The sequence below is a fragment of the Halomonas sp. V046 genome (assembly GCF_052645355.1).
This window is the reverse complement of the sequence record NZ_JBQXYF010000004.1, coordinates 285,804-343,474: the sequence shown is the minus strand read 5'-3', so window position 1 is coordinate 343,474 and position 57,671 is coordinate 285,804. Positions and strand designations below refer to the sequence as shown.

At 58.0% G+C, this 57,671-nt stretch carries 50 protein-coding genes and 3 pseudogenes (2 of these 53 cut by a window edge); 22 read left to right on the top strand and 31 right to left on the bottom strand.

The features are described 5' to 3' along the window. Positions 1 to 807, bottom strand: partial view of an NAD-dependent epimerase gene (locus tag ACUN9Y_RS07485; protein ID WP_445460054.1) — the 5' portion only. The gene continues 192 nt to the left of window position 1, outside the view; the window shows 807 of its 999 coding nt (coding positions 1-807); it begins with the start codon at positions 805 to 807; the stop codon falls past the left edge of the window. 185 nt (positions 808 to 992) lie between these two features. Between ACUN9Y_RS07485 and ACUN9Y_RS07480 the strand changes: the two genes are divergently transcribed. Both ACUN9Y_RS07480 and ACUN9Y_RS07475 read left to right on the top strand, forming a co-directional pair. Further along, the gene (locus ACUN9Y_RS07480; RefSeq protein ID WP_445460053.1) at positions 993 to 2,087 is read left to right on the top strand and encodes a glycosyltransferase; all 1,095 of its coding nucleotides are present in this window, start codon (positions 993 to 995) and stop codon (positions 2,085 to 2,087) included. A gap of 10 nt (positions 2,088 to 2,097) precedes the next feature. Further along, the gene (locus tag ACUN9Y_RS07475; protein ID WP_445460052.1) at positions 2,098 to 2,802 is read left to right on the top strand and encodes a lipopolysaccharide kinase InaA family protein; all 705 of its coding nucleotides are present in this window, start codon (positions 2,098 to 2,100) and stop codon (positions 2,800 to 2,802) included. A gap of 97 nt (positions 2,803 to 2,899) precedes the next feature. On the opposite strand, the gene ACUN9Y_RS07470 is transcribed toward ACUN9Y_RS07475, so the two are convergent. Next, positions 2,900 to 3,985, bottom strand: a complete 1,086-nt coding sequence (locus ACUN9Y_RS07470; RefSeq protein WP_445460051.1) for a glycosyltransferase — start codon at positions 3,983 to 3,985, stop codon at positions 2,900 to 2,902. A gap of 52 nt (positions 3,986 to 4,037) precedes the next feature. Then, a complete protein-coding gene (locus ACUN9Y_RS07465; RefSeq protein WP_445460050.1) occupies positions 4,038 to 5,162 on the bottom strand; it encodes a glycosyltransferase in 1,125 nt (374 codons plus the stop codon). Between the two features lie 188 nt (positions 5,163 to 5,350). Between ACUN9Y_RS07465 and ACUN9Y_RS07460 the strand changes: the two genes are divergently transcribed. Continuing rightward, entirely contained in the window at positions 5,351 to 6,541 is a 1,191-nt protein-coding gene (locus ACUN9Y_RS07460) for a glycosyltransferase (RefSeq protein ID WP_445460049.1), read from the top strand. Next, positions 6,525 to 7,934 (top strand): PIG-L deacetylase family protein, encoded by a 1,410-nt coding sequence (locus tag ACUN9Y_RS07455; RefSeq protein WP_445460048.1) that lies wholly within the window; start codon positions 6,525 to 6,527, stop codon positions 7,932 to 7,934. Before ACUN9Y_RS07460 ends, ACUN9Y_RS07455 begins: the two co-directional genes overlap by 17 nt. Here the strand turns inward: ACUN9Y_RS07455 and ACUN9Y_RS07450 are convergent. The 9 genes from ACUN9Y_RS07450 to ACUN9Y_RS07410 all read right to left on the bottom strand — a co-directional run bounded on the left by ACUN9Y_RS07450 (position 7,928) and on the right by ACUN9Y_RS07410 (position 17,265). Further along, positions 7,928 to 9,304, bottom strand: a complete 1,377-nt coding sequence (locus ACUN9Y_RS07450) for an O-antigen ligase family protein (protein ID WP_445460047.1) — start codon at positions 9,302 to 9,304, stop codon at positions 7,928 to 7,930. The two genes, ACUN9Y_RS07455 and ACUN9Y_RS07450, sit on opposite strands and share 7 nt — an antisense overlap. 89 nt (positions 9,305 to 9,393) lie before the next feature. After that, positions 9,394 to 10,407, bottom strand: a complete 1,014-nt coding sequence (gene galE / locus ACUN9Y_RS07445) for a UDP-glucose 4-epimerase GalE (protein ID WP_445460046.1) — start codon at positions 10,405 to 10,407, stop codon at positions 9,394 to 9,396. Positions 10,408 to 10,444: 37 nt separating this feature from the next. Then, the gene (locus tag ACUN9Y_RS07440) at positions 10,445 to 11,722 is read right to left on the bottom strand and encodes a sugar transferase (protein ID WP_445460045.1); all 1,278 of its coding nucleotides are present in this window, start codon (positions 11,720 to 11,722) and stop codon (positions 10,445 to 10,447) included. 487 nt (positions 11,723 to 12,209) lie between these two features. Further along, positions 12,210 to 12,380 (bottom strand): integrase core domain-containing protein, encoded by a 171-nt coding sequence (locus tag ACUN9Y_RS07435; RefSeq protein WP_445460092.1) that lies wholly within the window; start codon positions 12,378 to 12,380, stop codon positions 12,210 to 12,212. A 37-nt stretch (positions 12,381 to 12,417) separates the two neighbouring features. Beyond that, complete coding sequence (locus ACUN9Y_RS07430) at positions 12,418 to 13,269, bottom strand: DDE-type integrase/transposase/recombinase (protein ID WP_445460044.1); 852 nt, start codon at positions 13,267 to 13,269, stop codon at positions 12,418 to 12,420. A gap of 322 nt (positions 13,270 to 13,591) precedes the next feature. Continuing rightward, the gene (locus ACUN9Y_RS07425) at positions 13,592 to 14,698 is read right to left on the bottom strand and encodes a CDP-glycerol glycerophosphotransferase family protein (RefSeq protein ID WP_445460043.1); all 1,107 of its coding nucleotides are present in this window, start codon (positions 14,696 to 14,698) and stop codon (positions 13,592 to 13,594) included. Between the two features lie 86 nt (positions 14,699 to 14,784). Beyond that, on the bottom strand, positions 14,785 to 15,174 hold the full coding sequence (gene tagD, locus ACUN9Y_RS07420; protein WP_445460042.1) for a glycerol-3-phosphate cytidylyltransferase: 390 nt from the start codon (positions 15,172 to 15,174) through the stop codon (positions 14,785 to 14,787). Between the two features lie 4 nt (positions 15,175 to 15,178). Next, entirely contained in the window at positions 15,179 to 16,141 is a 963-nt protein-coding gene (locus ACUN9Y_RS07415; protein ID WP_445460041.1) for a glycosyltransferase family 2 protein, read from the bottom strand. A 14-nt stretch (positions 16,142 to 16,155) separates the two neighbouring features. Then, entirely contained in the window at positions 16,156 to 17,265 is a 1,110-nt protein-coding gene (locus ACUN9Y_RS07410; protein WP_445460040.1) for an EpsG family protein, read from the bottom strand. 506 nt (positions 17,266 to 17,771) lie between these two features. Here ACUN9Y_RS07410 and ACUN9Y_RS07405 point away from each other — a divergent pair. Next, the gene (locus ACUN9Y_RS07405) at positions 17,772 to 17,960 is read left to right on the top strand and encodes an IS3 family transposase (protein WP_445460091.1); all 189 of its coding nucleotides are present in this window, start codon (positions 17,772 to 17,774) and stop codon (positions 17,958 to 17,960) included. A 252-nt stretch (positions 17,961 to 18,212) separates the two neighbouring features. Here ACUN9Y_RS07405 and ACUN9Y_RS07400 read toward each other — a convergent pair whose 3' ends face one another. After that, entirely contained in the window at positions 18,213 to 19,322 is a 1,110-nt protein-coding gene (locus ACUN9Y_RS07400) for a polysaccharide pyruvyl transferase family protein (RefSeq protein ID WP_445460039.1), read from the bottom strand. A 918-nt stretch (positions 19,323 to 20,240) separates the two neighbouring features. On the opposite strand from ACUN9Y_RS07400, the pseudogene ACUN9Y_RS07395 reads away from it, so the two are divergent. Together ACUN9Y_RS07395 and ACUN9Y_RS07390 are read left to right on the top strand one after the other, a co-directional pair. Then, a pseudogene (locus tag ACUN9Y_RS07395) lies at positions 20,241 to 20,543 on the top strand (transposase); the annotation flags it as partial. Between the two features lie 21 nt (positions 20,544 to 20,564). Beyond that, positions 20,565 to 21,581: pseudogene (locus ACUN9Y_RS07390) on the top strand (IS30 family transposase). A 351-nt stretch (positions 21,582 to 21,932) separates the two neighbouring features. On the opposite strand, the gene ACUN9Y_RS07385 reads toward ACUN9Y_RS07390, so the two are convergent. Both ACUN9Y_RS07385 and ACUN9Y_RS07380 read right to left on the bottom strand, forming a co-directional pair. Next, entirely contained in the window at positions 21,933 to 23,357 is a 1,425-nt protein-coding gene (locus tag ACUN9Y_RS07385) for a Coenzyme F420 hydrogenase/dehydrogenase, beta subunit C-terminal domain (protein ID WP_445460038.1), read from the bottom strand. Then, positions 23,358 to 24,647 (bottom strand): flippase, encoded by a 1,290-nt coding sequence (locus tag ACUN9Y_RS07380; RefSeq protein WP_445460037.1) that lies wholly within the window; start codon positions 24,645 to 24,647, stop codon positions 23,358 to 23,360. It abuts the gene before it with no gap. 826 nt (positions 24,648 to 25,473) lie between these two features. Between ACUN9Y_RS07380 and ACUN9Y_RS07375 the strand changes: the two genes are divergently transcribed. Continuing rightward, entirely contained in the window at positions 25,474 to 25,764 is a 291-nt protein-coding gene (locus ACUN9Y_RS07375; RefSeq protein WP_445460036.1) for an IS3 family transposase, read from the top strand. Between the two features lie 876 nt (positions 25,765 to 26,640). Here ACUN9Y_RS07375 and ACUN9Y_RS07370 read toward each other — a convergent pair. Next, the gene (locus ACUN9Y_RS07370) at positions 26,641 to 28,056 is read right to left on the bottom strand and encodes an MBL fold metallo-hydrolase RNA specificity domain-containing protein (RefSeq protein ID WP_445460035.1); all 1,416 of its coding nucleotides are present in this window, start codon (positions 28,054 to 28,056) and stop codon (positions 26,641 to 26,643) included. A 378-nt stretch (positions 28,057 to 28,434) separates the two neighbouring features. After that, positions 28,435 to 28,578, bottom strand: a pseudogene (locus ACUN9Y_RS07365) (pilin); the annotation flags it as partial. Positions 28,579 to 28,858: 280 nt separating this feature from the next. Here ACUN9Y_RS07365 and pilB point away from each other — a divergent pair. Together pilB and ACUN9Y_RS07355 are read left to right on the top strand one after the other, a co-directional pair. Then, positions 28,859 to 30,670 carry a type IV-A pilus assembly ATPase PilB gene (gene pilB, locus ACUN9Y_RS07360; RefSeq protein WP_445460034.1) on the top strand — a complete coding sequence of 604 codons (1,812 nt, stop codon included), beginning with the start codon at positions 28,859 to 28,861 and terminating at the stop codon, positions 30,668 to 30,670. Next, complete coding sequence (locus ACUN9Y_RS07355; RefSeq protein ID WP_445460033.1) at positions 30,670 to 31,935, top strand: type II secretion system F family protein; 1,266 nt, start codon at positions 30,670 to 30,672, stop codon at positions 31,933 to 31,935. The genes pilB and ACUN9Y_RS07355 overlap by 1 nt, the downstream gene beginning before the upstream one ends. A gap of 32 nt (positions 31,936 to 31,967) precedes the next feature. Here the strand turns inward: ACUN9Y_RS07355 and ACUN9Y_RS07350 are convergent, their stop codons facing one another. Continuing rightward, positions 31,968 to 32,486 carry a L,D-transpeptidase family protein gene (locus ACUN9Y_RS07350; protein WP_445460032.1) on the bottom strand — a complete coding sequence of 173 codons (519 nt, stop codon included), beginning with the start codon at positions 32,484 to 32,486 and terminating at the stop codon, positions 31,968 to 31,970. Then, positions 32,483 to 33,178 carry a TetR/AcrR family transcriptional regulator gene (locus ACUN9Y_RS07345; protein WP_445460031.1) on the bottom strand — a complete coding sequence of 232 codons (696 nt, stop codon included), beginning with the start codon at positions 33,176 to 33,178 and terminating at the stop codon, positions 32,483 to 32,485. The genes ACUN9Y_RS07350 and ACUN9Y_RS07345 overlap by 4 nt, the downstream gene beginning before the upstream one ends. A 769-nt stretch (positions 33,179 to 33,947) precedes the next feature. Between ACUN9Y_RS07345 and lexA the strand changes: the two genes are divergently transcribed. Further along, positions 33,948 to 34,613: a transcriptional repressor LexA gene (lexA, locus tag ACUN9Y_RS07340; protein ID WP_445460030.1), complete on the top strand. Its 666-nt coding sequence runs from the start codon at positions 33,948 to 33,950 to the stop codon at positions 34,611 to 34,613. Positions 34,614 to 34,644: 31 nt separating this feature from the next. Further along, positions 34,645 to 35,703, top strand: a complete 1,059-nt coding sequence (dinB, locus tag ACUN9Y_RS07335) for a DNA polymerase IV (RefSeq protein WP_445460029.1) — start codon at positions 34,645 to 34,647, stop codon at positions 35,701 to 35,703. An 11-nt stretch (positions 35,704 to 35,714) separates the two neighbouring features. Here the strand turns inward: dinB and ACUN9Y_RS07330 are convergent, their stop codons facing one another. Then, positions 35,715 to 36,236: a hypothetical protein gene (locus tag ACUN9Y_RS07330; protein ID WP_445460028.1), complete on the bottom strand. Its 522-nt coding sequence runs from the start codon at positions 36,234 to 36,236 to the stop codon at positions 35,715 to 35,717. Beyond that, complete coding sequence (locus ACUN9Y_RS07325; RefSeq protein WP_445460027.1) at positions 36,196 to 36,495, bottom strand: FAD assembly factor SdhE; 300 nt, start codon at positions 36,493 to 36,495, stop codon at positions 36,196 to 36,198. Before ACUN9Y_RS07325 ends, ACUN9Y_RS07330 begins: the two co-directional genes overlap by 41 nt. Before the next feature lie 296 nt (positions 36,496 to 36,791). Here ACUN9Y_RS07325 and ACUN9Y_RS07320 point away from each other — a divergent pair, with 296 nt between their 5' ends. From ACUN9Y_RS07320 to lapB, 3 genes are all read left to right on the top strand, one after another. After that, positions 36,792 to 37,088: an integration host factor subunit beta gene (locus tag ACUN9Y_RS07320; RefSeq protein ID WP_445460026.1), complete on the top strand. Its 297-nt coding sequence runs from the start codon at positions 36,792 to 36,794 to the stop codon at positions 37,086 to 37,088. Positions 37,089 to 37,673: 585 nt separating this feature from the next. After that, entirely contained in the window at positions 37,674 to 37,979 is a 306-nt protein-coding gene (locus ACUN9Y_RS07315) for a LapA family protein (protein WP_445460025.1), read from the top strand. Next, the gene (gene lapB / locus ACUN9Y_RS07310) at positions 37,980 to 39,155 is read left to right on the top strand and encodes a lipopolysaccharide assembly protein LapB (RefSeq protein WP_445460024.1); all 1,176 of its coding nucleotides are present in this window, start codon (positions 37,980 to 37,982) and stop codon (positions 39,153 to 39,155) included. Between the two features lie 345 nt (positions 39,156 to 39,500). On the opposite strand, the gene pyrF is transcribed toward lapB, so the two are convergent. After that, the gene (gene pyrF / locus ACUN9Y_RS07305; RefSeq protein WP_445460023.1) at positions 39,501 to 40,202 is read right to left on the bottom strand and encodes an orotidine-5'-phosphate decarboxylase; all 702 of its coding nucleotides are present in this window, start codon (positions 40,200 to 40,202) and stop codon (positions 39,501 to 39,503) included. 292 nt (positions 40,203 to 40,494) lie between these two features. Between pyrF and ACUN9Y_RS07300 the strand changes: the two genes are divergently transcribed. Then, positions 40,495 to 40,908: a ComEA family DNA-binding protein gene (locus tag ACUN9Y_RS07300; protein WP_445460022.1), complete on the top strand. Its 414-nt coding sequence runs from the start codon at positions 40,495 to 40,497 to the stop codon at positions 40,906 to 40,908. Between the two features lie 286 nt (positions 40,909 to 41,194). Here the strand turns inward: ACUN9Y_RS07300 and ACUN9Y_RS07295 are convergent, their stop codons facing one another. After that, positions 41,195 to 41,956, bottom strand: a complete 762-nt coding sequence (locus tag ACUN9Y_RS07295) for an SDR family oxidoreductase (RefSeq protein WP_445460021.1) — start codon at positions 41,954 to 41,956, stop codon at positions 41,195 to 41,197. Between the two features lie 259 nt (positions 41,957 to 42,215). Between ACUN9Y_RS07295 and ACUN9Y_RS07290 the strand changes: the two genes are divergently transcribed. The 5 genes from ACUN9Y_RS07290 to ACUN9Y_RS07270 all read left to right on the top strand — a co-directional run bounded on the left by ACUN9Y_RS07290 (position 42,216) and on the right by ACUN9Y_RS07270 (position 47,335). Then, positions 42,216 to 42,776: an FxsA family protein gene (locus tag ACUN9Y_RS07290; RefSeq protein ID WP_445460020.1), complete on the top strand. Its 561-nt coding sequence runs from the start codon at positions 42,216 to 42,218 to the stop codon at positions 42,774 to 42,776. A gap of 264 nt (positions 42,777 to 43,040) precedes the next feature. Next, on the top strand, positions 43,041 to 43,334 hold the full coding sequence (locus ACUN9Y_RS07285; RefSeq protein ID WP_445460019.1) for a co-chaperone GroES: 294 nt from the start codon (positions 43,041 to 43,043) through the stop codon (positions 43,332 to 43,334). A gap of 79 nt (positions 43,335 to 43,413) precedes the next feature. Next, complete coding sequence (groL, locus tag ACUN9Y_RS07280; protein WP_445460018.1) at positions 43,414 to 45,057, top strand: chaperonin GroEL; 1,644 nt, start codon at positions 43,414 to 43,416, stop codon at positions 45,055 to 45,057. A 356-nt stretch (positions 45,058 to 45,413) separates the two neighbouring features. Further along, complete coding sequence (locus ACUN9Y_RS07275) at positions 45,414 to 46,151, top strand: RNA methyltransferase (RefSeq protein WP_445460017.1); 738 nt, start codon at positions 45,414 to 45,416, stop codon at positions 46,149 to 46,151. A 704-nt stretch (positions 46,152 to 46,855) separates the two neighbouring features. Beyond that, a complete protein-coding gene (locus ACUN9Y_RS07270; RefSeq protein ID WP_445460016.1) occupies positions 46,856 to 47,335 on the top strand; it encodes a hypothetical protein in 480 nt (159 codons plus the stop codon). Between the two features lie 30 nt (positions 47,336 to 47,365). Here ACUN9Y_RS07270 and ACUN9Y_RS07265 read toward each other — a convergent pair whose 3' ends face one another. Continuing rightward, the gene (locus ACUN9Y_RS07265; protein ID WP_445460015.1) at positions 47,366 to 47,830 is read right to left on the bottom strand and encodes an Lrp/AsnC family transcriptional regulator; all 465 of its coding nucleotides are present in this window, start codon (positions 47,828 to 47,830) and stop codon (positions 47,366 to 47,368) included. A gap of 56 nt (positions 47,831 to 47,886) precedes the next feature. Here ACUN9Y_RS07265 and ACUN9Y_RS07260 point away from each other — a divergent pair, with 56 nt between their 5' ends. After that, on the top strand, positions 47,887 to 48,993 hold the full coding sequence (locus ACUN9Y_RS07260; RefSeq protein ID WP_445460014.1) for a PLP-dependent cysteine synthase family protein: 1,107 nt from the start codon (positions 47,887 to 47,889) through the stop codon (positions 48,991 to 48,993). Between the two features lie 369 nt (positions 48,994 to 49,362). On the opposite strand, the gene ACUN9Y_RS07255 is transcribed toward ACUN9Y_RS07260, so the two are convergent. The 7 genes from ACUN9Y_RS07255 to ACUN9Y_RS07225 all read right to left on the bottom strand — a co-directional run. Further along, a complete protein-coding gene (locus tag ACUN9Y_RS07255) occupies positions 49,363 to 50,223 on the bottom strand; it encodes a PA4780 family RIO1-like protein kinase (RefSeq protein WP_445460013.1) in 861 nt (286 codons plus the stop codon). 38 nt (positions 50,224 to 50,261) lie between these two features. Further along, complete coding sequence (dbpA, locus tag ACUN9Y_RS07250) at positions 50,262 to 51,674, bottom strand: ATP-dependent RNA helicase DbpA (protein ID WP_445460012.1); 1,413 nt, start codon at positions 51,672 to 51,674, stop codon at positions 50,262 to 50,264. Positions 51,675 to 52,094: 420 nt separating this feature from the next. Next, on the bottom strand, positions 52,095 to 52,610 hold the full coding sequence (sodC, locus tag ACUN9Y_RS07245; protein ID WP_445460011.1) for a superoxide dismutase [Cu-Zn] SodC: 516 nt from the start codon (positions 52,608 to 52,610) through the stop codon (positions 52,095 to 52,097). A 588-nt stretch (positions 52,611 to 53,198) separates the two neighbouring features. Beyond that, complete coding sequence (locus ACUN9Y_RS07240; RefSeq protein WP_445460010.1) at positions 53,199 to 54,557, bottom strand: Na+/H+ antiporter family protein; 1,359 nt, start codon at positions 54,555 to 54,557, stop codon at positions 53,199 to 53,201. A gap of 523 nt (positions 54,558 to 55,080) precedes the next feature. Further along, positions 55,081 to 56,076 (bottom strand): branched-chain amino acid transaminase, encoded by a 996-nt coding sequence (locus ACUN9Y_RS07235; protein ID WP_445460009.1) that lies wholly within the window; start codon positions 56,074 to 56,076, stop codon positions 55,081 to 55,083. 103 nt (positions 56,077 to 56,179) lie between these two features. Beyond that, the gene (locus ACUN9Y_RS07230; protein WP_445460008.1) at positions 56,180 to 57,319 is read right to left on the bottom strand and encodes a class II histone deacetylase; all 1,140 of its coding nucleotides are present in this window, start codon (positions 57,317 to 57,319) and stop codon (positions 56,180 to 56,182) included. Further along, positions 57,316 to 57,671: the final stretch of an ornithine cyclodeaminase family protein gene (locus ACUN9Y_RS07225; protein WP_445460007.1), read on the bottom strand. Its footprint extends 601 nt past the window's final position; the window shows 356 of its 957 coding nt (coding positions 602-957); its start codon lies beyond the right edge, outside the window; it ends in the stop codon at positions 57,316 to 57,318. Before ACUN9Y_RS07225 ends, ACUN9Y_RS07230 begins: the two co-directional genes overlap by 4 nt.

Genomic DNA, 57,671 nt, shown 5'->3' with positions numbered 1-57,671 from the left:
AAACTCCATGAGCGACACCGGGCTACCATGCCCGATGTTATAGAGGACATAGGGCGCACTGCGGGTGTCCGTGGTGACTTCGCTGGTGCCGCGCGGCTGCGGCACGGTATCCAGCACCCGGGCGATGCCTTCGACGATATCGTCGATATAGGTGAAGTCCCGGGACATGTCGCCATGATTGAACACTTCCAGTGGCTGACCTTCCAGCACGGCGCGCGTGAACTTGAACATTGCCATGTCCGGCCGGCCCCAAGGGCCGTAGACCGTGAAAAAGCGCAGCCCTGTCGTGGGCAAGTCATACAGATGGGAATAGGTATGGGCCATCAGCTCGTTGGCCTTCTTGGTGGCCGCATACAGGCTGATGGGGTGATCGACATTGTCGTCTGTGCCGAAGGGTATCTTGTCATTGGCACCGTAGACGGAGCTCGATGAGGCGTACACCAGATGCTCAACCCGGGCGTGGCGGCACCCTTCCAGCACATTCATGTGGCCCACCAGATTGGCGTCCACATAGGCATTCGGGTTTTCCAGCGAGTAACGCACCCCCGGCTGAGCCGCCAGGTGCACGACGCGGTCGAAGGCTTCACGTTCAAACAACTCGGCAACCGCCGGGCGATCGGCCAATTCCAATCGCTCAAAACGCACATCGGAGCAGTCCGCCAGGTCGTCGAGTCGTGCCTGCTTCAGCGATACATCGTAATAGTCGTTAAGATTGTCGACGCCGAGAATCTCGTGGCCCAGGCCGGAGAGGCGTCTGGCTACGGCGTGGCCAATAAAGCCCGCCATGCCGGTAATCAGCAGTTTCATGAAAAGGTCCTTGCCGGTTGCCGCGCCATTGTAACGCGTGGGGGCTCCTTCGGTGCAGTAAACTGAGCCCAGAATAGTCCACCAGCACAAGGATGGTGCGCGCTATGGTAGGCTTTTGCCGTTTTCCCCCAGCAAAAACCCGTGACGACGCCAGAGGTCGTCACGGGTCTCTTCAGGAGCCGCCCGTGAAGCATCAGCGCATCGCCTTTGTCATCGAGGATCTGTACGGCGGAGGCGCGCAAAAATCGCTGCTCTACACCGCCGATCAACTGCGCCAGCGGGGCCACGCGATCAAGGTATTCACCCTTCGCGAACGCGTCGAGCATCGCCTGCCGGAAGGGCTAGAGATCGAGAACCTGGCGGTCGTCACGCCTTTCACCAAGGCGACAAGCACCGTGCTGACCGAGAAATGGCAAGCCCGGCGAGTGAAGAAGGCGCTGCTCGCCTGGCAGCCTGAAGTCGTGATCTCCTGTTCATGTGACAAGATCACCCGTCACCTCGATCTGCCCAATCTGTACTTCTGGATCAAGTCCGACGTCTCGGCCAAGTTCAGCGATGTCGCCGAGCGCGAAAAAGCCTTCGCCAAGGTGCGCCGCTTCTATTCGGGGCGCAAGGTCATCGCCGTCTCCCAAGGGGTAAAGGAGAACCTGGAAAACATCGTCGGGCTAAACGCCGAAACGATCATCCCGATCTACAACCCTTACGAGCGTGAACCCTTTGTGGCGATGGCGGATGAGCCGCTCGATCTGCCGAAGGGCGTGGTGGCGGGTGACTACTTTCTCAGCGTTGCGGCCCTTGAGCCACGTAAACGCCACGATCGCCTACTCAGGGCCTATCGCCGCGCAATCGACAAACATGGGCTCACTACGCCCCTGCTGATCATGGGCAAGGGCAAGCCGGAGAACGAAGCCAGGGTTGCGGATCTGGTGACGGAGCTCGACCTGGGTGACAAAGTGCACCTGCTTGGCTACAACGATAACCCCTACCCCTTTATCCGCGCGGCACGAGCCATGGTCCTCACGTCCGAGGCCGAAGGCCTGCCGCGAGTACTGATCGAAGCCCTGCTCTTGCATACGCCGGTCATCAGCGTCGACTGCCCCAGCGGGCCAAAGGAGATTCTCACCCAAGAGCTTGCAGACTTCCTGCTCGAACCCGACGACGAACCAGGGCTAGCCAACGCCCTGGCGCGTATGGCGGCCGATCCCGTCAACATAGAGTCGCGCCACTACCAGCAGTTCCTCAAGGAAACCGTGCTGCCCCACTTCGAAGCTCTGCAGTAGGACCTTACTGATGAAGCTGCTCGATATCCCCTTCAACGATCGTCGCCGGCGCTACCTGGTGTTCCATGAGCGCGATCTTCCCCCGCGCCTGGCGCTGGCCAGCACCAGCACGACAGACGCCTTCGAAGCCGCTGGTTCGAGCCACTTCTACACCTCCCAGGATGGCAGGATTCTCGCCAAGGTAGTGCCGGACAAGTTCTCGACGCGTCTGGAGCCCTTCAAATGGTTGACCCGCGACTACATTGAGAAGCGCTGGCTGGCCCAGTCAGACGCGCGCAAGGAATACCTGAGCATGCGTATTCTCGCCCGGGCCGGGCTGAGAACCCCCCGCTTTCACGGCTGGGGCCTGAGCCTCAACCCCGCCAATCGCAATGGCTCGCTACTCCTCATGGAGCAGGTAAAAAACGCCGAAATGGGTGGCGAGCGTTTCGAGCGACTCGATGAGTCCGAGCGCAAGATGCTGCTTGACCAGATCGCCGACGAGGTCGTGATCTTGGCCAGGGCGGGTTACCTTCACCGAGACCTTCACCTCAACAACCTGCTGGTCAGCCCCGACAACGAGTTGATCTGGGTCGACGCTCACCTGAGACGCATGCCGCGCCGAAAAGAACACCAGTGGCCGGCCCTAGTCGCCACGCTATCGGATACCAAGCTCTACGGTGAGCGCTACCGCCTTTGGGTCGAAACCCGCGTTAAAACGCAGTGGAGCCGCTAAAAAGCGGCTCCACTGTTTCACAGGAACTTGTCAGGCCGTTGTCCGCGCCCAAGTCAGCGCTGCGCTGCCCAGGCGTAGATCAACGGACAACTACCGATCAGCCTACGTCGCCGAGGTCGAGATAGCGTTGTGTAACGAATTCCAGGCGAAAGCGATCGCAGATATCGTCCGCCACCAAAGGCGGCCTCTCGACGACCTTACGAATCGCAGAGGCAAAGGCGTCATTGTCATCCATGGCCACTAAACCCTCAGGGTAAAAATCACCCATAATCTCCGCAGGCCCACTTGGGCAGTCGACGGTAACGACCGGCGTTCCGACCGCCAAGGCCTCGGCAATAACCAGGGCAAAACCCTCATAATCGGAGCTTAGTAGCAAAGCACGCGCCCTCTTCATGTAGGCGAAGGGGTTATCGCGCGCCCCCAACATACGAACCTGTTGGCCAACGCCCATGCTCTTGGCGAGAGCCGCGACACCGGCTTGCCCGCTGCCATCCCCCACCAGCACCAAGGGAATATCAGCATCGCTGTCGCGGTAGGCGGCGAACAGGCGATCGAAGCGTTTCTGACGCTGGTCCATGCGCCCGACGAACAGCAGAAAATCTCTAGGCACATCATCGACGTCCGCCCCTGCAAGATCGCGAATGCGATCCAGGTCGAGCGGATTATGAATAGCAACAGCGGTCTTCGGCGTAATGGAAAAACGCAACTGCAGTCGCTCGAGCATGCCCTGGGACACCGTCACAATGCGGCGCTGATCATACAGTTTCCGGACCTTGCGGCGCTTTCGCCAACGACCAAGACCGCGCTTGTTGCCCAGAAATCCGGTGACAGGGTCCGCGTGCAGACAATACCAGGCAGTCTCCGACACCTTCGAGCGAGACACCACCTGGTGAGCGTGATGAAGGTGTGCCAGCACAAGATCAAAGGATGCGGACAGCGACGCCAGCGTCCGGTCCAGCAACTCAGCATGGTCCCTGTAACGCCGCCAGCGCCGAATACGGCCGCGTGCAACGTGTGGCAGCCTAATGACGTTCACTTCTTCAGGCAGTTCGTAGCGTTGACGGTCGCTGAGGATAATCAGCGTTATCTTGGCACCAGCGTGGTGCATACCGAGTATAAGATCACGGGCCACGATGGGCGCCCCACCCGAATCCAGGTGGTCGATCACGAAAAGTACGTTCATGGAGGACGGAGTCGACACTTCGCACCCTTGTAACATGGGGTAACAGAGGTCGCTATGATGACAGAAACGCCCGAGCAATACGCTCCGGGCGAAAGTCATCCAGCCACTCCTCGGCGGTCTCTGGCTTGTCTCCGGCGACCGCCTTGCGCATGCCATCGGCCAAGGAAACCTCATCGCGGCGCACGATGCAGGCGTCCAGCTCCCCTTTCAGGATCTCTCGAATACCTCCTGGACAGTCCACTGAGAGCACCGGAGTACCACAGGCAAGTGCCTCGAATAGCACAATTCCCATCCCCTCAAAGCGGGAGCTTAAGACGAAGAGCCTCGCATGGTGCATCCACGGGTACGGGTTCTGGCGGTTTCCGGCGAAGATCACCCGCTCTGAAATGCCAAGTTCCTCCACCAGCTCACCGAGCATCTCCCTCTGCTTGCCACTACCGACCAGCACCAACGGCAACGTCAGCCCGCTTCGTGCGTAGGCCCTGATCAACAGCGCCTGATCCTTGGCCGGCACCAGGCGCGCAACATTGACTATATAGGGGACGGACGGCAGGTCTGGCTCTTCCGCCAGCATCTGCCGACGAATGCTCTCGATCGGGCACGGGTTGGGAATGACCTCCAGCGAGCGCGGACGAAAGTGCCAAAGCGACTGCGCTTCCCGAATGCTCTCCGCCACCCCTTGCGATACCGCCACCAAATCACGCCGGTGATACAGACACCGAGCAAACAAGCAGCGGCGCTTGGACGCCCCCTTCATATGAAAGATGTTCTCCAACACGTAACGGGCACGCGTATCACGAAAGCTCCACACCAGCTCAAAGGTGCCAATACCACGGAAGATGATGCGATCTACCTTGCCATGCTCACGCTCGAAGTCGCGAAGCCATGACGTGAAGACACGTCCTCCCATCAGACCGGTGCCCAGAAACAGCGACCGATCGACCAGCGGATTCAGTACAAGGCGCGCAAACAGCTCGAACACGTAACCGATGCCGGTCTGGCGCGCCCGCTTCTGTAGTGGCAGGTGGTGCAGCGCAACCTCCTGCCGCTCCGGAGCTAGCGGCCGCTTCACTCGCCGGAGGCAAACCAGATGACTCTCATGCCCTGCTGCCGCAAAGGCATCGGCCAGGTTAACCGCCACTCGCTCCATTCCGCCCATCTTCAGCGAGCGCACCACCACCAGAGTCCTCAAGCCATCCCCTTATCTCTCTTGACTAGCATCACGCTCATACCATGCCGAAACAGGTGCAAAGCGGCCAAGTGGCAATGCGCCACGCTTCTCTACAAAGCGCCATTCGCCATGCATTGTTACAATGACAGAACTGACTGAGACTCCACCGTTTACAGAGAGTTCACCGGGGAACCATGAAGGACCAACGCCGTTTTCTGCTGGTGCTACGCCGAATGGGAATCGGCGGCATCGAGCAAGCCACACAGACGCTAGCCGATGCGCTCGCCACGGCCGGCCACGACGTTCATTTGCTTGTTTTAAAGGGTGAGGTCAACCGAGAGTTCCACCCGGGTGTGACACTCCATCGCCACGACGTGGATAAAGTCAGCCGAAAAGGACTCGGCCTGCTCCTCCACCTGGCCGACCGCCTTTGCTTGAGCCGTCTCATCCAGGGCTCCGGCTTCGTCTGGCGCGGAAAACGTTGCAGCGTGGCCTTCTCTGCCTTCGTCCAGGCCCTTGAAGAAGGCCAGACGCCGTTCGATATGATCCTCATCCGCGGGCAAGGCGCCTTCGAGAACCTCTGGGACTACAATGACCACCGTACATGGCGGGTGGTGGAAGCCGTGACAGGGCGCTTTCCCTGCACAGCCAAGGGCCGCTGGCTGGCTCGCGTGCTTTATCAAGGCAAAAAGGTCATCTGTGTTTCAAAAGGGGTGAAAAGTGCGCTCAACGACTACCTCAGGCGCCAAGGGGTGAACCTCGTCGACAGCCAAGTGATCTACAACGCAATTCCTATTGCTCGCATTCAGCAACTCGCTAACCGCGGCCAGCCCATGGAAATAGCTCCACCCTACTTCGTTCATGTTGCGCGCCTGGTTCCGGTCAAGAACCAACGGCGGCTGCTGTCTGCCTACCATCTTGCCGTGAATAAGGGACTGCAGCAGGACCTGGTGATCATCGGCGAAGGCTCGGAGCGCCCGGCCCTGGAGGACATGGCGCGACACCTTGGACTGGCCGCGAAAGTCCATTTTCTCGGCCAGCAAGCCAACCCCTATCCCTGGGTCAAGGACGCCGATGCTCTGGTACTCAGCTCCGACTTCGAAGGGCTTGGCATCGTCCTGCTAGAAGCGTTGGTGTTGGGGACTCCCTGCATCGCCTGCGATGTCCCGGGAGGGATCAGCGAGGTCCTGACCGGTGACCAGCGCCGTATGCTCTGCGCACCGAATGAAGAGGCACTTGCAGATAAACTGCTGGAAGCGGCAACATCGGTGCCCGACGTCAAAGACGAGTGGACTACACCATTTTCGGAAGCCAGCATCCTGCTCCGATTGATGTCTCTCGCTGACGAATCCTCGACGGAGCGACCCCATGCCCAAACGGCGTGATCACCACCTGCCACTGGCCCCTGACATAACATGCCCTGCCCTCATCAATAGCGACGGCAAACTGGTGCTTCAACCACCTGGCCGTCCCAGCGATGACAGTGGCGCTGAACACAGTCTTAAACATGGCTCTGAACATGGCCCTGAACATGGCCCTGAACATAGCCCAGTACACAGCAACGGCATCAGCGCAACGGTCCCCTCCTGCGCAGAGGAAGTGGCAAACCACACCTGGATGCTTGAAATCGTCTACCGCGCCAAGGGTCGCTGGAAGCTACCAGGCGTGGCGACCGTCGAGAACGGTAAAGAACGCTTCACGCAATACTTCGAGAGCAATGAAACCGGCACGCGGCTACTCAACCTCACAGGAGTCGGCTCGCTTACCGACATCGTGCTGGCGCCCGTCAACTGCACGGTTGAGAGTCAAGCAACACTCCACGGGTTTAGGCGTCCAAACCTGGAAGATGGGCCGATACTGATCATTGCTCCTCACCCCGATGACGCCGAGCTCGCGGCATACGGGCTGTACAGCCGCCACCCCAAGCAGACATGGATTGTCACCCTGACGGCGGGCGAGCGTCTAAAGCGACTCGACAAACAGTATCTACCCGGGCTAGACGCCACCCTTGAAGAAGGCAGCCGCAGAAAGGGTCTGATTCGCGCCTGGAACAGCGCGACGACGCCACTGCTGGCCGGCGTGCCGGCAGAACAGTTGATCATGCTTGGCTACTTCAACGACACACTGCCCAAGTTACTCGAGACACCAGACGACACGGTACCCTCTTACGGCGATCCCGCGCTAACTCCTAGAGACTTCAGGGCCTGGAACAACTTCTCACTACCGTCAGATGCAACGGCAGAGAACCGCGGCGCCGATCTTATCGAGGACCTCTCCACAATACTGTCCAAGGTAAAGCCAACGACAGTTCTCGTCACACACCCCGAAATCGACCCCCACCCCGACCATGTCGCTTCAGCCAAAGCACTAGCAAAAGCAATGTCTCACTCTAGCCATGTACCAGAACATGTGTTGCTTTACGCCAATCACTTGAAAGGCGCGAGGGGCTTTCCTAACGGCCCTGCGCACGCTGCTGCCGGGGTGTGGCCTACAAGCCAAAGGACGTCCCAAATGCCGTCGTGGGGGCTACATAGTGAGTCACTTAGCCTTGAGGCTCAAAAAGGCAAAGCGCTCTCTCTCGACTCAATGCATGACCTACGAGGAAAGAAGAGCCTCGAAAGGCAGCTAAAATGCTGGCTGAGGCGAAAAAAAAGCGCCCTGGAATCGGGCGCTTGGAAGGACTACGCTGATCACGATTTTTTTCAGACCCATATCAAGGCCCATGAAAACTTCGTCGTCATCAACGGAAAACGTTTCTTAGCCGGAGTTTCTCACTGACTCTTAGGGGTCGCCGAACGCCTGCCAAAAACGCGCTGGCCTGATTCCACCTGCCAGCGCCAGATATGCGTCACCACCCCACCTAAAATCAGGTTCTGTATATATGACCCTGTCCAAAAGAACCCATAAGACTCGAACTGGCTAACAATTACATAGAACACGCAAAACATATAGCCAAACACCATCATGTCCGTTGGCATGACACCGGCACGCCATGATCGCCAGGTCCCGACACCAACCCACACGATCAACGCAGCGATAACAGAAATTCCAAGAAATCCGTAACTCACCGCAAAATCTAAAAATGTATTATGAAGATGCCCGAACTCTTTCTTGATATTTTCGGGCAGCCATTCTGTTTCATCAATAACCAACCCACGAGCTTCGCCGCCCCAGCCGATCAGCGGCCGCTCATTTATCCACTCCAAACCTGCTCGCCAAGTGTGAATACGTGTACCAACGCTGCTATAAGGCACCTCATCCCAGTCGCCAGATAACACACTTTCAATGACTGGCACCTCTGCCTCCAAACGAGAGTTCAATGTGTCCTTGAACACCCAACCCGTGAATACAAAAACGGCTACGGCACCTAACACGAGTATATGCTTGCTTCGTCTACCGCTTCCTCGCCTGTAGCCAAATACCGCGGATACTATGTGTAATAGAAGAATCAACACAAAGACCAAGCTAAGAGCGAGCCACACGGCGCGGGTTTGTGAAATCACAACGCCAACTAGGCATAGCCCTGTTGGTATAGCCCAAAGCAACACGCGCCCCCAAACCCAACGGCCATCGCCAATAATTCGCGGAGCAAAGCACAGCAACCCAAGAAGGGCTGTACCAAAAAACATCGCCACATGTTGTGCATTACGTATATTGAAATCCACACGATGACCATCTAGCCCACGAAGCCAGTCAGCCCCGGCACCGCCGGCGATAAAGCAAGCCAAGAGAAACCCGGCCAAAGCAAGGCTCCATATAGCCAAAGATTTCGAAGTACTTCCCCCTAACCACCAAGCAACACCAATAAATAGAAACCATTTCCCTAATCTGTCCAACTCTGGGGTGTCAGCAACCCATTCCGGATTATTAAAGTACCCGAACAACCAGCTCAAAAGTTGAGAAACAATAGCGAAAAGCAAAAGCCAAAGAGGTGCCGACCCGCGCACCACCTTGCTTTGAAAGAAAATCATAATTAACGCCAGCAACGCCATTATGGTCCCAGCACGCTGGCCAATATCGGGAAGGAGAACCCTTAAAGCACCATAGCTAAACGCTAAAAAACTTCCAGCAATTAAAAGTATTACAAAAAACCCACTCCTGCCAGAATCTTCAGAGAGAACATTTCGGGAGAAAAAAAACTCAAACATGCGTCATCTTCTTAAAATAAGACCATCAACATATCAAACAGCTTCCGACTCGGAACAATGCGGAGGCCCGCAATACATTGAGACTCGATTCACGAATAGCCATTGGGATTATTTTTTTGCCAGCGCCAGGTATCTTCAACCATATCGCTCAGGCAGTGCCCAGCTTTCCAACCTAGTTCATCCAGCGCCTTGCTCGGGTCAGCCCAACATTCAGCAACATCCCCATCTCTCCTTCCAGCGATAACATATGGGACGTCCTTCCCTGTTACCTTCTTGAAAGTCTCGATCATGTCAAGCACTGAGTAACCACGGCCTGTGCCTAAATTCCAAACATGAACACCCGGTTTTCTTGAAATGGCTCGCATTGCAAGTACATGGCCTTCGACAAGATCCTCTACATGAATGTAGTCACGCACGCCGGTTCCATCGGGCGTGGGATAATCATTCCCATAGATCGTCAAGGCTTCACGACGCCCGACGACGACTTGAGATATAAAGGGAACAAGATTGTTTGGAATACCAAAAGGATCCTCGCCGATCTTTCCGCTCACATGAGCCCCTACCGGATTGAAATATCTCAACAAGGCGATTGACCACTGAGAGTCTGCTGCGGCCAAATCCTTCAGAACTTCCTCTACCATTAGCTTGCTACGGCCATAGGGATTTGTCGGCTGTCCTGTTGGAACGCCCTCATGAATTGGCATTGAAGCAGGATCGCCATAAACGGTGGCCGAAGAACTAAAAACAAGCCGCCGAACTCCTGCAGTGTTCATTGCCTCGCACAGAGCCAATGTTCCACTGACATTATTATCATAATATTTCAAAGGCTCAAGCACGCTTTCGCCAACCGATTTCAATCCAGCAAAATGCAAGACTTCGGAAACTTCATGGCGCCCAAACACACTATCTAAAAAATCGCGATCTCGAATGTCGCCATCATAAAAAACAACTGATTTTTTCGCGATCTGTTCTACACGACGAACCGACTCGCGGGAAGAATTGCTTAGGTTATCAATAACGATGACATCGTAACCATTCACAAGCAATGACAGCACCATATGCGAGCCAATATAACCGGCACCACCGGTTACGAGAATAGCCATAGACCTCTCCTCTTACTTCGGAAAAATGGTTAGATATTTACCTGGAACCAAAGCCAGTTAAAATGGTTTTTACCGTCTTAAAAACAATAAGTATATCCAACCAAAACGAGAAATGTTTTATATAATAAAAATCATGCTGAATTTTAACTTTAGTATCTTCAGCGTCTCCCGCATACCCCTGTACGACCTGAGCCCATCCGGTGATACCAGGCTTCACCACATGGCGATAAATATAAAAAGGTATTTCTGTGTCAAACTGTTCTACAAATGCACGCTGCTCAGGACGCGGACCGATGAGACTCATATCTCCTATCAAGACATTGAAGAATTGCGGGAGCTCATCCAGGCGGGTTTTTCGAATAACCCTCCCGACCCTGGTGATTCTCATATCGCCAGACTGAGCCAATTTCGCACCACCGGACTCCGAGTCCTGACACATACTCCGAAACTTGTAAATCCTATAATCTTTATTTCCTTGACCAACCCGATTCTGAACAAACAAGGCAGGCCCAGGACTATCAACTTTCACTGCTAGAGCAGTGAGTAACATTATTGGAGCCACAAACGGCGCCAATAGCAATACAGCGACAACATCAACACCGCGCTTCACAAAACTGTACATTCCAGAAGGAAGAAGTGATCCGAAGTCATTTTCCGCCAAGTGATCAACCTTAACCCGTCCCGTCACAGACTCACTTATCTGCTTTATGTGGTACACAGGAATGTGACAGAGTGTGCACCTAGCAAGAAAACGCTCCCACTCCGGCGACAGTTCGTCTGATCGCAAATCAGCTACAATACCATCAAAACGGACACCCTCTAGGTCAGGTTTCTTTAAAAACCGAAACTCACTAACTCCTGAAGACTTAAAGCCTAGTGCCTCTCCTACAGGCACTACCGCCATCTTGATATTCCTGTACCTTCGGCCAAGAAAATAGCCGACAAAACACCACGCTACCGTTAAGAGGAAGCCAAAAAAGAGAACCTGACGCGAGTAGCCTTCTCGTGTAAAAAATAGTACAGCAATTGCAAAAAGAAAGACACTCGTTATCGTTGGAAGTATATAAGATACAATATGCGCGCCGGGAAACCTCAACAATCTACGCTGAGTCAGAACGATAGCTATGAAAGACAGTCCAATCGCTAATAGCGTGTTTATTCTTACCTCGTCGAGGTATAGCCAGAACCCCCACCCCCACCGTTCCAGCGCAGGCAACGCTACCACTAAAAACAATCCAACCAAGAGTTGAAGAGGCAACGCTAAAATAGCTTTTTCATACCATTTAGAATGGCGTCTTTCATAGGGATATGTCACGCACACGTCCTTTAAAAAAAACGGATATAATAAAATCTGAACCGTTCTACTTTTCTCGCGAACTCGTTGGTTTAATCAAGCCGTCCTATGGTTCTCACTTTGTCACTCAAAAAGCAGCGCTGCTGACTCGAGCGGCAACGCCTCGCCTCCCCCCAACGGAGCTGCCAGTGATTGAACCAGCCCATGCCCAAGGGGCGGGCTCAATGACTGCACGCCACGTCAACGGCCTACCCAGCCGAATTAATTGGATATTGGACAACCCCCATCAGTGTCTCGGCGAGCACCCTGCTAGCACGCAATTCTACTGATCTTTGGTGATCTTGCCACCCAACCTGAACCACGACCTACCGCATTTGTCCGACAATTGCCAACTGAGGATCCCCACGATCACGCTAGCTGGAGGGCGGTCTCAATGACCAAGTGCAACACCAACAGCTGGTCGATGCACCCCGTGTAATGCCCCCTAGTTTCTGTACATCCTAGGCCGCTAATGCCGGGTGTGCTCTGGGTGCCACATAGCCCAAGGACTGATGTGGTCGCTCTTCGTTGTAGTACCGTTGCATTCTTCCTTCAAGGATCGGAAAAAGCGCTCGACGAGCCCGTTTGGCTCTGGGGTGTAGGGCGTCGTGAACTCCTGGGTGAGACCGTAGGCCTCCACCGTTGTCGTGTAGTGGCGGCTGCTGAAAACGAGGCCATTATCGGTGCGCAAGGCCAGCGGTTGATGAATACGGCCCAGTGCGCGGAACCTGTGCACCAGGGCTTCTTACCAGTGCCGCTTCAGCGGTCTTGCTGCTGCCGTTGTCCGATAATTGCCAGCCGAGGACCTCCCGTGTGCAGCAGTCGATGATCACTACCAGACTGGCCCGCCGATCTTCGCCGCACCACACATGCGTCAGATCGGTGGCCCAGCGCTCATCCGGGCGTGAGGCGACGGACGGCAGGCTTCTGGCACGAGGTCGGAAGCCTTGAGGCCGCTTGCGCACCTGCCAGCCCTTCAGCTGGAGGATGCGCTGAATCGGCTTGCGGTTCTCACTCAGCACGCACGCCAGGCGGCGATAGCTATAGGTGGGAAACCGCTCCAGAGCCAGTTTCACACTCGCTGCCAGGTCGGCGTTGATCACACGGGGTCGCGGCTTGGGCCGGTAATAGACCGTCCTGCGAGGAAGGCCCAGCCACTGGCACAGCTTGGAAAGTGATACCACATGGCCCTCGTGGGCCAGTTCCGCCTGCAGCGACCTTACGAGTTCTCGTCCTCGTCGAGCAGGCGGCGAAACTTTTTTATGCGTAGATCTGCAGATGGGCCTCGCCCAGCGCCTCCTTGGCTTCCCGCAGCTCGGACTCATACTGCTCGCGGATATCCTTGGGGCGGGCCCTGAACCCGTTCTCCATGCTGCGCTGGGCTTCATCAATCCAGCCTTCGACCTCAGAGACGGTGAGGTCATGCTGGCGAGCACCTCAGCGATGGTGATCTTTCCCTTGAAGACGTCCATGACCATGGCGGCCTTGCGCTTCGCAGTCCAGCGTTTGACGGTGGGTTCGTTGCTCATCTCATTCTCCTGATCGCTGCACTATAGCCTGTGCAGCTCTGGAGGAGGTCACTTCAGGTCTTCAACAGTGAGATGGTGGTAACAATGGGGCATGGCAACACCATACCTGATGGATCAGGCGTCGCACTTGGTCATTGAGACCGCCCCTTCTGATGAATGCACTATAGCCTTTGCAGCTCTGAGGAGGGTCATTTTATCCCGATCATGAGAGTCCGCTCTTTATCAAGGATCAGCGGTTAGAAGTCACTTGACCCGTGCTCCAGCAAGCCTGGCATGCACCGAACAGCCTCTCTTCGTCAATTGAACACTCCAGACCCTGCACCTACTTACTTTTCAAACATTGAGACCCGAATATCTCCTTTACAACGATACTACTTACGTCTCTCTCCTCAGCTGGATAATTACAAATGCTATTAATATTCTTGACTCTAGAGTCGTCAAATCGACCGTCAACGATACAATCAACTTCCCATAAGAACGCAGATAATGATCCGATGGTTTCAGAACATTTTATGCTCTCATACTCTTCAATCAGCCCCACGTTTTCACAGTATTCATCGAGATCATAGTCAAAGAAAAAGACGGGGCGACTCAACACAAGATAATCAAAATAAATACTCGAATAATCAGAGATAAGCGCATCAAAATACCACAAGTACCTATTTATTTCGACGAACTCTCGACCGCTAAACAAATGTATATTTGAGCTTTCAAGATATTTAGCCTCAATACTCTGTTCAAACCGGGGGTGCACGCGCAACCATATATGCACATTTTTTTCTTTCAAGTATGCGCTAAACCGAGAAAAGTCGAAATCCTCAAATGGAAAAAGACGAACTTCTGAATAAGGCCGCCACGTTGGTGCATATAGAATATTGAAATTGCTTTTATCAAGAAGGAAAGTATCATGCAATAAATTGGGTTCAAAAACCAAGCCTGTTTTTGGCTGAGGAAGTAACTTCACTCTTTCTTCTGGAATCCCAAATCCTCTGGACACATATGGAACGAAGAACTTCGTCGTAGCAATGCTGTAAGAAAAATTACTCGTCAGAAAAAAGTAATACAGTTTCTTATACCAAGTTACCTTCGTTTCCATCAGCCCTACTTTTTTATACAACATACCATGTCCAAGATGGTATACTTCACGCTGATACCTTTGAAACAACCCTGGGATGGGCAACTCTAACGCAGAGCAGAACCAATACTTCGCCCTTAAAATCAAAATTGCATCAGCCAATTTAAAGCTTGAAATAAAGCAACCAGGGTAAACTGCTTCCCACTTCTCACGCAACTCCTTATCGTTTAAAACAAAATATACACTCCCTGCATATTCGGTTCTTTCGTAAAGATATTGAAACAAAGCTCTTGAATTATCTGAAAACTCACAATTTAATGACGAAGTCAGAACAACAACATCCTTCTTTTTCAAGAAAAAAGAAACCAAAGTAACAAGCGGAGACAAAGCAAAATAGAGCGCTCTCTGAAGCGAATACTTATGTCTATTGGAGAAAAATATCACTTTTTTAACTCATGTTTTATTTTAGTCGTTGACACTTCTGGTGTTCTCGCAAGATACATCACCTCACAATGCAACTTCAAAAAATCAAACCTTCCTTCCCAATCATCTCCGATAACAAACTTGTCAACGCCATAGCGGACTATATCGTCGACTTTTTGTCCCCAGTTCTCTTCAGGTATAACCAAATCTACAAACCTGATGGCCTCAAGGAGAAGCTTCCTTTTTTCATATGAGAAAAAACATGTCTTATTTTTCTCCCGATCATTGAACTCATCTGTTGACAATCCAACAATCAAATAATCCCCTTCCTCTTTAGCTCGTCTTAGCAAATTAATATGGCCGTAGTGAAGCAGATCGAAAGTCCCATATGTAACCACTCGTTTCATATTCTCAAAACCTCACTTTTCCAAAGGTAATAATAAACATTAAAATCGCAAAAACTTTACGGAACTTGGGATCTAGCCTGAAAGAAGAGAACACGCATTTAATATAGCTACAGTCACTCAAGTTCCGGCTGATCAAGAACAATCCAGATTTATAAAAATCTATCAAACTGGCTAACATTCGTGCATCTTTCTCTGGCAGGTCGCACGCACGGATAAATCTCTCTAGATTTAGAATGAAAAAAGTATACTGTTCGATATTGAAAGCCCATCGCTCATCACTTTCAACCATGGTTATCGAGTTTTCGTTTTTGTGATACACGTACACTTCGTGCCGTATGTTTTTGCACTTAGGACGTGTTGCCATAGCCGAGAAAAATAAATAATTATCCTCCATGTATACAAAGCGAAATCCTTCAGCAACCTTTAATCTCTCAATATGAGAAAGTAAAAAGCTCCGGTCATACACTTTTCCAGCTGCTCCGCCCCAGATGAACTCCCTCTTAACCTTTGAATACATTGCTTCGACAACACTTTTTTTTCCTTCAACCAAGAATAAAAATGGCTTCTTTTTATACCACGGCCTCTTCGGCATGAAACTTACATCACATAAAAGTATATCAGGACGACAATTGGAATATTCTTTATACAGTACACCCAATGCATCCAACGCAAGCTCATCGTCAGGATCCAAAAAAACTATCAACTCACCTTCTGCGGACTCGACACCAACGCGGCGAGCATGGAACGTGCCTAAATTCCTGTGGTTATGTACTAGTTTTAACCTATCATCTTTCCCGCAAAAGCTCTTTGCTTTTTCGACACTACCATCACTACCACAATCATCTATTAGTAAAACCTCGAATCGATCAAACCCTTTTTGATTCAAACATGATAGTATTGCTCTTTCAATATAACACTCAACATTATAAATAGGAATAACTATCGAAACTAACACTTTCTCAAGCATGGCTTTTCGCCTTATCACACAAATGTTTCATAAGGATTCAACATTGGGTCATTATATTCTGTAGGAATTCCCAGAGAATTTTTCTGGAATGTTAAAAAGATAATCAAAAACGATATAACCGCTGCAACCTTATGGAGTCTTCGGTTCGTTGACATAGTCCAAAATATATAAGGCGCAAATACGGGGACAAAACTAAAGAGTGCAACTGCGCGGCCGAAAATTGCCACCTGCGATGATAGTATGTATGCAACAGAATACGCAAACGCACTTAGAATATAATAAAAATAAGCAGGGTTCTCCTTTATTAATTGTTTTGACATTACAATTACATATATAGGTATTGCTTGTTTTAGAACGACTCCGACAGCAAAAAACAAGCTTAGGCCCCTGGCTACAAAATGCTTCTCGCTGGAGAAATAGCCTGCATATTTGTCCAAACCTAAAAACGCCAAGAACTGACTAATTGGTTGGAATAATATTCCTGGCGACAGTGTTACCAAAAAAAGAAACAATAACATTGCCATGGGTAAAAAGTAAAATTTTGCTAACCTAGGAATAGGAGCAAGGCTTAATGCACCTATTAGAAGAAGGAGCCAGGCACTCTTATGAAAAAAACCTGCTAGCACAATAATAAGAAAAAACATCACTATGCTCTTCCCCCCTCCTCTTTTTTCACTCAAAATGCACTGAAAAGCTAAAATACTGAAAGCGACAGCTATTGCTTGCCTAATTCCATTAAAACTATACAAATACAAAACAAATATTACACTCAGGAAAAACAAACACTTATGCTTTTTGGGAAGGCTTAAAAAAACAGCAACGGTAAAAATAAACGAAAATGCCGCTATACTCCACTGTGCACTCGCACCAAACTCCTTCAGCAACCAGTTAACAAAATAGAAACCTTTCTCCATCCAGAAATATTCACCTAACTCCTTGTAAATATGGATATATGCCTGAAAATCCGTCCCAATATCATACCGTATTGCTGAGGGAATAAAGACGACACAAAATGCCAGTATTAAAAAAAAGTGACGCACTAATGCAGACCGTGCTTTCTCGCTTAAAAACAAGAACCCGCAACTCGACATCGCCACTAGGTTATAAAAAACAACTGTTTCCACACTTTTTATCCCCGATATCTAAAAAATAAAAACAAATTATATTGTGTGGGCTATGGAAATCCCCAAGGCTGGAAGACTGCATCGGAACATTAAATGGTGAACTAGCCCTGCCACACACAAAAATCTGTCGCCTATTCTGACAGATAATTGCCCGGTCCGCGCGCTTGTTGTCTCGTATATAAAAAGACTCGCGTGCATTTTTACCAATCCTTCGTCGGTGACCCTACCCGGAAAACATAGATACTGAATTACCGGATCAACCGAACTTCGAATGATGTTATATACCTGTATCTACGATTGCTGGGCAAGATCATAGACCAAAGCCGGTTGTACGTTATCGATTCACTTTCTCGACAAGTTACTGGCTGAGTGCCCAGCAGTCGGATAAAGGCAGGCCTCGCCTATGAGACATTGAAGATGGCACTCTCATGTCGCGACTATCCGAACAAGGGAATCACTCAATCTGACCGCGGAAGTCCGTATTATTCATCAAGTTATAAACTCTTATCAGACGCCATAAGCTTCGTTATAGCACGAGCGCTAAAAGAAGGTGCTACGACGGTCCTTGCGCGGAGAACTGTTTCCACAGTATCAAGATAGAAGTGCTCCATGGTGAGCGCTTCGAGACCAACGATACGATGAGAAGGCGGGTCTTCAAATATATTCGACTTACTAACCGACAACGACGCCATTGAAGTAGCCTTCAATGCTCAAATGGATCGTATAAATCGGGATTCACGTTTTTTGGGCGAGATCAAATCGCTCGTATCATAATGATGGTGATACGGTCTTCAGCGGTGAGATGGCGGTAGCAATTTTTCATGGTAATACCATACTTGATGGGTCAGGTATTTTTTCTTGGTCATTGAGGCTGCCAATGCTGAATAGTCTTAATATGCATACGATAGATTATACATGTCATCCTTTTTTTACACATCGATATTTTATCAACTAGAGAATAGGGCCCGATTCAGGAAGTCTTCGGATTTAATACGCCATTCACGCAACAGAACATTCACTTCCGTATAGTCTATACGGCTATGCACGTACCTATCGATAGAACGAACACTGCCATCTGAGATGAGACGTTCCTCAAGATTTAATTTAGAGAGAAACGATTCAAAACGACTCGCTCCGCGGGACCCATTTCTGACGACCAAGAAATTTTTTTCGAAAAGCACCGAAAACACCATTCCGTGGAACGAGTCAGTCACAACGAAGTCGGCATTCTTAATTTCCCATAACCACTCTTCTACCAAAAAAAAACCACCACCTGACTTTCGTGACAAATGCACCTCACTGAAACTTTTTCCGACACTCTCAAGACTAGATTTTGTCGATGCTATAATTTCATCTATCACCGCCCCTTTGTCCAAGACATATGTAACCAAATTTTTATTGTCATTTTTCACAGCAAACGATTTAAAAAACTGGTCATAAAAACCAACACCAACTAAAAGTGTCGGATCTAAAACCACCTCAACATTAGGAGTGCAAAAGCTCTGCTCACATACTTTAACGCCACTCACCTCCCTAGTTGAGATAAAATCAAACTTTCTCATTAGTGCCGATATCTTTTCAGCTTCACCCGGCGCCTCCCATATGTCTTTCCCAAAGGAAGCCGCATAGGCGATTCTCTTGACGGGAAGCTCGCTCTCAAAGTCTAAAAAGTATATAGATGAAAATCCATCGTTTATATATTGGTAACGCCAAACTTGATCACTCCCAACAACTACCGCCTCAAACCCCTCCTTGTCCACTAGACTATTAAAATCTTTCCTGGTAACGACCTTGTTTGACCGTTTTGAAAGATGTTGACTAATGAAAGGTTTCAACTTTTTACTTTTCACTGACTCCTTCCTCTTATTTTTTATATTCTGAAAAGGAAGAAACTCCAAGAGCTGAATCAAACTTTCTTTCCACAAAGGCACATATCTTTTCTTGTCAATCAACACCACTTCACACCCTTGACTCTGCAAGTAAGAATAAAGGGCTACAGCCTGAAGTATCCCGCCATAATTGTTTTTTGGAGTCAATGTTAATAAACCTACTTTCATAGTCCACCTCTAAGAGATATTTTATTGTCGACACACACGTACTTAAAACTAATCCTCTGAGTTAGGACAGCATATGTGTCGAGTCCCGCATAATTAATCACTCGTCTGTAAGAAAGCTCGGGGATTTTTTTAGCTCTTCGACGCTTCGCGTGGATTTGGCCTGATCAAGAAAGCGACTTACCGAGCTGACAATCAGATCGATTATAGTGATGAGGTTGGCCTCGTTCCGGTAGCCGTGGACGCGTGACCGATCCGCCTGGAACCAGCCGTCCATCCCTTCCAATCGTGCATAGCTCCCGCGTCGACAGGGCCTTTCCCGCCGGTTTCAGAAGACGCTTATCAAAGGCCGCTACCTGCATGACCTTGAGGTAGTTCCTGATATGCCACCAAGCCGCTCGCAGCGTCGGAGCATTCTGGATCCAGCGCAAGCTTCTCCCACCCAAGCATCGGACACGGCACCCTGATCGACCGTCAGCTCCTGTTCGCACTACACATCGAGAAACACCGTCGCGTAACGCTGCCCGCGCCGATACGCGGTCCATCGACGCCGACGGTGGTACCGCATCTACGTTGAGACCGGTGGGTTGCCGAAGGGAGCTCGTCTTATAGCCGAAGTACTCTATCGAACAGAAGCAAAGGGCGGTTGATCACTACCTCAGTCATGGGCGTTGCCTCGCCAGAATCAGCAGAGCGCTGGGATATCCGTGTGTCGAGTTGCTTGGAGAGTGGATTGATGAACTTTACCCCGCCTCGAGGCGGCGTTTCATTGGCAAGGCTAGGGACATAGCCTTGCCACGCACTCAGAAACAACACGCCGTCATTGAGCTATGTTCTCGGCAGGGAGTTGCTTTAGCAGTTGCTTCAAGAGTCTGCGTGGGCAGGCAAGTGCTGTACAAGTGGAAAAACCGGCTACTTGGTGACGAGAAGCCTATTGTCCACTCTGACAGGGGAGCCCACTATCGCTGGCCAGGATAGCTATCGCGCATCGAAGATGCAGGATTGATTCGGTCGATGTCCCGCAAAGGCTGTATGCCGGATAACGCTGCCTGTGAAAGCTTCTTTGGTCGCCTCAAGCCTGAATTCTTCTACCCTCGAGATTGGCGTGGCACGACGCTTGATCAATTCATGGCGAAAGTTGATTCGTACATTTGCTGGTACAACGAGAAACGCATCAAGGTATCTCTAGGTTCGGCGGTATCAATGACCAAGTGCAACGCCTGATCCATCAGGTATGGTGTTGCCATGCCCCATTGTTACCACCATCTCACTGTTGAAGACCGCGGCGCCATCATGATGATGGGAGCGACTCACTCGACCCGAGCCATTGCCAGTCATTTGGGCCGTGCACCAAGCTCCGTGTCGTGGGAACTCGCTCGCCTTACAATCGACTCCATCAAGGGCTACGAGGCCAGCCTCTCAGGCTACCGAGCCCGCCTGACGCGTCATCAGCCACGTCGGCGCCCCAAGCTGCACCCCGACGGGGAGTTGTTCGAAATCGCGGTCCATCTACTGCGCAAGATCTGGTCACCGCAACAGGTAGCCCGCACACTGAAGCGCATGTCTCCCAACGATTCACGTCGACAGGTCTCGCAGAGGCCATCTACAACGCGGTCTATGTGATGCCCCGCGTTAGCCTCAAAAAGGAACTCATCGCCTGCCTGCGGCAGCGCAACGGCAAGCGACGGTCACGGTGTCGTGGCACGGATCGACGCAACCAGATTCCCAACCTGGTCAGCATCCACACGCGACCGCCTGAGGTCGAAGATCGTCCGATGCCTTGCCACTGGGAGGGCGATCCTATCATCGGCGCCAACAATCGCTCTGCCGTAGGTACCCTGGTGGAACGTACCACGCGGTTGGTGACCCGGCGAAAATGGATGGCACCATTGCCACCGCGGCGACCGTGGGCTTCAGCGACAAGCTCAATGAGATGCCGCGATCGCTGCGTTTGTCCATGACCTACGATCAGGGTAGAGAGATGGTGAAACATGCCGAAATCACCCAGAAAACCGGCACGGCGATCTATTCACTGACCCGTACAACCCCTGGCAGTGAGGTTCCAACGAGAATACCAATGGCCTGTTGCGACAGTACCTGCCGAAGGGAACCGACCTCTCGATTGACAGCCAAGAAAAACTCGATGCGATCGCCGACTCATTGAATACACGGCCGCGCAAGGCACGGGATTGCCGCACGCCACTTGAAGTCTACGCCGAGGTGCTCAGGAAATCCGTCGCGGGTCCGAGCACCCTTCAATAGCGTTGCGTTTGGAACTTGAGACCGCCCTCCCTGAGTCCACGGGAAGACCGCGAGAGCCTTGGAGTCACCGCATGAAAAAGTCCAAGAAAAGTGGCTCACCTCCAAAGTGAGCCACACTAGTCTCTGGATTATGTGGCACTCCGAGCACTCCCTGCATTAGCTGAGTATGGTGGCAAAAATCAGGAGGTCATTACAGGGGTGCCCACGTTGTAGATATTACTCACTAGACCAACTGCTATCGACGCGCCGTACGGCGTCATCTGAGCAGGGAGGTTGACCGGAGCCCGACACTAATAGTTAAGCTGATTCACAAAGACGCTTATCAAAGTATTAAAAAAGAGCATGAAGAAACTACACTTTAAAAAATTTTGCATACCTAATCTTTCGACAACAAAGAATGAAAAACTGCTGCAATGATCGAGCACTTCCTTTAAAAAATCTGCCGTTCAAATAATGAAACCTAAGCTCGTCCGGAAGCATTTTAACAGAGAATAGCAATGGGTTACCACCAGATCTAAAAAAAACGTCATGCGTCTTCTCGGAAATAAATTGCCGATGTACATAAAGTCTTTTTCTTTTGTCACCAACATCATACTGATTTGGTTTTACGCGTTTTTTTGGATGCCAAACTCCAATCTCGTCAGCCTGCTTTATTCTTACTCCTAGCCCTTCACGTCTATGCCGATAATTCCCGGCCTGAGAATCATATACATCTTGAGAGCTCCTCACATCAAAATTCAGCTTTTTCTCTCTCCTAGCCTCCTCGATAATCGACTTTATAAAATCAGACCTAACGACGACTATATTACTTCCTCCCGAATCACTTACATATTCTGGTAGCCACGCATCACCACTTGAGATGTCTGCCAGTTCGCCGACAATATCGTCACACCATTCACAAGCTTTCGGCTTAAAATAGCCGAGCCCCCAGTTGACTCCGTATAAACTGGAATTTCGCGCTCGTCTTGAACTCGAGTATTTGCTTTTATCGCCATCGCCAACAATTACTTCAAATTTATATTTATTTGCAGGTGCAGCTGGGTCTTTTACCCTAAAGTCGACCGACTCAACATTATCGCTGGATGAACTCAACTGCCTAGCTAAAAAATCCGAATATGCCGCCGACTTCATGTGTCCACAGAACAATGAAACACAGACTGTAACTTGTGACTTAATAACCTCATCGTTTTCACATACCAACCTCACAGCTTTTACAAAGCACGGAACACCAACAAAAGCATAACACTTCCCATCTCCCCTTATTTTTTTTAAAATCTTATCAAAGTGAGCTGGATGATACCTCGACTTAGCCCCCTCCAAAATCTCTCCAACCGTGGAAGATAATCCATACTCAAAAAACTCCTCACCTCCCCCCCCTTCTTTTACGTGAATCACACCATCGATGACCCCCCGCTCTAATAGCGTTGAGAGCAACCATGTAACAAAGCCACTCGACCCGCCAGCGTCCCTAAACTTAGGGTCTATAACATGACCAGCATATATCCCATTATAATATCCAACATTCTCATCACGGAAAAACCCCTGTTTCGAGAAGAGTTCCGCCCCAAGTTCATCTTCATCTTTGCTAGCTGAAAAAGGACAAACATCACCTGCCAAGGTGTTTTCTACTTTACCTTGCGGAAGAAAAAGTCCGTAATTATTTTTTTTTATTGACAGAGACTTATCAACTGATGCACAACCTCCACAGCCTATGCAGTAACCTCCATCAACCACATCGTCGACACCGCTTCTTTTCTTCACGCCTCCCTCCATCATCTACAAATTCCCTATTAGCCTTTTTCGAGAACAGACAATATAAAGAACACACAACACAACATCACAAAGCACCGTAGAGTACGCAGCTCCATACGCCCGGTATTCAGGTATAAATATAAAATTCAAAACGACATTTAGAAGCGCCACCCCCCCCATCAACCTAGCCTTTAATTTTATGTTATTTTTTGTCGCTAGAATTGACCCAGAACTTGTAGCCAAAAACCGGAAAGGAATAGCGATAGCCAAGACCATTAAAAGATCAACTGCTCCTACATACTCAACTCCAAAAAACCAAGGGAACACATAGGGCATAATCAGCCAAACCGCTATCATTGATACCAGTCCGAAAAGCAACATCAAAAGATTCCCTTGCCTATAGACCCTCTCAACTTTTGACTTCTCATGAAACGCCCAGCGATGTAGCTTAGGCAACAAATACTTCTGAAACAAAACACTAGGGAACAGATAAATTGCAACCATAACCACAAAAGCCGAATTGTAAACCCCAGCCGCTTGATCATCCACCAAATAACGCACTAACACAACATCAGATTGAAAATATATCACATAGAAAATACCGGCCAAACCGAATGGCCATGCGCCCTGCATTACTTGCTTTAGTTTAACAGGCTTCGCTGGCGCTGCATTCAGCAAAACCTGCTCCGGGTGCCCCTCTAAAAAAAATTCGGCTTTCCTCATCTTAACCACCTGGCCTATCCCGAAAGCAAGAAGCAATATCGCAACAACAAAATATACCGAGGCAGCATATACAGACGCCAAATTTTCTTCTAGTAAAAGATAAGGTAGCAGAACAATACCTACCAGACGCATTGCGTTTGGGGCCATCTGCCATAAAGATAGCCCAATCATGCGCCCTTCAAGCTGTAACTTCGCAGTTACTAACTTTATCGCCAACAACCCAAGAATATTAAAGCTCAAAATCATAATCACAACTGAGACATGTTTATCGTGAGGGCCGAGCCATGCCCACAACCAAGTAAAAAACATAACAACAATTGAGCTAAACAAGACAAACCGAAATGACGCCGTCAGCCAACGCTGGGCTCCCCAGCCTTCTTCTCCATATTTATTCAGCCAGAACTCACCGAGTCCGAACCCTGCCAAGGTAGAAACAATCGTCACGATGGCTAGTGACGATGAAAAATCGCCAAATTGATCTACCCCTAAGCCCCTAGCCAACAGCACCTGTGTCGCAAAATTCATTACTGATCCAGAGAGTGTGGCGACTGTTAACAAAGTTAGCTCAACAGCATTTTTTTTCTTTATCATAAATTACCAAATAGCCTTGTCATAGCTTTAATATTCATAATATTACACGGCCAACTTCACGACTTTTTTGTAAACCATGACGCCGCCTATACAAGCAGCATAAACCTGGCACTACCATAATCCCAAAAGCGCTAAAACGAAATTTTTATCTAATCGGAAACTAGCATGACTTTCAAGCCACACCCATACATCAATCGCGAATAGCTTTATTATCCCGCCGAACCCTAATATTAAATCGCTTATGTTTGCGATATTTTCGACTAAAAAATGAAGTTTTCAACGCTGAGTGTGGAATCCGCCCCGCTGCGCACAGCCAGAATATGACCTCCACGACGACAGAAAGTATGCCATTGAGCCACCCAGATCGGAGTCTCGGCCTGGGCCTGGACGCGCCATGGATACTCAAGGACCAGCACCTGAACACTTCCGTGTCGCCCCACTGGGGAGTGAAGTTGTCCCCAGGTTTCGGATCAGGCGCTAAGCTCTGAACAGATCGACCAGAGGCCCCTGATCATGGGCAGGAAATGTCGACAAGACAGCAGTGAGTTTAACACCAAGGTCGCGCTAACTGCCTTGGCGAGCGATCAGACCACATCAGAGTTTGCCACCCGGTTTGGGACTCACCCCACCCAGGTCGGCCAATTCGACCAATGGAAGCGCGAATTACAAAAAAGGCGGAGGAACTGTTTGACGGCAAAACCGGTCACAAAAAGAGATCGACGCCCTCTACCGAGAAATCGGGAAGCTTAGGCTAAAACGCGATTTTTTGTTACGAGGACTCGCGCGGTGGCCTAACCGCCAAGTAAGTATCCGGCAACAATGTCAAATGCTTGGCGTCGCTCGTTCTCCTGTCTATTCCCGCCGCCGACAGGTGAGCGCAGAACACCTTGAACTAATGCGACTGATTGGCAAGGAATATCTGTGTACGCCTGTCTATGGGTCGCGGCGTATAACGGCTAATCTTCGACGCAACGGGCACTGGGTGAATCGCAAACGTGTACAGCGTTTGATGGGCTGGCACGCCGTATACCCGGGGCCACGAACGACCAGAGTGAATCAAAACCACCGGATATATCGCTATCTCCTGCGAGGGCTGGACATCGACCGACCCCACTAGGTGTGCGCCACTGATATCACCTACATTCCAATGGCGCGGGGGCTCATGGACCTATTGGCCATCATGGACTGACACAGGCGTCAGTGCTGACCTGGCGGCTACTCAACACTCTGGACACAGACTTTTGTGACGATGGCCTGAAAGAGGCGCTGGCAGGTCATGGAGTGCCAGAGATCTGCAACACTGATCAGAGGTGTCGGTTCACCTCCGAAGCGTTCACCGACGTCTTGCACGACCATCATGTGAAGATCAGCACAGCCGGCGAAGACTGCTACTCGGAAAATATTTTTGTCGAGCGACTTTAACGCAACATGAAGTACGAGAGCGTCTATCTGTTCGCCTTCGCCGATAGGACGGAACTGCGCTAGCAGTTGAAACGATATTTCTGCTGATACAACGCTGGACGGTCCCACCAAGGACGTGGTGATACGACTCCCGAGGAAGTCTACTTCTCTCAACTACTGACGCAGACGGCCTGACGCCTGTGATCCATTGATCCAAGCCTAGATAGTATGATCAGGTGGACCGGAGAATGGGCTTTCCTTCATTGCTCAGGCATTGAACTTGAACGTTAAGGCTGCAACCCATTAAACCGGTTGCTCCTAGTTCGGCCACGCTACCGCCCGAGGATTCACCGGGTGCATCCCAAACCCTAGGTATCTAGCCCTCTGACAAACCTACTCATCTGCCTGCATTCTACGGCAGCGAACCATCGTTCACTATGCAGGACCAGCGGGTTGGACGCAGCCCAGCCAACAGCACCTAAGTTTACTTGGGCTGGTCAGCATACAGATGTACTCGATCTGCGTCAGCTGGAAGGTCCCACGAATTCCTTAACAATCAATGTACTAGCCGTTCGCTTCGCCAACCTATCGCTTAGGTCGTTAAGCCATCGCTGACTACCATCCTGTGAGATTTCTCCCGCAACACCTTCCCCAGCTCCCGCCTGGCCCCCTCTTCCCCATGCACCAAGCGAACCTCGCCCGGCTGCGGGTCAATCCCCGTAACGAACCTCACCAGGTCCGCTTGGTCGGCATGGGCGGAGTAGCCGGCGACTGTTTTGATCATGGCTCTGATCAGCACTTTTTCACCGTCAATCTTCACCCATCCGGGGCGTCCGGCGCTACCCGCGCCGTAGCGCTGTATGTCTCGCCCTGGCGTTCCTTTGGCCTGGTAGCCGACAAACACGACCGCGTGACGCTCGTCCGGGAGCATTCGCTTCAGGTAGTTCACTACCCTGCCGCCGGTTGCCATGCCGCTGGCGGCTATTACCACGGCCGGCGTACCTGAGCTCGCTAGAGACTCGACCATGCTTAGGTGCTCATCGTGGTCGTCAACGGTCACCAGGCCTTCGAAGCTTAGCGGATGCCTACCGTTTACGAGCCTGGCCTGGGCCTCTTCGTCCCACCATGGCTTCAGCTCTCGGTATACCTCGGTAAACTTGGCAGCCAACGGTGAGTCGACGACAACCTTGAGCCCCTGCCACAGGCTGTCGGCTTGTGCACTCCGGCGTATGTCCTCAAGCTCGTACAGGAGCTCCTGGGTCCGGCCTATGCTGAAAGCGGGGATGATAACAGTCCCGCCGTTCGCTTGCGCGTGTTCTATGACAGATTGCAGTCGACGCTGTCGTTGTGCTCGGTTCTCGTGGCACCTGTCACCGTAAGTGCTTTCCAGCACTAGGATATCTGCGCGCTCCGGCGAAACGGGATCAGGTAGTAGCGGGGTATGCGGGGGGCCAAGGTCGCCGGAAAAAACAATGCGCCGGTCGATGCCTTGGCTATGGTCAATGGCATCCACTTCTATATAGGCGGAGCCGAGAATGTGGCCGGCACGCTGCAGGCGAACCCTTATGCAGTGGCGTTCGTCGTCCACCACCGTATGCCAGCGCTGGTAGTCAAGCGGTACCAGTTGCCGCCCCACGCGTTTGAGAAAGCGCTGGATGAGCGATGTGTCGCGAGTGAATCCGACCTTCAACGCGTCTTCAATGACCAGCGGCAGTAGCTTGGCACTGGGCCTGGAGCACAGGATCGGGCCCTCGTAACCCGCCGCCACAAGATACGGCAGCCGACCGATGTGATCGATGTGGACATGGGTCACCACGAGCGCCATGACGTCATCGACAGGAAAGCGGACCTGATGGCGCTCGAAGTCGCTCAGGCCATCGTTCTGTTCGCCCTGAAACAGGCCACAGTCGATGAGCAGCGCTCGGTCTTTGGCGATCTGCAAACGATGGCAACTGCCGGTGACGCCATCGGCGCCACCGTGGTGGGTGATGTTGGGGTATCTCAGCACGAAGGGACTCTCACTCTTTACGGCAAAGAACGCTCACGCCAGCCACGCGTTGGATGCGCGCGATTGGCGTGAGGTCATCATACGGCCCAAGCCTGCAGCCACTTACGTTCTAATCGACACTCAAGGCGTGTCGAGATTTACCGTGCGGGCGATAGTGATCGTCGCCACACTGGCGTTCTCGTGCCCGCTGGGCGAGGCTGAGTACGTCCCTTTGACACTGTCGGTCGGCTCGACCAGCTCCACCGTGCTGCCATCACAGGCGACGAAGTCATACTCGCTATCGAAGACGGTGTCGTCATACATCTTATTGGCGACCGTCAGCGCCGTGCGCGAGGCCGAAAGCTCTTCTTTGCAAGCCTGGGTAGCCGCGTTGTCCTGATACTTCTGGTACTGCGGTATCGCAATCGCGGTCAGTATGCCGATGATCGCCACCACCACCATCAGTTCGATTAGGGTAAAACCGCCTTGCTGGGTGCGGGTGGGCGTGGGGGACTTGGTGGCTGTGCGGCTCGGAACACCCATCCCTGGGTCCATATGTGAGGTCATTCGTCGTGCTCCCTATGGCTTTCGTTATGAAACGACGCAAAGGCACTTGCCGAGGCCAGAGCGCCCGACTCGATCATAAGACGCGCTAGCGCCGGCCTTCACAGGCTTACGCCTTTAACTGCCACAATCTTGATATCCATCGGGTTTACGCCGTCTAGCGGCCCCCAACCGGTGCCTAGGCGGCGGACCTTTGGGTAGACTTCGGGGGACAAGCCCTGGGGGCCACGCCCTCCGTTTCCGCCGCGAGCGTCCGTCCATGAACACTCCCTCCGCCCTTCTCACGGCCCGCTCCCCCAACGAGCAAGCAACAGCGGCGGCTGCGTGCTCACAGGCCCTGTTGGGCCTTGCCCGCCGCCTGGTCGTCGAGGGGCTGTTGGGTGAAGCCGCGGCACTGCGGGCCGAGGATGAGGCAAATGCGAAGCACACCACCCTGCTGCGTCACGTGATCGAGTCTGGGCTGGTGCCGGCGCGGCTTGCGACAGAGGCGGCCTCCCGGGAGTTCGGGCTGCCCATCATCGATCTGGATACGCTGGATCTGACATCGCTGCCGCCCGCATCATCCTTCCCCGAGGCGCTGCTGCGGGAACATTGCGTCCTGCCGCTCAAGCGCGAGGAGCACAACCTCTCGGTAGCGGTGCCCTACCCTTCTACGCTGTCGCGGCTCGATGAGCTTCAGTTTGTCACCGGGCTGATTCTCAATGGGGTGCTGGCACCGATCGACCAGCTGCAGCCGACGCTGGATGCCTACCTTTCACAGCGCCCCGGGGCCGCCATCGGGACCGACGGCGGCATCGAGCGGGCGATCGGCGAGCTCGAAGGCGATGAGGGGCTAGCCGCCAGTACCCAAGTCGACGAGGCGCTGGCGCCGGCCGATGGTTCGACGCAAAACGACGACGCGCCGGTGGTGAAGTTCGTCAATACCATCTTGCTGGATGCCGTGCGACGCGGCGCGTCGGACATCCACTTCGAACCCTTCGAAGAGCGCTACCGTATTCGGTTTCGGATCGACGGCATTCTGCACGAGATCGCCCAGCCGCCCTTTTCCTTGCGGGGCCGAATCGCCGCTCGGCTGAAGGTCATGGCGAGGCTCGATATCTCGGAGCGACGCCTGCCCCAGGATGGCGCATTGAAGATCAAGGCACCGGGCATGCTGACGATCGATTTTCGCGTCAGCTCGTTGCCCACGGTGCACGGCGAAAAGCTGGTGCTGCGACTCCTCGACCCTGCCTCGGCGCAGATCGGCATCGAGCAGCTCGGCTTCAGTGCCAGCCAGCGTGAGCTGTTCGAGGCGGCCCTCGCCAGCCCCCAGGGCATGATCCTGGTCACCGGGCCGACCGGCAGCGGAAAGACCGTCACGCTGTACACGGGGATCAATCGGCTCAACGAGGTGGCGCGCAATATCTGCACCGCGGAGGATCCGGTGGAGATCAAGGTGCCGGGGATCAATCAGGTCAATGTGATGCCGCGCATCGGCCTGGACTTCGCCAGCGCCCTGCGCGCCTTCCTGCGCCAGGACCCCGACGTGGTGATGGTCGGCGAGGTGCGCGACCTGGAAACGGCGGAGATCGCCATCAAGGCCGCCCAGACCGGCCATCTGGTGCTTTCCACGCTGCATACCAACTCGGCGGCAGACACCCTCACCCGGCTGGCGAACATGGGCATCGCCTCGTTCAACATCGCCAGCTCCGTCACGCTCATCATCGCCCAGCGCCTGGCGCGCCGCCTGTGTGAGCGTTGCAAGCAAGCGGTCAGCGTGCCGCATGAGGCCCTCATCGAGCAGGGGTTCTGCGCCGAGCAACTCACCGACCCGACACTCTATGAACCGGTGGGATGCCAGCACTGCACCCAGGGCTACAAGGGCCGGATCGGTCTGTTCGAAGTGGTGCCCGTCAGCGACGCGATCCGCCGCCTGATTCTCAACCGCGGCCAGGCGACCGACTTCGACCAACAGGCGCGCCGGGAAGGCCACGGCAGCCTGCGCCAGTGCGGCTTGAGCCGAGTCCTGGAGGGCGTGACGAGCCTGGCAGAGGTCTGCCGTGTGACGCGCCATGAGCCCAATCGCCATTGATGACCAAAGCCCCCTCATCCTCTGCCCGCCGCCCCCGCGACAGCACCCGGCGAGAGCCCCAGGGCAGTCGCCTCTACCGTTGGCGTTGGCAAGGCAATGCCGCGAGCGGACGGCGCCTGCGGGGCCGCGTGGTCGCCGCGACTCGAGCCGACGTGGAGAAGGTGCTGCACGCCCAGGGCATTGTCGTCTTGCGCATTCACCGCGGCGGGCGCAGCGGGGCTACCAAGGGGCGTATTCGCTCTCGCGACGTGATGCTGTTCTCTCGCCAACTGGCGACACTCTTGAAGGCCGGCATCCCGATTATCCAGGCCTTCGAGGTCGTCGCCGAGAGCCTGAACAAGCCCGCCATGCGAGCCCTGGTGCAGGACCTGATGTCCGAGATCGCCTCGGGAGCCAGCCTTTCGGAGGCGCTGGGGCGCTATCCCCGGCAGTTCGATTCGCTCTACGTCAGCATGATCGCTGCGGGGGAGCAGTCGGGCGCGCTGGATGCGATGCTGGACCGGCTAGCCCTGCATCAGGAGAAACGCGAGGCGCTCAAGAGCCGCGTACGCAAGGCCATGTGGTACCCGGCGTCGGTCCTCGGCGTCGGCTTCGCGGTCACGGCCATTCTCCTGATCAAGGTCGTGCCGCAGTTCGAGGGGTTGTTTGCAGGCTTCGGTGCCGAGCTTCCGCCGCTGACCCAGCTGACGCTCTCGCTGTCCGGCGTCGTCCAGCGCTATTGGCTGCACGCGCTTGGGGGCGTGGTCGTTGCCACCTGGCTCGGCCGACTCTGGCTGCGACGCTCGCCCCGTGCCCGCCGCCTCGCGCAGCGTCTCGCCTTGAAGCTGCCCGTTCTCGGCAAGGTGCTCGATCAGTCCGCGGTCGCGCGCTTCACTCGCACGCTGGCCACCGCCTTCGCCGCCGGCGTGCCGATGATCGAGGCCCTCGATACCGCCAAAGGGTCCGCCGGGAACGCGCTGTATGCCGAAGCCATCGGCAACGTTCGCGAGCACGTGGCGGGCGGTCAGCAGCTGCACTTTGCCATGCGCAGCGCCGAGCGTTTTCCCGCGCTTGCGGTACAGATGGTCGGCATCGGCGAGGAATCGGGCATGCTGGACGCGATGTTGCATCGGGTGGCGGACTACTACGAAGCCGAAGTCGACCGGCGCGTCGACACCCTGACCACGCTCATGGAGCCGATGATCATTGTGGTGCTGGGGGTTCTGGTGGGCGGATTGGTGGTCTCGATGTACCTGCCGATATTCCAGCTTGGCGGTATCATGTAGCAAGGCGCGACGGAGGCTGGCGCGACGACTCGCTAGTCGTGCAGCCAGACCGGTGTGCCGGGCCTTGCCTCGTCAAACAGACGCAACAGATCGTCATCGCGCAGGCGAATGCAGCCATGGGAGTCGGCGTCCCCCATGGGCTTGTCCGGCGGGGTGCCGTGAAAATAGATGTAGCGGCGCTGAGAATCCACGTCGCCGCCGCGATTATGGCCGCGCTCGAGGCCCGACAGCCAAAGGATGCGAGTGAGGATCCAGTCGCGCTCGGGATGCGCGGCGGCCAGGTCTGGGTGGAAAACTTCGCCAGTCGGCCGGCGGCCGCGGTAGACCGCGCCCGTCGGCTGCCCGTGGCCGATGGCGGCGCGGATCACATGCCACCCCAGCGGGGTCTGGCCGCTGCCCTCACGCTGCCCCGGGCCTGCCGCTGCCGTGGATACCAGGCAATGCCACTGCGCCTTGTGGCCGTCCCACACCGTCATCCGCTGGTCGGCGATATCCACTTCCACCCAACGGGCATCGCTCGGCGGCAGTGCGTCGAGTTGCGGTGTTCTCATGTCCCCACCGATACCTTGGCGTCAACCGGGGCTTCCGCATGCTGCGCCGTCATCGGTTCGGGCAGTGGCGCCGTCATCGCCGACACCACCACCGGGCGCATGCGGCGAACCAGGTCACGGACGGAAACGTGCTCGCCATAGTCCTTCTCGGCGATGTCGCGCAGCGCCTCGAGCCCGGAGAAGGTGAAGATCACCGTGCCCAGCACAAAGTGCAGGCGCCAGAAGCGCTCGGCATCAGGCAGCTCCGGGGTTGCCTTGCGCACCAGGGCAACGAAGCGGGTGAAGACGGTGCCGTATTCTTCCTGGATGTAGCGCCGCAAGTGGCCCTGGGCCTGACTGTAGGCGAGCCCCAGCAGGCGCATGAAGACCTTGAGGCTGTGGCGTTCCGCGGGGACTTCGAGCACGGTTCGCGCCATGGCCTCGAGCAGCACTTCGAGGGGGATCACGCGCTCGCCATACTCGGCCTCAAGGGCATCGATGGCGGCGTGAAAACGCTCCGAAAAAGGGTCCAGGTAGCGGGCGAACACCGCCTGAATAAGCGCTTTCTTGGAGCCAAAATGGTAATTGACGGCGGCCAGATTGACCTTCGCCTTGCCGGTGATGTTGCGCAGCGACGTTTCGGCAAACCCGCGTTCAGCGAAGAGAACCTCGGCGGTGTCCAGGATGCGTGTCACGGTGTCGGTCTGGGCCATGCTCAGGCTCCGTCGAAATAGAAGCAATACACTGCGAGAAATCGGGCGCAGCAGTTGGAAACAATTGTTTGAATTTTCCCGGAGTGTAAGCCACGCCAACGGCTGCGACAATCCACGCAAGGGGGGGAACGTTTGAAACACGAAGTAAACTCTGGGCTTGACCCAACCCCGAACAGAACGCTAGCCCAGTCGCGAACGGGCTCTGATCTGGCGCCGACTCGGCTCCGGTCTAGCGCCAGCCAAGCTCCGAGCAAAGCCACGCCGACGCCCTGGGACACCGCGAAGCCCGGGCCAACGCCATGCCTGGCGGTGGCCACCGCCAGGCGCATCGCCCTTGCGCCCTCTCACTGACTCCTTCTCACCCGCCCCTTCCACATGAGCCCTTCCACATGAGCCATTCCACATGAGCCCTTCTCAGCCGACCCTTCCATAGGAGCACTTCCACTTAAGCCCTTCCACTTGAGCCCTTTCAAACAGGCGCTTCTCACCGGGCTTTTCTTTCCCGGTCAGCCACTCCGACGCTAGCCTCGGTACCTGTGCGGCACACGGGGTACCCCGTGGTGGCAAGGAACGCTTTTACTGGACAAGTGTCCATACTGTACACTTAACCACGAAAGCAATTTCCAGGGATTCCCGGACGGCAAGGTTTGAGCGTGCCGTCGCGAATCGACAGCCATGACGCGGCAACAGCGAAACCAGCAGGGATGGCCCTGCCATCCACACAGCCAGCGTCGCCACCCGCGCTTCACCCCCGCCCATGGGAGGCCGAATGACACGTCCCCTGACGCCACGCCAGCAGAACGTCTATGACTTCATCGTCAAGACCATGAATGAGCTTGGCTATCCTCCCACCCGGGCGGAAATCTCGCGAGCGCTCGGCTTTCGCTCGCCCAACGCCGCCGAAGAGCACCTGCGCGCCCTGGAACGTAAAGGGGCGATTCGGGTGATTCGTGGCACTTCCCGGGGCATTCGTCTGCCCGCCGTGGACGCCAGCGAGCCCAGCGCCAACGATGACACCCAAGAAGCCGCCAGCCCCCAGGGCCTGCCGATCATCGGTGAAGTCGCCGCCGGCAGCCCCATTCTTGCCGCCGAACACATCGATCGCTACTGCCCGCTGCCCCCGGAGTACTTCACGCCCCGGGCGGACTACCTGCTTCGCGTGCGCGGCCTGTCGATGAAGGACATCGGGATTCTCGAAGGCGACCTGCTCGCGGTGCACCGCACCGAGCGTATTCGCAATGGCCAGATCGTGGTGGCCCGCCTGGAGGAAGAAGTGACCGTGAAGCGCTTCCACCGTGACGGCTACCGAGTGACACTGGCCGCGGAAAACACCGACTTCGCCCCTATCGAGGTGGATCTGCGCCACGACAGTCTGGATATCGAGGGCATCGGTGTCGGCGTCATCCGCGGTGGCAATGGCCAGGCGCTGAACTAAGCCGCCCGCTCACCGACGCCGCCTGACTGTGATGACGCCACCGGTACGCAAGATTCTCCACGCCGACTGCGACTGCTTCTATGCCGCCGTGGAGATGCGCGACAACCCGAGCCTGCGGGACATTCCGCTCGCCGTTGGCGGGTCGCGTGAGGGCCGCGGTGTCATCACCACCTGCAACTATCCCGCTCGGGAGTTCGGCATCCACTCGGCGATGCCGACCGCTCGGGCGCTGCGCCTCTGCCCTCAGTTGACCCTGGTGCCACCGAACTTCGACAAGTACCGCGACGTCTCGGCCCAGATTCAGGCGATCTTCCACGAGCTCACCCCGCTGGTGGAACCGCTATCGCTCGATGAGGCCTTCCTGGACGTGACCGATGTGCAAGGGTTTCGTGGCAGCGCCACCTGGATGGCCCAATGGATCAAGGCCGAGTGCCTCGCACGCACCGGCATCACGGTGTCGGTCGGCGCGGCACCGTCGAAGTTCCTGGCCAAGATCGCCAGCGACTGGGAAAAGCCCGATGGCCTGACGGTCATTCCCCCCGAGCGCGTCGATACCTTCGTGCGCGAGCTGCCGGTCAAGAAGCTCCACGGGGTCGGTCCGGCCACCGGTGCCAAGCTCGACGCCATGGGCATTCATCACTGTGACGACCTGCGCGCGCAGCCCATCGACAGACTCCTCGATGAGTTCGGCAAATTCGGCCGGCGGCTGTATGAACTGTCTCGGGGGGTCGACGAACGACCGGTCCGGGTCGAGCGAGAGCGCAAGTCGATCAGCGTCGAAACGACCTTCCACCATGACTTGCCGGACCTGGCCAGTGCCCGAGAAGCGCTTGTACCCCTGTGCGAGAAGCTCAAGGCCAGAATCGAGCGCAATGGCGATCCGCCTCAGGCCGGGGTGTTCGTCAAGGTTCGCTTCGATGACTTCACCACCACCACCCTCGAAAGCCGCGGCCTGGAGCCGGGGCTCGAAAGCTTCTGGCAGTTGCTCGACCAGGCATGGGCAAGGGCCCACCGCCCCGTTCGACTGCTGGGTGTCGGCGTCCGTCTGCTCTCGGAAGAGGCCCGCCAACAATTGACGCTACCGCTGTAATCCCGCCGAGATCAGTCCTGCCCCCGCGCAAAGCCACGCAACTTGCGCCTCAAGCGATGATGATCATCGAAGGACACCGTATCCGGCCATAACCAGTGGGTGCGTCCTCCCCAGCGCAAGGCGATCAATCGCGCCCCCACGACGTCACACTGAAGCTCGATATCGCGCCAGTCAGGATCCCCCGCCCCCCGCCATTGCCATCGGTCGGCGGCGTGATCGGTGTGTGGACTGGCGGCGAGTGCGTCGGCGACGGCGGACCTGGGGGCATGACGAAAGCTGGCCACGACATCGGCCAGCCGTGTCGTCGTCGGCATCGCCGGAGATACCGCACCGGGTATCCAGCGCAATTGGCCGACGAGGGCGGTGCGGCGCACCTTGATGAGAGTCGCGGCGAGCGCCGCTGTGCAGGTGGCTGCGACCAGCAGCGGCGATGACCAGGCCGTGAGCCCGGCCACCGAGGCGATCAGGGCGCCGTGAACGAGATGCTGGCGCTCAGAGGCCGCGATTGTGACCGTGACCGGAGGTCTCGGCATAGTCCACGATCATTTGCACGATGCGCCGGCGCACCGGATCCTGCGGCCAGTCACGACGCATCAGCCAGCCGAACAGGTCCTGGTCTTCTTCGGTGATCAGGTCGCGATAGGCAGCCTTGTCGTCGGCCGACAGATCGTCATAGCAATTCTCGAGAAACGGCAGCAGCAACAGATCCAGTTCCCACATGCCGCGACGAGAATGCCAGTAAAGTCGCTTGCGCTCGGCCTCGGCAGCGGTCGCCGTAGATGATTGGTCCAAGGGGTACCTCATCGGGGGTCGGGAGTGTGGGCGCCAGTATACCCCAGGGCCCAGTAGCGGCACATCCCGCGGCCCGAGCGCGCGGAAACGAAGGCTGACCGGTGACAACTGTCTGGCCACATGGGTCGTGCCGTGTAGTGCGTTGTTTTCTCAACAGTTGGAAAGTATGCTATTTAAAACTGATGGATAGGGGAAAGCAGCCCCGGCCATCAGGTAGAAAACGGACATCTGCAACGCGGACAACAACAATCCAGGGCCAGCGCTCATCACCCCGATAGGACTCACGGAGAAGACCGATGACAAAGTCCGAACTGATAGAGCAGATCTCGATGCGACAGCCCGAGCTGTCGATCAAGGACGTAGAGGCGGCGGTGCGCCTCATTCTCGACGACATCACCGATACTTTGGCGGATGGCGGCCGGGTCGAGATTCGCGGTTTTGGCAGCTTTTCTCTGCACTATCGAGAGCCGCGTGTGGGACGCAACCCCAAGACGGGCGAAGCGGTCGCGCTCGACGGCAAGTTCGTGCCACACTTCAAGCCCGGCAAGGAGCTGCGCGAGCAGGTCGATGCCAGCCGCTCACTGGGCTACTGATGGACGGCAGGCCGGGCAACCGGCGTCGCCACGCCCTAGGGGCACAGGTTCTTCTGCTCGAAAAGAGCAAGAAGGTACGACGGAATGCCCGCGTGGACGCTCGAGCGCGACGCTGCCAGCCGATCATGGGCCGTCAAAAGCCGTCAGAATCTGTGCTGAAATGGCTAACACCAGCAACACCCGGCAGCGGTTGCGGTTGAAATGCCCGGCAGCGGTTGCAGTTGAGATGCCTGACAGGGCTTTCGGTTGAGATGCCCGTCGAGGCTCGTGATAATCACCGAGGGAGCACCCTGACTGCGGACCACGACTTGGCGCAACACTCTCGGACTGGCGGCGACGTACAATGGCCACCGTGGCAAGGGTAACCGACCGGCGGTATCGGCGGCGGCGCAGCGGTAACGCGTTGCAAGGCGATGATCGGCTCGACAGCGGCGTTTCAACCCTCCTGTTTTGACGGAGCTGTTTGACTCGATTGTTGTGGCTCGATGGCTTGAAGGGACATGTTTCGATTCGATTGTTTTGACTGACCTATTTCGACTGACCTACTTCGACTGACCTATTTCGACTGACTATGGGAACTCGCACATGCGTTGGCTAAAAGGCCTGATCCTGGCCATCATCCTGCTGGCAGTACTGATCATCGGCATCCTGTTTGCCACCAACAACCAGCAGGCACTTCCCCTGAACCTGATCTGGGTCGAGCTTCCCGAAGCGTCCCTGTCGGTGTGGTTGCTGGCCTCCCTGGCCGTCGGTGTGGTGCTGGGCATGCTGGCCATGAGCGGCGTCTATCTGCGCCTGCGCACGATGCTGACCCGCGCCCAACGGCATAATCAGCAGCAGCGCAAGGAGTTGGATCGTCTCCGCGTACAGGAGATGAAGGAACTCCCCTGAATGCCCGACCTTCTGCTGCTGGCCCTGCTGGTTGTGGCGGTTGCCACTGGCTGGTGGCTGGGCCGCCGGGAGCGTCGCCAGGGCGACGCCTCCCCGCCAACGCTGTCGCGAGACTACTTCGTTGGCCTGAACTACCTGCTGAACGACCAGCAGGATCGGGCCATCGAGACCTTCATTTCCGCCCTGGAGGTCAACAGCGACACGATCGAGACCCACATCACCCTGGGCAATCTGTTTCGCTCGCGAGGCGAGGCCGACCGCGCCGTCAAGATCCATCAGAATCTTCTGGCCCGCCCCTTCCTGGACGCCGAGCAAGGCGCCCGCGTTCAGCTGGAACTGTCGCGCGACTTTCTTCACCTGGGCTTACTGGATCGCGCCGAACGCCTCCTGCTGGGGCTGATACGCGACGACACCCACGCCGAGCTTCGCCACAACGCCAAGCGCCTGTTGGTAGACCTGTTCGAGCGTGAAGGCGAATGGCAAGACGCCCTCGATGTCGCCGTTCCTCAGCTGACGCGTCAGCATGAAGAGCTGCGCCGCGCCGCCGCCCACTGGCTCTGTGAGCTCGCCGTGCGCGAGCGCCACAATGCCAGTCACAGCCTGGCGCGCAAGCACCTCAAGCAGGCCCTCTCCATCGATGACCGCTGCGTGCGCGCCAACCTGATCCACGCCGAGCTATGCCATGACACCGGCCAGTATCGCCAAGCCCTGAAGTTCCTCGATCGCATTCCCCAACAGGACCCGACGTTCATCCCCACCCTGCTGGAACCCCTGGAGCGAACCTACCGCCTGCTGGACGATGCCGAGGGCCTGATCGTTCATCTGCGCCGGCTACTGGACCACGCCCCTTTCACCAGCGTGATCATCCTGCTGGCCCAGACACTACGCAAGCACCGTGACGACGACCAGGAGGCCATCGCGCTGGTCACCTCTCAGCTCAACCGGGAGCCAAGCCTCGGCGGCGTCGACTACTTGATGGATCTTTACCAGCGCGCCAACGGCGAGCCCGACGAGCGCATCGCCCTGCTTCAGCACCACACCCATACCCTGATCAAAGCGCTGCCGCGCCACCGTTGCCGGCGCTGCGGCTTCTCCGGCGATCACCTGCACTGGCAGTGCCCACGCTGCCGTAGCTGGGGCACCACCAAGCCCATCACCGGTATCGAGGGCGAATAACCCGGGCCAGTATCGAAGGCCAATATCGAAGACGAAAAACGAGGGCGAAAAGCGAGGGCGAAACAGCGGTCGAAGCGCTGCGCTCTTCTATCGGCTCAGGCACCGGACTCTTCAACCGCCTCAGACACCGGACTCATCACCCGGCTCAGGCGCCGCCCTCATCACCCGCCTCAGGCACCGGACTCATCACCCGGCTCAGGCACCGCTCTCTTCAACCGCCTCAGGCACCGGACTCATCACCCGGCTCAGGCACCGCTCTCTTCAACCGCCTCAGGCACCGCCCTCATCACCCGGCTCAGGCACCGGACTCTTCAACCGCCTCAGACACCGGACTCATCACCCGGCTCAGGCGCCGGCGAGCTCGACCTCGATGGCATCCAGCGCCGCCATCGGATCCTCGGCCTGGGTCACCGGGCGCCCGACCACCAGGTGGGTACTGCCTGCCGCCATGGCATCGTAGGGCGTCATGATCCGCCGCTGGTCCCCGGCCTGAGCGAAGCTTGGCCGAATGCCGGGCGTCACCTTCAGAAACGACTCGCCACACGTCTGCTTAAGGCTCGCCGCTTCCTGGGCCGAGCACACCACGCCATCCATGCCGCTCGCCTGTGCCAAGCGCGCTAGGCGCTCGACGTGCTCGTCGAGAGAGCCTTGAACCCCGGTCGCGGCCAGTTCATCACCGGTCATGCTGGTCAGCACAGTGACCGCAATCAAATGGGTCTTGAGACCGTTATCGTCCAGGCGCTGACGCGCCGCGCCCATCATGCGCTCGCCGCCCGCCGCATGGACATTGACCATCCACACGCCGAGCTCCGCCGCGGCCTGCACCGCCGCAGCCACGGTGTTGGGAATGTCATGAAACTTGAGATCGAGAAAGACCTCGAAGCCACGCCCATGCAACGCCTCCAGCACGTTGGGGCCGCTGCGCGTAAATAGCTCCTTGCCCACCTTGAGCCGGCAACGCTCCGGATCCAGCCGGTCTGCCATGCACAGGGCGGCGTCCAGCGAGGGATAGTCGAGCGCGATGATGAGGGGAGATGAGGTGGTCACAGGCGTCCTCCGGCGTACAAACGAGATGGGTGGCGGGTCTTGCCTGGGGCCCATTACCTGACGATCCCCGGGCGGAACCGGGGCAGTATATCAGCCATCTTCCCCTGCGCGGCGGCAACATACGGCGGCCTTACATTAAAACTTTCTTACTTATAAATGAGTCATGTCCGATATGTAGACACCCTCCAGGCTGGCTAGCGTTAAAGGTGAGCGCGGCCTGCCGTGGAGCAGCCCCTACCAGCGCTCGACAGTCGCAAGACAACAACTCTAATTCACCATGCAGGAAGTCATCATGATCCCTTCAGCGCTGTTATCCGTCTCGTCCGTGAACCGCACCGCCGCCCCGTACTCACTCGCGCCGCCAGCCCAGCCTCGGCAGGGTGTCATTGAGGGTGCCGTGCAGGGTGCCATGCAGAGTGCCGTGCAGAGCGGCGTGCGCCGTGTCATGCCACTGATGCTGGCCCTGTGGCTCGGGGCCAGCCTGCCGGCCCTGGCCGCCGATGCCCCGCAGATCACTCCCATCAACGTCAATCAGGCAAGCGTCGAGCTGCTGACGGAATTGCCAGGCATCGGTCCTGGCAAGGCCCAGGCCATCGTCGATGACCGCACCGCCAATGGCCCCTTCTCGGGCAGCGATGACCTGACTCGGGTCAAGGGCATCGGCGATTCCACCGTGGCCAACCTGCGCGACGAGATCAGCTTCTAAGGCCCAGGCACCGACGGCGGGGCAGCGCCCAGGCGGAACGCTCGTAGTCACCGCTCGGCCCCTGCCCCCCAACACCGCAAACGCCCCGCTGCGAAAAAACTCCCAGCGGGGCGTTCCGTATGATGAGACCACGGCGCGAGACCACGGCGTTCGTCAGTGCGAGGGCGGGGCGCTCTTTATGGAGAGGGATGGAGAGGGATGGCGAGATCAAAGTGCTCCTGGCTTCGCCACACCACGCCACACCCAGGTCATTGCGCCATGCCGCGCCCGGGTCATTGTGCCCTGGCTACAGACGCAGACCGCCATCACACTCGATGACGCGCCCGGTGAAGTAGTCGTTGGTAAAGATGAACGACACCGTCTCGGCGATTTCCGCCGGCACGCCGAGGCGCTGGAGCGGCACGCCGCTGGTCAGCTTTTCGAGCATGTCGTCACGCATCGAGGCGGTCATTTCGGTCTCGATGAAGCCCGGCGCCACCGCTCCGACACGAATGCCGTGACGGGCGAGCTCGCTCCCCCAGGTCACGGTCAGTGCCGCCACGCCGGCCTTGGCCGCGGCGTAGTTGCTCTGGCCCATGTTGCCGGCGCGGGAAATGCTCGAGATATTGACGATGACGCCCTTGCAGCCGTCTTCGATCATGGCGGCGGCGGCTTCACGGCCACACAGGAAGACACCGGTCAGATTGACGTCGATGACCCGCTGCCACTGCTCCAGATCCATGGTCTTCGCGACCTTACCGTCCTTGGCCTTGACCAGCAAGCCGTCACGAACGATCCCGGCGTTGTTGACCAGGCCATCGAGCGCTCCCATCGAGGCGCGAATATCGGCAAAGGTCCGCACGACCGATGCTTCCTCGGCGACATTGGCGACGAAGGCGCGGGCGGTGATGCCGGCTTCCCCCAGCGTGGCGACGGCGTGATCCAACTGTTGTGCATCGGTATCGATCAGGGCCAAGCGTGCCCCCTGCTCGCCAAGCCGCTGCCCCATGGCCAACCCCAGGCCACGAGCACCACCGGTGATGGCGATAAGCGCATCCTGTAACTTCATGACTGTCCCCACTGCGTATGTTCATCTGCGCGATGGCGTCGGGAACTTCCTCGACCACCGCATTAGCCGACTAACTGATGATGCACTGCATCATGCCGTTTTTGTGTTGGGCTGACCATCCTTCCTTTGGACAATGCAGGATTCCGCATCGCCACGACGCCCCTACCGCCTTAAGCTGTCGTCGATTTCTGAGCGTTTTCGTCTTGATATGCCCCTATCTCGCCCTCATCTTGTGACCAGGTCATAACGCGGAGCCAACATGCCCTTTCTTATCGTTTTCACCATCTTCGCCTTGCTGGACTTCGCCCTGCTGTTTTCGGTGGGCAGCCAGATCGGCCTGCTCGCCACCATCGCCCTGGTGCTGGCGACCGGTTTCATCGGCCTGCACCTGATTCGTCGCGAGGGCATGGCGACCTTTGCTCGTGCCCAGGAGCGCATGTCCCGCGGCGAGATCCCGTCGTCGGAGCTGTTGACGGGCGCGGCGCTGATCTTCGGTGGTGCCTTGCTCATGGCTCCGGGCTTTCTGTCCGACGCCCTCGGGTTCATGTGCCTGATTCCCGATGCCCGGCGCCTGATGGGCAAACTGCTGGGCAAGATCGGCATTCGCATGAAGGGCTTTCAGGTCGGCGGCTTCGGCAGCGAGCCCCCGGGAGGCGGTGGCGGTAGCCACACCAGCAGCGAAGGCTGGGAGGAAGTCTCGCCCGGCCACGGCGCGGATCGCCCCTATCGCGGTGGCGAGCAGGAAGACACCGGCAAAAGCCAGGATGGCGCCCCACTGGAAGGCGATTTCCTCGGCAAGGAGGAGCGCCGTCGTCGCTAATCGGCCCAACGCTGCGGCGCGGTGACGATGCGACGGTAAAAAAAGTTGCGCCATGACCTTGAAAGCCCTGTGGCGAGCCCCACTTACCTGATCAGCATGAAGCTTCGGCCGAGGCCAGGCCTCGGCCACCAACCGGAGGGTCCCTGTCGAGTGACAAGGGCCTCCACCTCTCGAGATGGGCATCGCCTGTCGATGAGAGCCGACAATGAAACCACCGCGGGTGGATGCCCCCGGTACAGCAAAACCATCAGGAGAACGTGAGCAATGAACATCCGTCCCTTGCACGATCGCGTCGTCATCCGTCGCGTTGAGGAAGAGCAGAAGACCGCAGGCGGTATCGTGCTTCCGGGTAATGCCCAGGAAAAGCCGACTCGTGGCGAAGTCCTCGCCGTCGGTAACGGCCGGATTCTCGAGAGCGGCGACGTGCGTCCCCTGGACGTCAAGGTCGGCGACAGCGTGATCTTCAAGGATGGCTTCGGCGTCGAGAAGCAGAAAATCGACGGTGAAGAAGTCCTGATCATGAGCGAGTCCGACATCCTGGCCGTCGTCGAAGGCTAAGCGACCGCTTCGCGGATCACGCTCACTCTTCGTATCGAACGTTCACTTTTGACGCACAGATTCTAAGGAATTCAAGAAAATGGCAGCGAAACAAGTCAAGTTCTCTGATGATGCCCGCAAGCGCATGGCGCGTGGCGTCGACGTCCTGGCCAACGCCGTCAAGGCTACCCTGGGCCCGAAAGGCCGTAACGTGGTGCTGGAAAAGTCCTTCGGCGCGCCGACCGTGACCAAGGACGGCGTCAGCGTCGCCAAGGAAATCGAGCTCAAGGATCGCTTCGAGAACATGGGCGCCCAGATGGTCAAGGAAGTCGCTTCCAAGACCTCTGACGTCGCCGGCGACGGCACCACCACGGCTACCGTGCTGGCCCAGGCCATCGTCAACGAAGGCTTGAAGGGCGTGACCGCGGGCATGAACCCGATGGACCTGAAGCGCGGCATCGACCAGGCCGTGCTGGCCGCCGTCAAGGAAATCCAGGCCCTGTCCGTGCCCTGCACCGACACCAAGGCCATCGCCCAGGTCGGCACCATCTCCGCCAACGGCGATGCGCGTATCGGTGAAATCATCGCCGAAGCGATGGAGAAGGTCGGCAAGGAAGGCGTCATCACCGTCGACGAAGGTCGCGGCTTCGAAGACGAGCTGGACGTTGTCGAAGGCATGCAGTTCGACCGCGGCTACCTGAGCCCGTACTTCGTGACCAACCAGGACACCATGGCGGTGGAACTGGAAGATCCGTTCATCCTGCTGGTGGACAAGAAGATCTCCAACATCCGCGAGCTGCTGCCGACGCTGGAAGCCGTGGCCAAGGCCGGCAAGCCGCTGGTGATCATCGCTGAAGACATCGAAGGCGAGGCCCTGGCAACGCTGGTGGTCAACACCATGCGCGGCATCGTCAAGGTCGCGTCCGCCAAGGCGCCGGGCTTCGGTGATCGTCGCAAGGCCATGCTGCAGGACATCGCGATCCTGACCAACGGCACCGTGATCTCCGAGGAAGTGGGTCTGAACCTCGAGCAGGCCACCCTGGACCACCTGGGCACCGCCAAGCGCGTGACCATGTCCAAGGAAAACACCACCATCATCGACGGCGCCGGCAACGATGGCGACATCGAGGCTCGCGTCAACCAGATCCGCGCTCAGATCGAGGACACCTCCTCTGATTACGATCGCGAGAAGCTGCAGGAGCGCGTCGCCAAGCTGGCCGGCGGTGTTGCCGTCATCCGCGTCGGTGCTGCGACCGAAGTCGAGATGAAGGAGAAGAAGGCCCGCGTCGAAGACGCCCTGCACTCCACTCGCGCCGCGGTCGAAGAAGGCGTTGTGCCTGGTGGCGGTACTGCCCTGATCCGCATCCTGGGCAAGATCGCGACCCTCAAGGGCGAGAACGAAGATCAGACCCACGGCATCGCCATCGCCATGCGCGCCATGGAAGCCCCGCTGCGTCAGATCGTGACCAACGCTGGCCAGGAAGCTTCCGTCATCGTCAACCGCATCAAGGACGGTGAAGGCAACTTCGGCTACAACGCCCAGACTGGCGAGTACGGCGACCTGTTCGAGATGGGTGTTCTGGACCCGGCCAAGGTGACGCGCAGCGCGCTGCAGTCTGCCGGTTCCGTAGCAGGCCTGATGATCACCACCGAAGCCATGATCGCCGACGACCCGGAAGAGAAAGAAGCCGGTGGCGACATGGGTGGTATGGGCGGTATGGGTGGCATGGGCGGCATGATGTAAGCCGACCCGCTTCCCGGGCAGGTAACACCGCGGCTAGCCGCGTTACCTGCCCAGCTAGCTCAGTACGACCGACAAGACCCGCCTGACAAGAACCTGCTGATGCGGGCCAAAAGGCCTACAACAGCGTTCTTTCAGGACACGAAGATCCCCGCCCACCGGCGGGGATTTTTGCGTTTTCGGGCCACCCGATAGAGTAGAGGGCCGAAAATGACGTGTCGGAAGCCGTTCTCGAGCGTCTAGGCCCGCTCATGGGATTTGATACTCTGTTATCGTCATGATCCCGAGCGACACTCAGGCTTCTGACCACCGGCCAAGACCGCTACAATCGCGCTTCACTTCCGACTCTTGACCCCGCCATGCTCGCCAATATCCGCATCGTTCTCGTTCAGACCTTCCACCCGGGCAATATCGGCTCCGCCGCCCGCGCCATGAAGACCATGGGGCTGAGCGACCTGACCCTGGTCGCGCCGAAGGCCTTCCCCGATCCGGAAGCGGAACGCCTGGCGGCCGGTGCACTGGACCTGGTGCAAGGCGCTCGGGTGGTCGAGACCCTTTCCGATGCCGTCGCCGATTGTGTTCGCGTGGTGGGCGCCAGCGCCCGACTGCGCAGCCTCCCGCTGCCCCACTACGACGAGCCCGACGACATGGCCGCAGACCTCGTCGAGGATGCTCGCAGTGACAAGGTGGCGCTGGTCTTCGGCCGCGAGCGCTACGGGCTGACCAACGATGAGATCGGCCACTGCAGTCACCAGGTGAGCATTCCGACCAACCCGGACTACGGCATCCTCAACCTGGCCCAGGCGGTGCAGGTGCTGGCCTATGAAGTGCGCAGGGCCTGGCGCCATCATCCGGGTAGCGATGCCCCACAGCGGTCGCCTGAAGACCGACAGTCTACCCGCGAGCAACTGGGCCACTTCCACGACCACCTGAGCCGGGTGATGCAAGGCAGCGGCTTTCTGACCCAGCCCCACGCCCGCACCGAGAAGCAGCTGCAGGCGCTGTTCGCCCGCGCCGAGCCAACCCGCAAGGAACTCTCGCTGTTAAGGGGCCTGCTCGCCTCGCTGGAGAGACAAGAGCCGAAACAAGAGCCGTGAAGGCAACGCAGGGAAGCCGCCAGAGCGCAGCCAGAATGCAACAAGAGCACGCCGAGAAACGGCGCAGATGCCCCTCCTTGTGCCCGTGATGGCCCGGCGCAGCGAGCCACCCGCCAGGCAGTAGTTGGCGGCTTGGTGGCTGGGCGAAGTATGCGCAGGCAGTGAGTTAGCCGCCTAAGGCTTGCCCAGCATCAAGATTCGACCATCCTGCAGAGAGGCGGCGCGTCTGGCGCCAACACCGAAGCGCGGTGCGCAGGAGGTCCAGTATGGGTAGCATCTCCCTTTTCATGGCCCCCGCCACCGCCTTGCTCTGCGCTGGCAGCCTGGCAATGGCCGTATCCGCGGGACTTGCCCTCGCCGCCGATGGCACCATTCGCTTTCGCGGCGCGGTTGTCGCCCCCACCTGCTCGCTCGATACCCGGCGCATCGCATCGCCATCACCGTCGCCATCATCAACATCAACAACAATCACCGCATCACCGGCCATGACGCACGCCGGCAGTCTCTGCTCCCCGGTCACATCGCCCCGCACGCCTCGAACCGCACCACGCCCACCTCTCCTTATCCCCCGCATGAGCTGGCATGGCCTGGATGGCCAACCCATTCCAGGAGAGATAGACGCGGTCAGGGCGTATCTGCGCTCACACCCCGGCATTCTGATGGTGACCTATCCCTGATCGCCGAAGGCCTGTCTCTCGCCGCTGATGGCCTATGTCCAGCCGCTGAGGGCCTATGTCCAGCCGCTAAAGGCCTATCTCTCGCCGCTGAAGGCCTATGTCCCGCCGCTGAAGGCCTATGTCCCGCCGCTGAAGGCCTATGTCCCGCCGCTGAGGGCCTATGTCCAGCCGCTAAAGGCCTATCTCTCGCCGCTGAAGGCCTATGTCCCGCCGCTGAAGGCCTATGTCCCGCCGCTGAAGGCCTATGTCCCGCCGCTGAAGGCCTATGTCCCGCCGCTGAGGGCCTATGTCCAGCCGCTAAAGGCCTATCTCTCGCCGCTGAAGGCCTATGTCCCGCCGCTGAAGGCCTATGTCCCGCCGCTGAAGGCTCCTGACGAGCATCGCCGTCGCCGTCAGCTCTCTCTGCCCGGTGTCTCATCCTTGCGGCTCATAGCCCATTGCTCACGCTCATTGTCAGGGTATGAGCATGGCCCTTGGCGCGGCTCCTGCCCCTGCCCCTGCCCCTGACCCTGACCCTGACAGCGCCGACTGGCGCTCCTACGATGGCTCGTGAAGCGGTAGCGCCGTGGTGGCCTTGATGCGCTCCATGGCGAAGCTCGAACTGATGTTGGAGAGGCCTTCGATGCTATTGATCAGGCGCTTGTAGAAGGCGTCGTAGGCGCCGATGTCGCGCACCACGACGCGCAGCAGATAGTCCCACTCGCCTGACATGCGGTAGAACTCCATGACTTCATCGAAGGCCGTCACGGTCGTGGCGAAGTGCTCAAGCCAGGCGTTGTCGTGGCGCTGGGTCTTGATCTGGACGAACACCGAGAGCCCGAGCCCGAGCTTATCGGGGTCGAGCAGTGCCACGCGTCCGGTGATGATGCCCTGCTCAGAGAGCCGCTTGACGCGCTTCCAACACGGCGTCGACGAGAGGTTGACCGTCTCGGCCAGCGTCTTGAGGGGCAGCGAGGCATCGCGCTGAAGCAGCGACAGAATATGCCGGTCGTAACGATCCATCTATCTTACCGCCAATATCGAGAATAATTTCCTCAATATAGCCGCGATGGAGAGATATGAAAAAACTCATTCTCGCCTTGAACGCCTATCCTGTACTTCCCGCACACAGCCCCGGTGAATCCATGAACGACTGGCTACGCAAGGCGATCGGCACGCTCTCGAGCGACCAACGCCGCTCCGCCGACACCCATATGATCAAACTGGATCTGCCGCGATTGGGCGGCATCGATCTTTATCTCAAGGATGAGAGCACCCACCCTACCGGCAGCCTCAAGCATCGCCTGGCGCGCTCGCTGTTTCTCCACGCCATTTGCAGCGGCAAGATCACTCAGGACACGCCCATCGTCGAGGCTTCCTCCGGCAGCACCGCCATCTCCGAGGCCTACTTCGCCAGATTACTGGGCCTGCACTTTACCGCCGTCATGCCGCGCAGCACAGCGCCGCGCAAGATCGAGCAGATCGAAAGGCTCGGTGGACACTGTCACTTCGTCGACCATGGCCCCGCGGTCTATGCCGAAGCCGAAAACCTGGCGCGGCGCTGCAACGGCCACTACATGGACCAGTTCACCCACGCGGAGGCAGCCACCGACTGGCGTGGCAACAACAACATCGCCGAGAGCATCTTCACGCAACTGGCCCTGGAACCTCACCCGATCCCCCGCGCCATCGTGATGAGCGCCGGTACCGGCGGCACCTCGGCGACTCTTGGCCGCTACTTGCGCTACCAAGGGCATGCCACCCGCCTGGTCGGCGTCGACCCTGAGAACTCGGTGTTCTACGACAGCTACCACCATGGCGATCGCAACCTGACCACCGAGGCCTGCAGTCGCATCGAGGGCATCGGTCGCCCCCGGGTCGAAGCGTCCTTCCTGCCCGAGGTGATCGATGAGATGCGACGCGTGCCCGATGCGGCCAGTATCGCCACCATCCACTGGCTGGAGGCGCGGATTGGCAAGAAGGCAGGCGGCTCGACGGGGACCAATCTGTGGGGAGCCCTGAGCCTGGCTCGAGAGATGCGCGAACGCGGCGAGACCGGCTCGATCGTGACCTTGATGTGCGATGGTGGCGAGCGCTACCTGGAGACCTACTACAATCCCCGCTGGATCGCGGAGCAAATCGGCGATACCTCGCTCTACGCCCGGATGCTGGAAGATATCGACTGAGCGAGCACGCTACGCCAGGCTGACCGAGAGCTTATCGAGGGCTTATCGAGGGCTTATCGAGGGCTTATCGAGGGCTTATCGAGGGCTTATCGAGGGCTTATCGAGGGCTTATCGAGGGCTTATCGAGGGCTTATCGAGGGCTTATCGAGGGCTTATCGAGGGCTTGTCTCGGGCTTGTCGAGGGCTGAGTGGGGGCTGACCGAGAGCTTATCGACGGCTGAGCGGGGGCTGAGTGGGGCTGACCGAGAGCTTATCGAGGGCTTATCAAGGGCTGAGCGGGGGCCGAATAAGGGCCAAAGGAGAGCCGAATCCCAACCCTGTGAGACCCGCGCCTGGGCGCGAGTCTCACTCAAGGCGGCGACGTCTGGCCTAGTAGTCGTCGTCGGCCTCTGCCCGAACGCGCTCCCGGCGGTCACTTTCCTCTTCGACGACATCGTCGATCACCGCCATCAGGTCATCGACATCGACCCGGCTGGTGTCGTGAACGAAACGGCCGGTGAGCGGGCTCTCCGGATGCAGCTCGCCGGCTTCGTAGAGCGCCCAGATCTCCTTGCCGTAGTCGCTGGTCAGAAGCTCCGGGGCAAAGCGCCCGAAGTAGGCGCGCATGTTGTCGACGTCGCGCTCCAGCATCATCGCCGCGCTGTTGTTGCCGGCGGCATCCACCGCCTGAGGCAGGTCGATGATCACCGGCCCATCGCTATCCAGCAGCACGTTGAACTCGGAGAGATCGCCATGCACCAGGCCCGCGCACAGCATGCGGACCACATCGACGAGCACCCGCCCGTGATAGGCCCTCGCCTGTTCCGCCGACAGCATCACATCGTCGAGTCGCGGGGCTGCATAGCCATCGCCGTCGCTGATCAGCTCCATCAACAGCACACCGTCGACGAAACCGAACGGCTTGGGCACCCGCACCCCGGCAGACGCCAGCCGGTAGAGGGCATCGACCTCGGCATTCAGCCAGGCGTTTTCCTGCTCCTTCTGGCCATAACGCGTCTTCTTGGCCATCGCTCTGGCACGGCGGCTATTGCGCACCTTGCGGCCTTCCTGATATTGCACCGCCTGCTTGAAACTGCGTTGCCGGGCCTCCTTGAAGACCTTGGCGCAGCGCAACTCGCCGCCGGCGCGCACCACGTAGACCTGGGCTTCCTTGCCGCTCATCAGTTGCGTGACGACCTCGTCGATCAGGCCGTCATCGACCAGGGGCTGGAGTCTCTTGGGGATCTTCATGGCGCCTCGTGCGGTTCCTCGGAAGAAAAAAGGGCCGCTTAGCGGCCGATGCGACGCGCCCGGAACGAACGTCCCTTGAGCGTGCCGGCCTTGAGCTGTTCGAGGGCGGCGTCCGCGACCCCGCGCTCGACGGCGATGTAGGCGCTGCGCTCCAGCACCTTGATCTTGCCAACGGCGTCACCGGCGATACCACCGTCACCGGTCAAGGCGCCGAGGATATCGCCCGGGCGAACCTTGCGCTTCTTGCCGCCGTCAATCTGCAGGGTCACCATCGGCGCGGCGAAGGGAGTCGCGTCGCTGCCGCGGCGGGTCGGCAACGGCTCGCACTCGAGCGGCTGGCCGAGGAAGTCGCCGAGCTTCGCCAGGCGATAGTCTTCACGCACCCCGACCAGTGTACAGGCCACGCCGCGGCTTCCGGCGCGCCCTGTGCGCCCGATACGGTGCACGTGTACCTCGAGGTCACGCGCGATCTGGTGGTTGAACACCGCATCGAGAGCGTCGATGTCCAGGCCTCGGGCGGCCACGTCGGTGGCCACCAGGACCGAGACGCTCTTGTTGGCGAAGCGCACCAGCGTCTCGTCCCGGTCGCGCTGCTCCAGATCGCCATGCAGCGCCACGGCACTGAAGCCCGCCGCGCTAAGCGCCTCGGCGACTTCCCGGGTCTCGATCTTGGTGTTGCAGAACACCACACTGGACACCGGCCGATAGTGCAGCAACAACTCGCACAGGGCCGCCAGGCGCGCCGGCTCATCGGCGACCCGGAAGAAGTGCTGGCGAATGCTGGCGTCGTCGTGGGTCGACTCCACTTCCACCGTCAGCGGCTCGCGCATCATGCGCTCGGCAATGGGCCGCACGGCATCGGCGTAGGTGGCGCTGAACAGCAAGGTCTGGCGGCTGGCCGGGGTCTCGCGGACGATGCTCTCCAGCGCCTCCTGAAACCCCATGTCCAACATGCGATCGGCCTCGTCCAGCACTAGCGTGGTCAAGTCCGCAAGCGAAAGCGACCCCTTGCGCAGGTGCTCTTCCACCCGCCCCGGGGTGCCGACGACCACGTGGGCGCCGTGCTCCAGCGAGTTCAGTTGCGGCCCCAGCGGCGCCCCACCGCAAAGCGTCAGTATCTTGACGTTGGGCAGGCTACGCGCCAGGCGCCGCAGCTCGCCGGCGACCTGATCGGCAAGCTCCCGAGTCGGACACAGCACCAGCGACTGCACGCGAAAGTTCTCCACCGCGAGCCGCGACAGCAGCCCCAGGCCGAAGGCCGCGGTCTTGCCCGAGCCGGTCTTGCCCCGGGCAATGACGTCACGCCCGGCCAGCATCGCCGGCAGGCTGGCGGCCTGAATCGGCGTCATCGCATGGTAGCCGAGCGAGTCGAGGTTGGTCAGCAACTCCGCGGCTAACGGCAGGCTGGCGAAATCAACCTCGGGGGCGGCATGGGCGGTAGGGTCAGTCACGATGGTGGACCTGTCACGAAGGGAGCAAGGAAACGGCGAGCGGGCGAAGGCGGGAGCCTGACAGCGTAGGCTTCTCGAAGCACAGGCCGCTAAAAGCACAGGCCCCTGGCGGCATTGGCCATGGACACCACAACGGCGGGCAGAATACCAGAGTCCGGCGAGGGATGCCCGTTCGGGCCGATTCGCCTCGATCGCGAAGATCATGCCGTGGGGCAAACGGCGTAGGATCCCCCTGCCCGCTCGCCTGCGGCTGGCGAAAGTGAAACCGTCGTCTGGGGCACACCAGAGCGCCGCTAGTGGCGCAGCGTATTCGTAAAGCGCGCCGCGTGCCCCGGCAAGATGCGATGCACAACCACCATCAGCCCCGCCGCCATGGCGAGGCTGATGATGTCGTGGATCGCTAGACCACGCCGCAGCGCTTTACTCGACCAGGCCGCAGGCGACCCGGGCGCCACCGCCGCCGAGCTTCGGCTCGTCGGTGTAGTTATCGCCGCCGGTGTGGATCATGATCGCACGCCCGGCCAGGTCGTCCTCGGTGATCCGCGGTGCGAGAGTCGCCAGGCTGGCGCTACCCTCGGGATCGACGCTGAGCGCCGGCAGATCGCCGAGGTGGCCTTCGCCGTAGGGGCCCTCGTGGGTGCCCGTTTCCTCCGGGTCGTAGTGGCTGCCAGCGGCGGCGGCGGCGACCGTTTCACCGTCTTTTTCGGCGGGCTCGCAACTCGGGTTGGCGTGCACGTGCAGGCCGTGAATGCCGGTGTCCAGGCCAGACAGCTCCGGAGTGATCTTGAGGCCGTGGTCGGTATCCTCGAAGTGGATGCTGCCGACCGAATCACCCACGCCGTCGGTGCTGACGCTGTGCATCTCGACATCGGTGGCGGCCTGGGCGCTGGCGGCCACCAGCAGCGAGGCGCTGATAAGCATGGTGCGTAACATCATGAGGCTCTCCTTTTCGGACTGACGAAGGTCACGACCGCTTGAGCGGCGCTCCGCACCGCTCGGGTGCGTCCTTCCATGGGCGACTTGACGCTGGCAGTCATGCCGTCGCATCCCGCATGAGTGCGCCGAACGCTGAGCGTGCATGAGACCATCGCAAGCCGCTAATGCGCCCTTCCACCATGGACCACACCACCGAATCGGCACAACCCCCACGCGCCTGCCGGGTCAGTTCAATTAGCGCAATTGGCGACAGGTGCCACGCCTGCCGCCGCGCGGCCCCATTACCGAAGTGCAGCACCCGAAGTACAGCACCCGAAGTACAGCACCCGAAGTACAGCAACGACGTACAGCAAGGACGTACAGCACTGAAAAGCGCAGCTGCCACCTGCGGGGCTACCGACGCCGAGTATCCGATGCCATGGCTCCCGACGAAAACGACGACGCCCGCATCGAGAGACGATGCGGGCGTCGTGGGGGGCTATCGAAGAGCTATCGAAGAGCTATCGAAGAGCTATCGAAGAGCCATCGCCAAGCCAACGTCAGGTCAGGCCAACGACAGGCGATGGATTAGCCTTCGCCGATGCGGGGCTACAGGGTCATGGCGGCGAGCCAGCCGAAGCCGATCAGCGGGATATTGTAGTGCAGGAACGTGGGCACCACGCTATCCCAGATATGGTCGTGCTGGCGGTCGACGTTAAGCCCCGAGGTCGGGCCGAGTGTCGAGTCCGAGGCCGGCGAGCCGGCGTCGCCCAGAGCGGCGGCGGTGCCGACCAGGGCGACGGTGGCAAGGTCGGAAAACCCGAACTGCACCGCCAGCGGCACGAAGATGGCGGCGATGATCGGAATGGTCGAGAACGATGAGCCGATACCCAGGGTGATGAAGAGCCCCACCAGCAGCATCAGCAGCGCCGCCAGGCCACGGTTGTCGCCGATGATATCGACGCTGGCGGTGACCAGGGACTGGATCTCGCCGGTGGCGGTCATCACCGCGGCGAAGCCGGAGGCCGAAATCATGATGAAGCCGATCAGGGCCATCATGCGCATGCCGCTGGTGAACAGGTCATCGGCCTCGCGCCACTTGAAGATGCCGCCCATGGTCAAAAGCGAAAAGCCCACCAGGCCGCCGAGAATCATCGAGCCGGTGTAGAGCTGGATGCCGAGGGCGGCAACGATGGCCACGACCGACATGATCAAGCCCAGGGCATGGGGCTCGGCCGGGGTCTCGTGGTCATGGCTGTGGCCGACGCCACTGCCGCTACCCAGCTCGACTTCGTCGTAGCTGCGCGGCTTGCGATAGCTCAGAAACACCGCCACCAGCAGGCCCAGGAACATGCCGCCCACCGGCACGCCCATGGCCACAGGCACCATGGCGCGATCGATCTCCAGGCCCAGGGCGCTGCCGGCCTGATTGATGTTGGCCAGCAGGATATCGTTGAGGAAGATGGCGCCAAACCCCACCGGCAGCAGCATGTAAGGCGCCGTCAGGCCGAAGGTCAAGGCACAGGCCACCGCGCGGCGGTCCATGTGCAGCTGGTTCATGACCTTGAGCAGCGGTGGAATCAGGATCGGAATGAAGGCGATGTGCACCGGGATCAGGTTCTGGGACGAGATCGCCACCAGCAGCACGCTGCCGATCAGCAGGTACTTGACCGTCGCCTGACGCGAGGCCGAGCTCTCCTGGCCGAGCATTCGGATCAGGCGCCGAGCCAACAGATCCGGCAGGCCAGAGCGGGAAATGGCCACCGCGAAGGCGCCGAGGGTCGCGTAGGCCAGGGCAACCTTGGCGCCACCACCGACGCCGTCGTTGAAGGCCGCCAGGGTCTCGTCGATGGAAAGACCACCGACCAGACCACCCACCAGAGCACCGACGACCAGCGCCAGAACCACCGAGACACGCGCAAGCGATAGACCGACCATCACCAGCACGGCGAGAATCACCGCATTCATAATGCTTTCCATGGAGTGAGGGAGGAAGGGAAGCCGATAGCCATCGGCTTCGGCGAAAATCGGCGGCGATAGTACCAGAAAACTCCCGCCACCGGGGCCTCATCCCTCATCAGGGAGGCGTTTCAGGGGTGTTTCAGAGGCACCAATGGGCCGCTCGTCTCTCCAACGCATCTTGGTTCCATGGCGCCTCGCCGGGTGCAGACCGTATGGGCGTCACTTGAGTGCCGCCTGGGCGTCACACAACTGCCATGCCAACGCCATTGCACTGTCATCTCGGTGCGCGATAGTGACGACGTGCCATCGGGACGGCACGGGCAATGGACACTGCCCCTTGAGCGTCAGGGATGCGATGGCGCAGGACGCGCCACAGGGACAGGGTGTCGGAGGACACCCGGCATCGGGAGGATGCCCAGGGAGGATACCTACCAATGCCTCGCCACGGCGCCATGCCGTGGCGTTTTTCTGCGTCTCGCCACCCCACGACAGTCCCGGCACCATAAGGACCCATCCTCGCCCGGCCGCCCTAGTCGACCGGCGTCAGCCACTCGGCGAAGGCCGTCAGGTTCGCGCCTTCGGCGTTGTCAGACGGTGCCAGGCGCCCGCGACTGACGTCCTGATAGAGCTGTTGCAAGCGTGCCGTAAGGCTCGCGGGGGCAATCGGCTCACCCGGTACAGGCGCCCCGGCCCGGGCGCCGATATGGCGTCCATCCAGCTCACGCAACGGCAGAATCTCGGCGGCGGTGCCGGTGACGAAGGCTTCGTCGGCAACGTAAAGCTCGTCTCGCGTGATACGCCGCTCCACCACCTCGACCCCCAGCACCTCGCGGGCCAGGCGAATCACGCTGTCACGGGTAATGCCGCGCAAGCAGGACGTCACCTCGGGGGTGTGCAGCGCCCCGTCGCGGTAGAGAAAGACGTTGGCGGCGCTGGCTTCGGCCACGTAGCCCTCGGCGTCGAGCATGATCGCCTCATCGAAGCCGGCCTTCACCGCGGTGTTCAGCGCCAGCATGCTGTTGACGTAATGACCGCTGGTCTTGGCGCGGCAAGCACTGATATTGACGTGGTGACGCGCCCAGGAGGAGGTCAGCGCCCGTAGGCCGATCTTCGCCGCCTCCGCGCCGACATAGGGCCCAAGGTCCCAGGCGGCAATCATGACGTGGCACGACAGCCCCTTGGCTCTGAGCCCAAGCCCCTCGGGACCGAGAAACACGGTCGGCTTCAGATAGGCATTGGTCAGATCGTTGCGCTTTACGCTCTGGCGCTGGGCCTTAATCAGCGAGGCGTGGTCCTGGCCCACCGCAAGATCGAGAATGTGGGCGCTGTCCAAGAGGCGCCTCGTGTGCTCGTGAACACGAAACAACTGCCCGCTGCCGGCATCGTCACGATAGGCGCGCACCCCCTCGAAGCAGCCCATGCCGTAATGCAGGCTATGAGTCAGCAGATGGGTATTGGCATCGCGCCAGGGCAGCCAGTCGCCGTCGAGCCAGATCCAGCCGTCACGCTGATGAAGTCCTGTCATGGGATCTCCTTGAAAGGGGTCACGATCGGCGCGCCTTGCGCCGGGGCTTCGGCGCGTCACGGCGGCCGCCCCGCGTGCCGCGGTACCGGCGCGCTCGATGAGGTCAGTGGTGTCCGGTGCGGTCCGTCGCATCGCACGCATCGAACCAGCGCCGGTGCCAGTCATCGACCAGCTCGCGCTGGTGGGGTTGCAGGTCCTGATAGGCCCAGGCAGCAATCTCGTCGTTCTGCGGATCGTCGATGGCTATCGCGCTGCCGGCCAGGGTCGCCAGGGTGGCGTGGCCGCAGAGCGGCACGTAGCCCTCGGAATAGCCGCCTTCGTGCACCAGCACCAGGCGCCCGGCACAGACCCGCTCGGCCAGCGCCATGAGGGACCGGGTCATCTCGGCGAAGGCGCCGCTGTTGAGCAGCATCTTGCCAAGCGGGTCCTTGGCGCAGGCATCGAACCCGCAGGCAACCACGATCAGCTCCGGCTTGAACGCCTCGATCGCCGGCAGCACCAGGCGCTGCATGGCGTGGCGATAGGCGCCGATGCCGCAACCCGGGGGCAGCGGCAGATTCAGGCAGCTGCGGCGTGCTCCCGGCCCGCCCTGCTCCTCGAACTCGCCGCTGTCGAGGGGATAGTTGCCGGCCTGGTGGATCGACACCGTCAGTACGTCCGGATCGTCCCAGAAGGCCGCCTGCTGGCCGTTGCCGTGGTGGACGTCCCAATCCAGAATCGCCACGCGGCCGACCTGGCCGAGGGCTCTGGCACGCATCACGGCGACGGGGATATTGCCCAGCAGGCAGAAGCCGCGGCCGCGATCGGCTTCTGCGTGGTGCCCCGGCGGGCGACACAGCGCATAGGCATTGCGCGAATGCCCGGTGGCCACCGCCTCCACTGCCGCCAAGGCAAGCCCCGCCGACTGACGCGCGGCATCGAGGCTGCCCGGGCGATAGGGCGCGGCTTCGCCGGCCTCGCCGCCAAGACCCGCATTGCCGGCCTCGAGGGCGTCGAGGTAGGCGTCGGTATGAAAGCGAGCCAGGTCCTCGCGGCTTGCCGGGGGCGGCTTGATGACATCGAGTTCATCGATCAGGCCGCTCACCTCCAGGAGATTCTTCAACCGCCGTTTGCTCTCGGGGCTCTCGGACGCCGGCTGCGGTTGCAGAAAGGTCCCCGGCGACGAGAACACCCCGATGGCGCCCTGGTCGTGCCAGAAACAACGTTCGTGCCAGAAAAAGGCGGTAGCAGAGGTATCGCTCACGCCGTCCGCTCCAGCCGCTCCCAGGCCTCGATGGCGGCCGCCAGGTCTTCCAGCGATGCTCCCACGGACTTGAACAGCGTGATCGCCGAGTCCGAGGAGCGCCCGGGCTTGTCGCCCTTGAGCAGTTCGCCAAGCTCGGCGCGAATATCGCCCTCGGCGAAGGCCCCCTCGTCGATGGCCTGAAGAATGTCCCCGGCCTCGCCCATGGCTCCGGCGTAGGTATCGACGAACACCTCGGCCCGGCTCAGGCAGGCGGCGTCGGTTTCCCGCATGCTCGGGCGGAAGGCGCCGATCAGGTCCAGATGCACGCCGTCGGGCAGCCAGGCACCCTTGATCAAGGGTGCCGTCGACA

Excerpts from the sequence above, each read along its gene's own strand:
- ACUN9Y_RS07320 (WP_445460026.1), top strand. The coding sequence starts at position 36,792 with ATGACAAAGTCCGAACTGATAGAGCAGATCTCGATGCGACAGCCCGAG.
- ACUN9Y_RS07260 (WP_445460014.1), top strand. The coding sequence starts at position 47,887 with ATGAAAAAACTCATTCTCGCCTTGAACGCCTATCCTGTACTTCCCGCA.
- ACUN9Y_RS07235 (WP_445460009.1), bottom strand. The coding sequence starts at position 56,076 with ATGACAGGACTTCATCAGCGTGACGGCTGGATCTGGCTCGACGGCGAC.
- ACUN9Y_RS07285 (WP_445460019.1), top strand. The coding sequence starts at position 43,041 with ATGAACATCCGTCCCTTGCACGATCGCGTCGTCATCCGTCGCGTTGAG.
- ACUN9Y_RS07385 (WP_445460038.1), bottom strand. The coding sequence starts at position 23,357 with ATGATGGAGGGAGGCGTGAAGAAAAGAAGCGGTGTCGACGATGTGGTT.
- tagD (WP_445460042.1), bottom strand. The coding sequence starts at position 15,174 with ATGAAACGAGTGGTTACATATGGGACTTTCGATCTGCTTCACTACGGC.
- lapB (WP_445460024.1), top strand. The coding sequence starts at position 37,980 with ATGCCCGACCTTCTGCTGCTGGCCCTGCTGGTTGTGGCGGTTGCCACT.
- ACUN9Y_RS07475 (WP_445460052.1), top strand. The coding sequence starts at position 2,098 with ATGAAGCTGCTCGATATCCCCTTCAACGATCGTCGCCGGCGCTACCTG.
- ACUN9Y_RS07315 (WP_445460025.1), top strand. The coding sequence starts at position 37,674 with ATGCGTTGGCTAAAAGGCCTGATCCTGGCCATCATCCTGCTGGCAGTA.
- ACUN9Y_RS07380 (WP_445460037.1), bottom strand. The coding sequence starts at position 24,647 with ATGATAAAGAAAAAAAATGCTGTTGAGCTAACTTTGTTAACAGTCGCC.
- ACUN9Y_RS07430 (WP_445460044.1), bottom strand. The coding sequence starts at position 13,269 with ATGAGCAACGAACCCACCGTCAAACGCTGGACTGCGAAGCGCAAGGCC.
- ACUN9Y_RS07290 (WP_445460020.1), top strand. The coding sequence starts at position 42,216 with ATGCCCTTTCTTATCGTTTTCACCATCTTCGCCTTGCTGGACTTCGCC.
- ACUN9Y_RS07350 (WP_445460032.1), bottom strand. The coding sequence starts at position 32,486 with ATGAGAACACCGCAACTCGACGCACTGCCGCCGAGCGATGCCCGTTGG.
- ACUN9Y_RS07300 (WP_445460022.1), top strand. The coding sequence starts at position 40,495 with ATGATCCCTTCAGCGCTGTTATCCGTCTCGTCCGTGAACCGCACCGCC.
- ACUN9Y_RS07455 (WP_445460048.1), top strand. The coding sequence starts at position 6,525 with ATGCCCAAACGGCGTGATCACCACCTGCCACTGGCCCCTGACATAACA.
- ACUN9Y_RS07400 (WP_445460039.1), bottom strand. The coding sequence starts at position 19,322 with ATGAAAGTAGGTTTATTAACATTGACTCCAAAAAACAATTATGGCGGG.
- galE (WP_445460046.1), bottom strand. The coding sequence starts at position 10,407 with ATGGCTATTCTCGTAACCGGTGGTGCCGGTTATATTGGCTCGCATATG.
- ACUN9Y_RS07460 (WP_445460049.1), top strand. The coding sequence starts at position 5,351 with ATGAAGGACCAACGCCGTTTTCTGCTGGTGCTACGCCGAATGGGAATC.
- ACUN9Y_RS07415 (WP_445460041.1), bottom strand. The coding sequence starts at position 16,141 with ATGCTTGAGAAAGTGTTAGTTTCGATAGTTATTCCTATTTATAATGTT.
- dinB (WP_445460029.1), top strand. The coding sequence starts at position 34,645 with ATGACGCCACCGGTACGCAAGATTCTCCACGCCGACTGCGACTGCTTC.
- ACUN9Y_RS07355 (WP_445460033.1), top strand. The coding sequence starts at position 30,670 with ATGACCAAAGCCCCCTCATCCTCTGCCCGCCGCCCCCGCGACAGCACC.
- ACUN9Y_RS07345 (WP_445460031.1), bottom strand. The coding sequence starts at position 33,178 with ATGGCCCAGACCGACACCGTGACACGCATCCTGGACACCGCCGAGGTT.
- ACUN9Y_RS07330 (WP_445460028.1), bottom strand. The coding sequence starts at position 36,236 with ATGCCGAGACCTCCGGTCACGGTCACAATCGCGGCCTCTGAGCGCCAG.
- ACUN9Y_RS07450 (WP_445460047.1), bottom strand. The coding sequence starts at position 9,304 with ATGTTTGAGTTTTTTTTCTCCCGAAATGTTCTCTCTGAAGATTCTGGC.
- ACUN9Y_RS07375 (WP_445460036.1), top strand. The coding sequence starts at position 25,474 with ATGCTTGGCGTCGCTCGTTCTCCTGTCTATTCCCGCCGCCGACAGGTG.
- groL (WP_445460018.1), top strand. The coding sequence starts at position 43,414 with ATGGCAGCGAAACAAGTCAAGTTCTCTGATGATGCCCGCAAGCGCATG.
- lexA (WP_445460030.1), top strand. The coding sequence starts at position 33,948 with ATGACACGTCCCCTGACGCCACGCCAGCAGAACGTCTATGACTTCATC.
- ACUN9Y_RS07275 (WP_445460017.1), top strand. The coding sequence starts at position 45,414 with ATGCTCGCCAATATCCGCATCGTTCTCGTTCAGACCTTCCACCCGGGC.
- sodC (WP_445460011.1), bottom strand. The coding sequence starts at position 52,610 with ATGATGTTACGCACCATGCTTATCAGCGCCTCGCTGCTGGTGGCCGCC.
- ACUN9Y_RS07470 (WP_445460051.1), bottom strand. The coding sequence starts at position 3,985 with ATGAACGTACTTTTCGTGATCGACCACCTGGATTCGGGTGGGGCGCCC.
- ACUN9Y_RS07270 (WP_445460016.1), top strand. The coding sequence starts at position 46,856 with ATGGCCTATGTCCAGCCGCTGAGGGCCTATGTCCAGCCGCTAAAGGCC.
- pilB (WP_445460034.1), top strand. The coding sequence starts at position 28,859 with ATGAACACTCCCTCCGCCCTTCTCACGGCCCGCTCCCCCAACGAGCAA.
- ACUN9Y_RS07295 (WP_445460021.1), bottom strand. The coding sequence starts at position 41,956 with ATGAAGTTACAGGATGCGCTTATCGCCATCACCGGTGGTGCTCGTGGC.
- ACUN9Y_RS07265 (WP_445460015.1), bottom strand. The coding sequence starts at position 47,830 with ATGGATCGTTACGACCGGCATATTCTGTCGCTGCTTCAGCGCGATGCC.
- ACUN9Y_RS07240 (WP_445460010.1), bottom strand. The coding sequence starts at position 54,557 with ATGAATGCGGTGATTCTCGCCGTGCTGGTGATGGTCGGTCTATCGCTT.
- ACUN9Y_RS07255 (WP_445460013.1), bottom strand. The coding sequence starts at position 50,223 with ATGAAGATCCCCAAGAGACTCCAGCCCCTGGTCGATGACGGCCTGATC.